Below are 56,303 nucleotides of genomic sequence, written 5' to 3'. Positions count from 1 at the left end.
CGGCGACACCGGAACCGACGACGACGGAGGCGGCGACACCGGAACCGACGACGACGGAGGCGGCGACACCGGAACCGACGACGACGGAGGCGGCGACACCGGAACCGACGACGACGGAGGCGGCGACGGCGCTTTCGACGGCGTATTCTCTACAGGCGCTTCGTGTTGGCCGCCGGTAACAGTGCCTTTATCGCCTTCCACAGGAACTGCCCAGATTGGAGCACGGTCAGCTCGCGTGCCGCTGCCCGGTTCGAATGTCAATCTCGGAAGCTCATCGAGCCGATCCAACTGGACAACTTGCAGGAGCTTCCAGTTGAGGGGGTTGACGTGTATCCCCTTAACGATTGTTTCGAAATGCAAGTGGCATCCCGTTGAGGACCCCGTAGTGCCGACTCGCGCAATTACCTCGCCTACCTTGACAGACTCGCCCTGGCGGAGGGCGCTTGATTCCAAGTGGTTGTAGGTTGTGATGATCCCATTGCCATGGTCGACTTCGACGCGATTGCCACCGCCCCAGGGATGCCACCCAACTGCTCGAGCCACTCCTGCATCAGCGGAGTAAACACGAGTCCCGCACCCTGACGCGAAGTCCTGCCCCCAATGAAACTCGCCGGGAGCGCCAGTGAATGGATCTATCCGGAGTCCAAACTGTGAGGACGGGTTCAAGACCTCCAAAGGCGAAAGCAACGTTCCTGACGAGGGACGCGCTAGCCCACGGGAGGCAACAGTCATTTTACGCGTGCCGTCGGCGGCAATGGTTTCGACTTCGACCCGTTGAAAAGAGATCAGGCCGTAAGGGTCCGCCTGCACAGGACGAGGTGCCTCTGGTGGGAGGGCCGGAGTCGGCGCAATTCCTCTTCGTTCTGCAGGCATGCTTGTGAAGGTTAGGGGCGGCAGAGGGACGGCTGCAGCTGCCGAGGCGTTGGCAGGAAACTGCAGCCCCCGTGCCGGGAAATTGAAAATCACGACCGTCATTAGGACCAGTACAGTAATCAACAATGTCCTCAAAATACGAACCCGCAGCCGGTCGCAGGAATCCCGCTCTTGACGTTTGACCACAGCCTTCTCACCGGACCTTATTAGCGGCAGCGTCTTCCATTTTCAAGGCAAGGCCTATTGAAGGAGTGGGGCAAAGGGGCAAATTTGAGGGCACTTTGGGCTCGGATATGGTGACTACCGTACGTAGGACTGATCCCCCAGGTGCAGTGTCAAGAACGTATACCCATAAACTTCGGGAGATTCCGAAAGGGAAAAGGGCAGGCTCAGCCTCTTCCCATCCACCGACGTGAACGTCAGGACGGCTCCATCGACTTGGACTACTCCGGCGTCGAATGGACCGGTTCGCCGGTGCTCCCATCCATAGTGCCCATCCTTGTGTAAGGTGAGGAAATAATTGCTCCCAACTCCGCTGTGCTATGCAATTCGGCCCAGTCCAGCACCAGTACATCCGAATCCGAAGCCCAGGGTGTGCACAGTAATGATGGAATTGGCTTGTGTTGCGGTGTGACTCTGGGTGTGACTGACGCCTTGCGAAGGGTTTGTCTTGATAATGATCTGTCCGCCGCGGCGCAGGCTGCAGTAAACGCGGCGGCCAGGTGGACATGACCTCATAGAAGCCTGCTCGAAGAGTCCCATTACTGTCTTGTCTGCCCACCCGGCCGGCGTGCCCATTTTTGTCCCACCGCACGCAACGGAAGGCAGGGCCAGTTTCATCATGACAAACCCACATGTGAAAGTCATCGCCGGGATCGACACACACGCCGACACCCACCACGTCGCGATCATCGACGAAACCGGCACCTGACCCGCGCCGCGATGATGGCCGCGCTGGAGAAAACACGGCCCACCGGGGACATGGCCGAGCCCGTTAACGCCACCGCGGCCGTGCTCAAACGCCTCGCCATCCGCTACCGCGCCCTGCACCAGGAACTGGCCGTCATCGACGCCGAACTCGACGCGATCATCACCGTCCACGCCCCGATGCTGCGCGACCTCATAGGCGTGGGAACCGACGTCGCCAGCCAACTGCTGGTTACCGTCGGTGATAACCCCGAACGGGTCACCACGGAAGCCAAATTCGCCGCGCTCGTCGGCGTCGCGCCGATACCGGCATCGTCGGGGAAAACGACACGGCACCGGCTCAACCGCGGTGGTGACAGGCAGGCCAACAAAGCCATCCACCACGTCGCCTTGGTTCGGATGAAAACCGACGCGCGCACCAGGAACTACGTCGCCAGACGCCGGGCCGAAGGCAAAAGCACCACCGAAATCATCCGCTGCCTCAAACGCTATATCGCGCGCGAAATCTACGACCAGATCATCCATCCACAACCGGCACCAGACGCCGGAGCCCTCCGCATACTGCGAAAGAGCAAGAACATCGCCCTCCAAGCCGCCGCGGACAGCCTCCACGTCTGGCCCACATCACTGTCCCGGCTCGAACGCGGGCTAACCCGCAACGACGAGTTCTACCAACGCTACGAGCAGTGGCTCACCGCTCCATCGGCAGAAACCGCCGAAACGCCCTCTCCCTTGCGGATCTGACCGGCACACTGCCCAGCATCCGGGAACGGGGAGACGGAATCGGCGCCCCCGCCACCCCTGCCGTCATGACCGGGGATGCCCTGGGGTCAAGGGCGGCGGCCAGGCCGTCGCGCAGCGATCGATGACCCTTGACGCCAGAGCATGCAGCCCCCGGTAACCTCCACGACGATCGGGGGCGCCGAGCCCCTTGACGACAATAGGAGCACATTTTGACCGTTTTGATTCACTTCCAGAGCTGCGCCATAGCTCTTTGGGCCTGTAACTCCTGGCTGCTGCACACCCTCGTTCCGCCCGCTGTCACCAACCTCCCGTGTCTTCGGCGGGGCCAAACACAGCTGCCCCTGCCTCGGAGGTTGGCAACTGACCGCGCCAACGTTTGTAGTCGCCAAAAAAGCCATTGCCGCTTCGAATGCTTACTCTGCTGACGTAACCCAGCAGGCGGCGACCGCCTCTGGCATATCCAGTTCATGGACCGTCGTACCGAACGTGGGATCCACGACGATCAGTTCTTGACGGACCAAGACTGGCCGAATAGTGCCGCGTTGGCGCCACTGCACGAGGAGGAGTCCGCGATTACTGTCGGTTAGGGCAACAAGTATTTCTCCCCGGACCCCCTCGTGTTCTGCACCAATCTCCCTCGCTCTCATCAGTAGAACGGGCAGCAGCCTGCCGCGAAGTCGTGGGGTCCGTCCGTCGGCAGACCAGAACCTGCCGTAATGGGACACGACTGCCATGCCCGCACCGGCCAACGGGAGGGACCCTCGGACCGCGTCGTCCCGGACCGTGAACTGTGTCCAGTGTCCGAGGGGACCGCGAAGGTCTACATAAGAGGATCGCCGTTCGTCATCCACGTCGGAGTTGAGCAGGACATATCCATCGAACAGGCGTATTCGAGTGTATGCCTGACCGGCTCCCCGAATCGCCCGAACCCAAAAAGTAAGAAGGGATCCGCCCGGCGGACTCTGTATTTCCCAGCTTCTGCTTTCTTCCGACAACACAGCGAACGCATGCAATGTGGCGATCGAGCCGGCGTGAGGATTTGGTACGCTCCCGCAGGCCCAAAGCCGATCTCGTCGATCCCAAGCAAGGTCAGCCACGGTCATTCCCGCGGGTAGCGGGGGTACGACCGCTAGTTCGCCGGCGGCGGATGCCACCCGCACCCGTTTCCCGGCTGACGGAAGGGCCGCAATGCGTCCGTCGCACCCGATCCGGATCCGTGACGGGGGACATATGGCGATCACGTCAGGAATCGAACGCTCCTGAATGTTAGACCCAAACCAGGACCAGATGCGGCTCCCGCTACCGGTCCCCGCCAAAATCTGGACGGTCGAATCGTCAAGCGCAGCCAGCCTGATCTGATAGCGCCATTCGGCCGCAATCGGGACCGGAAGCAACTGGGACCAGCGGGCACCCTCGTTGTTCGCCGCATTCAGCATCAGGCTTCCCGGTACCCAAGATACCCAGAAAAGGCGTAGCCGGGGACGGATCCTTTCCTCAATACTGTTCATCCGAGTGGAAGCGCTTGCCGGATGTAGGCGTCCTCTGCCGCATCGACCTCGGCGAAAGCCGCGTCAAGCCCTGGGGTGAATAGCTCCTGGACGTAATCGTAGGCGGCTTCGGCCGCCTTGCGTCCGTAGTAGCCGCCGATGATCGCCCCTCCGACACCTCCTACCGCGCCCCCGATTGCCGCCCCTACGGCCGTACCCGCCGGTGAGAATAAGGTTCCGATGCCGCCGCCGACCCATGCCCCTGCCTTAGCACCCGCCCAGCCCCCGGCTAGAGCCCCGGCAATTCCCCCTGCCCCGCCGGCCACCGCGCGAAGGCGCTTGTTTTCTTCGGCCTCAACAACCTCCCATGTAACAATGGCAATATCGATGATTAGGAGCAGTCGGCCTGCAAATCTGAGTCGGCCAGCGATCTTGCTGATTTTCACATTGGCGCGCCCGGTGCTGCCGATGATGTCTTCGGGGGTCTTGCCCTCCCGGATCAACTCGTCGAATGTGGGCCCCACCTTGTCCCCATACTTCCTGATGTTTCGGGCCTCCGCCAAGCCCTTGACGATTGGACTGCCCTGAGCCCGGATGGTCGTCTTAAGGGTGTTACGCGCCTGGTGTGCCCACTTGGCCGCTTCTTCAAGCTGCATGCCCTCAGCGACTAGCGCCCGTGCCCGGTCACTGATTTGACGTGCGCTTTTCTTGTAGACCTCGCGAAGGGCGTCCTCTGCTGTTGCTGTTTTTCCGGCGTACACGCTTACATCGCCAATAGTCTCGCCGCCGGTTTCCACCGGCGATTTCGCTTCTGGTTCGGCCCACGTTACCGGTGCATTGTCGCGCAGAACGAGGAGCCCGTCCCCGGTTCCGGCTGGGCCACCGTTGCAACGCCCCTGACCGGTTGGCTCCGCTAATGCTTGAGGGTTACGGAGTTGGCCGGCAGCGCGATTGCCCGCAGAACGCTGGACGGACAGAAACAGCTGCTGGTCGACAGAAGAAAGCTGTGTCCTTCCCGCCCTTGAAAGTGCCCCAAGTCGCTTATCAGCGTCGGTTTCTCCTACAAGGGAATCTGCCCCCACGAAGAGCCGGGTTTGGGCCTGCCTGTGGAGTCTTGTTGAGTCCGATCCGTGTTCAGAACCCATGGCTAAAGTGTACTCAGAGCCCAGAATCCGGACCACGGCCTTTGGGGCCCGCCCGTTCGCCCTAAGAGGCAAAGTCCGCGTCGGCGCAAACGCTCAGGGGGACGTTCCCGGACGCGGAGGCGACCTCACGTGCGCCCACGCAGTCGCTGATCACGTTGCCCACGACACCAAGGCCGATAGCATGCTCTTCGCTGTCTATACTTCTGAGCCAGAAACCCCAGGCACACGAAAGCGCACGCGGCAACGTAAAACTTCTCCTGCCACTTGGCACGCTCGCAGCCGGCGTCCAGTCGCCTGGCAGTCCACCCTGGCGAGTATTCGGGCGCGGAACCTCGCGGCCAAGCCCGGATTTGGGCTCATACCGGCGCCGGACAGTTCGTCGGTGACGGGGCAGACCAGGTCGGTGGTGAATGCCGTCACGGGAAGGTCTGCCGCCGCCCAGGTGCGGTGGACTTGCTGGAGCTGACCGTGCGTGCCGAGCCAGCAGGTACGGCTGCGCCGGCAGGGATTAGGCCGCCGGAGAGGAACAGCACGCCTCCCACGACGGCGGAGGCAGCCTGCATGCCCGGCGGATGATGTGCTACGTAGGATGGCCATGAGCCTTCTCTTTCATGAATGATCGCCAGGCGGCGATACGAAACTCACCGGCGTAGCCCGAGCCATCGATCTTTGTGCTTCCTGGCATGAGGCAAGAGGGTCAGGGAAACATCGTCGTAGTCTCTTCACACGCAGCTTGGCGGTACGCCCCGGGAGCAGGCGTGGATTACATGACGAGTAAGACCGCCCTGTCGTCCCTAGCTGTAATTCTCTGCGGTGCTTGGCGCATATCTGACGGCGGTATTTGGCGTGATCAGGTGCCGATGAGCAGGGTTTCGCCGGCTGCTTCGACGACTTCTTTGGTGATGCTGTTGAGCTGGTTGATGTCTCGGATGCGCGTGATCTGGGTGAAGAGGCGTTGGATGAGCCGGAAGTTACCCATGGTGGTGCGGACGACGGCGGCGATCGCTTCGGCGTCGGTAAAGTCGTGGGAGTCGATGCTCAGGCCGAGTTCCCGCCAGCGGTTTGTCAGGACGAAGGTGAGTTCGTCGGTACTGAGGGTCCGGTAGAGGTGGGCGAAGCCGATGCGGCTGTAGAGCTGGGGGTAGCGGGCGAGGCGTTTTTCAATGCCGGGCATGCCGATAAGTGTGACGCCCATGGTATGCCGATCGTAGTAGTCCCTGACCTGCTCGAGAGCTGGCGGTTTGAGCCGGTCGGCCTCGTCGATGATGAGGAGTTCGGTCAGGCCCGATGCCCGGGAGTCGCGGTGCTCGAAAACGTCGATGTAGCCTTCCCGCGCGTACTCGACGGCATATGAGATCTTCTAGCAGGTCCGGGGTAGTTCGCGATCGATCTCCCGGGGGCTGATGGTCACGGCGGGGGTCCTGAATGCTGTTCTGGCCTCAAGCCGCGGGCAGGGATGGCTCGGTGTTGGTTTCTCCGGTTCGTTGCCATTGTTCCCACTCGGTCGCGCCGGCGTAGGCGCGTGCGGAGAGGGTCTTGCCGACGCCGCTGTGAATGTGCACGGTGGCGGGCGTCTTGGGCGGCAGGGGTGCCCGAACAGGCAACCGGGTGCGTCCGCAGGCCTGCGCCTTCGCGCTGAGGATGAGGACGAGGTCAGACACATGATGGGGCCGGACACACTTTCGAGTCACAGTCCGGGTGAGGCGGCTGCTATGCATGAGCGAACTCGCCCAAGTGATGCTGGCAGCGGGCGATCGTCATCGATGCCCCGCGTGCACGATTCCCGCCACCCGCTCTTCAAACCACCCGGGACCCTGGGGAGCATGAGGGACGACCTCGCCGCCGCTCAGAAACTCGCGCTGATTGGGTCGCTCAGGGGAACGGCGGGTAACCGTGCGATTGCCGCTGTTTTGTCGCCTCCTCGAACTCCGACGATCCAACGCTGGAGTAGCTCCGAGCACGTCCGACTCGGCGATGTGATAGATCGTCAGGTACCGGTGGGTGGCGGTGTGTCCTTGACCTATGGCCAGATCGTCGCCCTGGCCGGCGATGAGTTTGGAACACTTGAAGAGCTCATGAGCGCAACGCAGACCGATGAAGGTCGCGCCATGATCCGCGCTCATCTGGAACGAGCCTCCATAGCCGGGACGGCAGGGCCACTGTTGCCTGCACCGACAGCAGACCAGAGAGCCGAGGCAGGTTCTCAGTACATCGCACTCGCGATGAGCAACACGCCTCACTTCGCCGGCGGCGGTACTGCTGTTGCTACGTGGTTGGAGAAGCACGCCGCGGCTGTCGACCTCGCGCTCCAGTCCGGAATCACTCGCGACGACGCCCTGATGGACCGGGCATACCTGACAGAAGCCTTTGGCGACCACTTCCTCACCGATGCATTCTCTAGCGGTCACATTCGCGTTCCACGGCAGGAGATCGAGGCATATTACGTCAACGAGTTCGCTCCCATGGTGTTTGATAGTTTGCTCGACAATCTGCGGGAACGACTGGTCGACGAGATCTACGACCAGATCGATGACCAGACCTCGCTCGACGAATTGGCCTATGTCGGGGGGGTGCTGCCGGGGTTGGGCCTTCGAGCCGAGTTCAGACGCAGGATCCGGGCAAAGGTCAACAGTCGGATCGCCCAGGGTCTTGAAAGGGCCGGCGGACGCGGCCCCGTCGTGATCAAGTTCGGCCAAGCACTTGCGGGGATCATCTGCGGAGCCATGCACGACGCCGAGAATAGGAACGGCCTGAGAGTGGTCAGCAACATGGATGCTGATCCGTGGGTCGCCTACGGCGACTCTGATCTCGACAAGAACCCCCAGCACCGTGCGTACGTCGAGGAGGCGGTCCGGACGGCGGTTGCTGATCTCGACCAAGCCCGGTCGATAGGTCTGGACGAAGGCCAGTCGCTGTTCAACCTCGTTGATCCGGCCTTTGTGCCGGCCTGTGTCTATTTCGGGTTCGACCAGGACGCGTTGTCGCCGGAAGCCTCGGCAACCGTGGGAATGGTTGCGCAATACCTCCAGTACCACCCCTCGACAGAAGTCAGCCTTGTCGGTCACACCGACCAAGTGGGAGAGGCACCGTACAACGAAAATCTTGGTCTCCGTCGGGCCGAGCGGGTACGGCTGCAGCTGACCTCACAGGGACTCGAAGCCGACCGCATCCGTATTGAGAGCATGGGCGAACGACTTCCCGTCTCGCATGATCGAGCGAACTACCACTTGAACCGCCGCGTGTCCTTCGCCTACGCCTCTGGGGCTCAGCAGGCGGACAAGACCCCGGAGGACGTCGGAATCGAGCATGCTCGACGCCGCGCTGTCAACGAGATCGGTCCGCCGTATCAAGCGGAAAGCCACTTTCCGCGATCAGCCGAAGGTGAGAACGAGGACTTGCCCAACTGGCACTGGGCTGACCTCTCACCTTCCTTTCAAGCTGAAATGAACAAGTGGGTGTCTCACTATGTAAACGAGTATGCGGCGGGCGCCCTTGCCAATAAGGCGTTGGACGACCAGGTTATCTCGACGCCGATCGGTGACTTCACGATCAGTCCTAGACCGATCGCACACCGCATCGTAGCCGAGATCTCCGCCGACCCGGTGGGCTTTCTCGGCAGGATGATGGGACGCGCCGCTGGGACTTAGCCTTGGTGCTCTGCTAAGGAAGAAACCAGCACGCCTCCTGGCCCGTTACCCGGTCGGCTAACACGGGCGGTCGGGGATGACACTTATTGCTGAATAAACCCCCCATTTATCGCTGCGAATCACAGGACTGGGTGGGTCAGTAGTGCGGGGAACCTCTTTGAACCCGAGGTTTCCAGTCCTACGCCAGCGCCAGCCCACCACACTTTATATCTAACCCACGCTCTACGAGGCGTGACAGGCCACGAGTCGACCAAAACTGTGTCCTTGTTTTCTGAGATGACGGCGACCTCGGGCAGATAGGCAGGCGTGAATCTGTCTCCGACTGTCGCTGAGTCGTGTACTCGCGCGCCGGCAATTTGGTCGCTGAGCGCCTCAGCCGGTCGGAGGTCCGTCCCCGGGAAACCTGAGCGTGCCCCGTCTGGGACCCGTTATGCAATGTCAGGGCTTGAGGTGCTACCGGGCCGGTGAAGTCTACCGGTTCGATTGTTTGGACGGCGACGGATTTGCACCGGCGGATTGTCTTGGCGAACCCCGTGAGGGTGGTGTCCAGGCGGGAGAGTTCTTCGGCGGGGAGCCCGTATGTGGTGAATGCAGTGGTTGGCAATGCCCTGTGAACCGTCATCGAGGTGGCGAACAGCTCGAGGTCAAGATGCGGGTCCCGCCGCCGGCACAATTCAATCAGCTGCAACCGACTGAACCGGCCGCTGTTGATGATCGACTAGGCATCAAGGTAGTCCCGGGCGTAACCACGGGAATAGACCGCCAGCAATTTGGAGGCAACGGAATCCTTCAGCGACATGACCGGACCCACGTCCACGACTGCCGGCTGGTTCTCCCACCAGTCCAGCCCAAGGTCCATAACGACTGTTTTGCCTCCCTTGGCCACGGTCAGGCTGGCGAACTCCTGATACTGGCGCGTGACCTCGACCGTGTACCCGGCCGATTCAAGGGCTGCTGTCATCTTCTTCACGCAGGCCGCGAAAGTTTCCAGGGTGTGCCTTCGGTGCAGAGCGAAAAGATCGACGTCCTCCGACATCCGGGCGATCACGCCGTGTTCCTCCAGTGCCTGTCCCCCGGCAAGGATGAAGCCGTCCTCAGCGAGAACGGACAGCGCTATTTCGGTTGCTACGCGTTGAGCGTCGTCCATGAAGTGTGTTCCTTGCTTTCACGGTCTTTGGGAAGCTGAGGGAAAGACGTCTCCCACAGTTGGCGGCACCGATCGGGCAGCCGCATCGAGGGCCACAGTCCCACCAGCCGACCCGCGTTGAGAATGTCGCCCATTTCTTCGATCGACCCCCAGTTCTGCAGCGTCAACTGGTAGAGCACGGCGCATGCTGCATCATCCGCCACGTCGCAGCGCCGGTCCGGCCCCAATCCAGATTGATCGGCAACTTAACAACGCCGGCCACCGGCCCCTTCAGATCTTCAAGGTCCTTGGGGACAAGATACGCCTGAATTCAGGACATGGCGGCGAAATCGACAGCCCATCGTCATGTAGCCGACGTCGCTGATAAGCACGAGCAGGTATCGACAGAAGAACCCTCAATCCAGGTGAGACGCGCTATGAACGTCATGGGCCATATGAACGACGGCGTTGGCTGCTGTTTGGCACAGCCTCGACGTCAGACCGCCTGCCGGCATTAGGCAGCAATGAGCCCTTCGGATTGAGCCCAAGTCATGTTGGCCGGCACCGGACACACCATGAACAAGCAGAACAGCCGCTCAAGGCCGAACAGGAGGAACCAGGTGAACCGCCAACAACGCATTCAAGAAGCTCGCACTGGATATTCTTCGGGTCATGTTGCCGAGGCCACGGACGTCCATGAACAGGTAACGAAGTACGTACGGTCGATCGAGGTAGGCAAGGAGGCAACCGGCACCACCAGCGGCCAGCAATGAAAAAGGCCCCCGAAGGGGCCCTTCACAACACAATATGTGCACACTCAGAGGCTAAAAAGCCCCTGAACAGGGGAAACACGTGCCCGAGGTGGGACTCGAACCCACACACCTTTCGATACCGCATTTTGAGTGCGGCGCGTCTGCCAATTCCGCCACTCGGGCGCGGAGTACACGGAGTAACAATCGTAGGCTCACAGCGAAGTGTGAGCAACGCAGCCACTACCAGTGCGCGGATTTACTCTACAGGCAGATAGGCTAAAACCAGAATCGCGCCACCGCCGTCGCAACAAGCCATGCCGATCCAAGTACAAGCGCGGGGCCCAACTAAGATAGTCATAGTCCCGCCGTACCTTTTCAAGGAGATCCCGTGTCAGAACCGACGGAGTCAAACAAAACGTCCCAGCCGGCGCGCCGCGTCGTCGTAGCCGAAGACGAAACCCTTATCCGCCTCGACATCATCGAAATCCTGCGCGGTGAAGGCTACGACGTCATCGGCGAGGCCGACAACGGCGAGAAGGCCGTGCAGCTGGCCGAGGAGCTCAAGCCGGACCTGGTCCTCATGGACGTCAAGATGCCTGTCATGGACGGCATCTCCGCCGCAGAGAAGATCGTCAAGGCCCGCATCGCCCCCGTCGTCCTCCTAACCGCCTTCAGCCAGAAGGAACTCGTGGAGCGCGCCCGCGACGCCGGCGCCATGGCCTACGTGGTGAAGCCCTTCACGCCCGCTGACCTGATCCCCGCCCTGGAGATCGCACTGTCACGCCACGAGGAGATCAAGGCCCTCGAGTCCGAGGTCACCGACCTGCAGGAGCAGTTCGCCACCCGAAAGCTCGTCGAACGCGCGAAGAGCCTGCTGACCACCAAGATGGGCCTGACGGAGCCGGAAGCCTTCCGCTGGATTCAGAAGACCTCGATGGACCGCCGCCTCAGCATGCGCGAAGTGGCCGAGACCATCATCAACCAGGTCAACTAACGCCAAAGGCAGCAAGAAAGAAGGACCCCGGCAGCGCCGGGGTCCTTCCGCGTTAAGCGGGAGAAAAAGAAAGGATCCCCGCCACCAGTCAACTGGCGCCGGGGATCCTCCCTGACAGGTCAGGCTACTCAGCGGGAGCTGCCGCCTTGTCCTTGTTCTTCTTCTTCTTTTCCGGCCACGGGCCGAGCTTTTCCTTCTTCTCGGTCACATCGCCCGTGCGGGACGTGTCGGCGAGGTCGCCCACCTTGTGGACCTTGAGCGAGTTGGTCGAACCCGCCTTGCCCGGAGGGGAACCGGCAGCGATGACCACGAGGTCGCCGTCTTCCACCAGTTCCATGTCCAGCAGGCTGCGGTCCACCTGTGCCGTCATCTCATCCGTGTGGCCCACCATGGCAACCAGCTGCGGCTGGATGCCCCAGGTCAGCGCCAGCTGGTTCCACACGTGCTCCACCGGGGTGAAGGCGAAGACCGGCTTGATCGGGCGGAGGCGGGACAGGCGGCGCGCCGAATCACCGGACTGCGTGAACGTACAGATGTACTTGGCGTCCAGCTGGTCGGCGATTTCCACGGCGGCACGGGTGATCGCGCCACCGCGGGTCTTGGGCTTGGTCCCCAGCGGGGGGACGCGCTCGAGGCCGTGCTCTTCGGTGGACTCGATGATCCGGGCCATGGTCTTGACCGTCTCGATCGGGTACTTGCCCACGCTCGTCTCACCGGAGAGCATGACTGCGTCGGCGCCGTCGAGCACGGCGTTGGCGCAGTCGGAGGCCTCGGCGCGGGTCGGGCGGGGGTTGTCGATCATGGACTCGAGCACCTGCGTGGCCACGATGACCGGCTTGGCCCAGCGGCGCGCCAGTTCAATGGCACGCTTCTGCACGATCGGCACTTCCTCCAGCGGAAGCTCCACGCCCAGGTCGCCACGGGCCACCATGATCGCGTCGAACGCGTCGATGATTTCGTGGAGCTGGTCCACGGCCTGCGGCTTTTCGATCTTGGCGATCACCGGAACGCGGCGGCCTTCTTCATCCATGATCTCGTGGACGCGCTTGATGTCGGCGGCGTCACGCACGAAGGACAGGGCAACCAGGTCCACGCCGCGGCGGATGGCCCAGCGCAGGTCGTCCTCGTCCTTTTCGCTCAGCGCGGGGACGTTCACGGCAACACCGGGCAGGTTGATGCCCTTGTTGTTGGACACGTAGCCGCCCACCGTCACCTTGGCAACGACCTTGACGTCGTCAACCTCAACGGCGCGCAGCGCCACCTTGCCGTCGTCGATCAGCAGGGCATCGCCCGGCTTGACGTCCTCGGTGAGGCTCTTCAGGGTGGTGGAGCAGATCTCCTTGGTGCCCGGCACGTCCTCCGTGGTGATCGTGAAGATATCCCCCACGGCCAGCAGGTGCGGACCGTCAACGAAGCGGCCCAGGCGGATCTTCGGGCCCTGCAGGTCGGCCATGATCGCCACAGCCTTGCCCAGGTCGGCCGCCGCCTTGCGGACGTTCTCGTAGGTGTTGTCGTGCACGGAGTAGTCACCGTGGCTCATGTTCATGCGGGCTACATCAACGCCGGCTTCCAGCACCGCGAGGGTGTTTTCGTAGCTGGCAATGGCCGGTCCGAAGGTGGCCACAATCTTTGCGCGTCTCATATACCTACCCTATTGGTCACTTTGCATTGGTTAAGTTGTCACGGAGATGAATTCCCCGGGTCGGCCGCCACGAAGGAAGGCGCGCTTACAGGACTGCGATGGCGCGGTCCGTCGGAGCTACAGGTGCAGGAAGGATGGTGCTGCCCATCAGGAACTTGTCCACCGCGGCAGCGGCCGCACGGCCTTCTGCGATGGCCCACACGATCAGGGACTGTCCGCGGCCGGCGTCGCCTGCCACGAAGACACCCTCCGTGTTGGTCATGTAGTAGCCGTCACGGGCCACGTTGCCGCGGCCGTCGAACTCGGCGTTGACCTGTTCGGTGATGCCGGCGGGTTCTGCACCGGTGAAGCCCAGCGACAGGAACACCAGGTCGGCGGGGATGATCCGCTCGGTGCCGGCCTTGGGGAGACGCTTGCCGTCCACGAATTCGGTTTCGGCAACCTTGACACCGGTTAGCTTGCCGTCCTCGCCCACGAACTCAACGGTGGAGGCGAGGTACGTCCGCTCGCCGCCTTCCTCGTGGGCACTGGCCACCTCGAAGAGGGTGGGGAACGTCGGCCACGGCTGGTGGCCGGCGCGCTCCAGCGGCGGCTGCTTGCCGATGGCGAGCGTGGTCACCGATGCTGCCTGGTGGCGGTGCGCCGTGCCGATGCAGTCAGCACCGGTGTCGCCGCCGCCCAGGATGACGACGTGCTTGCCGCGCGCGTCAATGTGGTTCTCCGGGGACTCCCCCGCCACCACACGGTTGCTGGGAACCAGGTAATCCATGGCGAAGTGCACGCCCTCGAGCTCGCGGCCCGGGATGGGCAGGTCACGCGGCACCGTTGCACCGGTGGCGATGACCACGGCGTCGTAGCGGCGGCGCAGCTGCTCCCACGTGACGTCCGTACCTACGGCGACGCCGGTGCGGAACCGGGTGCCCTCGGCCTTCATCTGCTCGAGCCGGCGGTCCACCTGCTCTTTTTCCATCTTGAAGTCGGGGATGCCGTAGCGCAGCAGGCCGCCGATCTTGTCGTCCCGTTCGTATACGGCCACGGTGTGGCCCACCCGGGTCAGCTGCTGCGCAGCCGCCAGGCCGGCAGGGCCGGAACCGACAACGGCGACCGTCTTGCCGGTGAGGCGGTGCGGGGGCAGCGGGTTGACCCAGCCGTTGTCGAAGGCCTCATCGATGATGGACACCTCGACCTGCTTGATGGTCACGGCAGGCTGGTTGATGCCCAACACGCAGGACGCCTCGCACGGGGCGGGGCAGAGCCGGCCGGTCCACTCGGGGAAGTTGTTGGTGGCGTGCAGCCGCTCAATCGCTTCCTCGCCCTTGTCCCGCCACATGAGGTCGTTCCACTCGGGAATCAGGTTCCCCAGCGGGCAGCCCTGGTGGCAGAACGGCACGCCGCAGTCCATGCAGCGGCCAGCCTGGCTCTTCAGGACACCCTTTTCCTGGGCCTCGTACACTTCCTTCCAGTCCATGATGCGGACCGGAACGGGACGGCGCGGCTGGGTTTCACGCTGACGTACTTTCAGAAATCCGCGTGGGTCAGCCACCGGTCACCTCCAGGATTCGAGACCAAACTTCTTCGCCGTCGGGGTCGAGGCCCTCTTCGATGGCGTCAAGCCTGGTTTGCAGCACTGCGGCGTAGTCGCGCGGCAGCACCTTGGTTATGCGGGCAGCGGTGTCGTCGAAGTTGTCGAGCAGACGCGCGGCCAGCTGGGATTCGGTTTCCTCCACGTGCTTGACCAGCAGGCCGTGGACTATGTCGCGGTCCTCGGCGTCCAGCTCGAGGAGCTGGAGTTCGCCGGACTGCAGGGCTTCCTTGTTGACCCGGGCACTGTCGAGGTCCAGCACATAGGCCGTACCGCCAGACATGCCCGCGCCAAAGTTGCGGCCGGTGCGGCCGATGATCAGCGTCTGGCCGCCGGTCATGTACTCGCAGCCGTGGTCGCCGATGCCTTCAACAACAGCCGTGGCGCCGGAGTTGCGGACCAGGAAGCGTTCGCCCACCTGGCCGCGCAGGAACAGCTCGCCGCTCGTGGCACCGTAGCCGATCACGTTGCCGGCCACGACGTTCCGCTCAGCCTGGAACACGTTGGTGCGGTCCGGGCGGACGATGATCCGGCCGCCGGAGAGGCCCTTGCCCACGTAGTCATTGGAGTCGCCGTACAGGCGCAGCGTGATGCCGGCAGGCAGGAAGGCGCCCAGCGACTGGCCGGCCGTGCCGTTCAGCGTGATGTCAATGGTGTCCGTGGCCAACACGTCCGTGCCGAACTTCTTGGTCACCTCGTGGCCGAGCATGGTGCCGACGGACCGGTCGGTGTTGATCACGTCAACGGTGATCTTCACCGGGGCACGGTCAGTCAGTGCCTCGGCGGCCATGGTGATCAGCCGCTGGTCGAAGTGCTTGTCCAGCTCGTGGTTCTGGCCGGTCAGGTTCCGCAGCGGGGCATCGTCGTCGAACTCGAGGCCGTGCAGGATCGGATCCAGGTCCAGGCCTTCGGCCTTCCAGTGGCTGATCGCGTCGCGGGTGTCCAGCACCTCGGCGTGGCCGATCGCTTCCTCGATGCTCCGGAAACCAAGCTCCGCGAGAATCTCGCGGACTTCCTCGGCCAGGAATTCGAAGAAGTTGACCACGAACTCGGGCTTGCCGCTGAAGCGGGCCCGAAGCTCGGGGTTCTGCGTGGCGACGCCGACCGGGCAGGTGTCCAGGTGGCAGACACGCATCATGATGCAGCCCTCAACCACCAGCGGAGCCGTGGCGAAGCCGAATTCCTCACCGCCGAGCAGGGCAGCGATAACGACGTCGCGTCCCGTCTTGAGCTGGCCGTCCACCTGCACCACCACGCGGTCGCGCAGGCCGTTGAGCATGAGGGTCTGCTGGGTCTCTGCGAGACCCAGCTCCCACGGCACACCGGCGTGCTTGAGCGAGTTCAGCGGCGAGGCGCCGGTACCGCCGTCGTGCCCGGAAACAAGCACGACGTCGGCCTTGGCCTTGGTAACGCCGGCGGCAACTGTGCCGATGCCCACCTCGGAGACGAGCTTGACATGCACCCGGGCAGAGGGGTTCGCGCGTTTGGCATCGTAGATGAGCTGTGCGAGGTCCTCGATCGAGTAGATGTCGTGGTGCGGGGGCGGGGAGATGAGTCCGACGCCGGGGGTCGAGTGGCGGGTGCGGGCAACCCAGGGGTAGACCTTCTGGGCCATCAGCTGCCCGCCTTCGCCGGGCTTGGCGCCCTGCGCCATCTTGATCTGGATGTCGTCGGCGTTGGTCAGGTAGAGGCTCGTGACGCCGAAGCGGCCCGAGGCGATCTGCTTGACGGCGGAACGGCGCTCGGGATCGAGCAGGCGCTCCACGTCCTCGCCGCCTTCACCGGTGTTGGACTTGCCGCCCAGCCGGTTCATGGCGATCGCGAGGGTCTCGTGTGCTTCCTTGGAGATGGAGCCGTAGCTCATGGCACCCGTGGAGAAGCGCTTGACGATGCTGGAGACCGGCTCGACTTCCTCGAGCGGCACGGCGGGGCGCACGCCGTCCTTGAACTTGAGCAGACCGCGCAGGGTCATCAGGTTCTCGGACTGGTCATCCACGCCCTTGGTGTAGGCCTTGAAGATGTCATAGCGGCGCTCACGCGTGGCGTGCTGCAGCCTGAACACCGTCTCCGGGTTGAAGAGGTGCGGCTCGCCGTCGCGGCGCCACTGGTACTCGCCGCCGCCGAGCAGCGGCCGGTGCGGCTGTTCAATGCCGCCCTCCGGGTAGGCCATCTGGTGGCGCGCGGACACCTCGGCCGCGATGACGTCAAGGCCCACGCCGCCCAGCTGGGAGTGCGTGCCGGCGAAGAATTCGTCGACGAGCTCCTGGCCCAGGCCCAGCGCTTCGAAGGTCTGGGCGCCGGTGTAGGACGCCACGGTGGAGATGCCCATCTTGGACATGATCTTCAGGACACCCTTGCCGAGGCCCTTGATCAGGTTGTAGACGCCGTCCTGCGGGGTTACGCCCACCACGTCGCCGGCAGCGATGAGCTGCTCGACGGATTCCATGGCCAGGTACGGGTTCACGGCGGACGCGCCGTAACCGATGAGCACGGCCACGTGGTGCGTCTCGCGGACGTCGCCCGCCTCGACCACCAGGGCGGTCTTGGTGCGGTTGGCGCTGCGCAGCAGGTGGTGGTGCACGGCGCTGACCAGCAGCAGGGACGGGATCGGTGCCCACTGGGCGTTGGAGTCGCGGTCGGAGAGGACCACGTACTGCACGCCGCGGTTGATGGCGCCGGAAACCTGCTCGCAGATTTCGGTGAGCCGTGCGCGGAGCGCGGCTTCGCCGCCCTCGGGGCGGTAGAGGCCGCGGACCCGCATGGCCACCTTGTCGCCGTCGGCGTTTTCGATGTAGGCGATCTTTGCCAGCTGGTCGTTGTTGATCACCGGGAACGGCAGCGAGACCTGCGGCTGGCGCACCTGCTTGGTGTCCAGGAGGTTGCCGTTCGGGCCGATGGCGCAGGTCAGGGAGGTGACCAGCTCTTCACGGATGGCATCCAGCGGCGGGTTGGTCACCTGCGCGAAGGACTGCACGAAGTAGTCGAAGAGCAGGCGCGGGCGCTTGGACAGCACGGCCACCGGGGTGTCGGAGCCCATGGCACCCAGGGGCTCGGCGCCGGTCCGGGCCATCGGGCCCAGCAGGATCTTCAGCTCTTCGGTGGTGTAGCCGAAGGTGCGCTGGCGGATGTTCACGGACGCGGCGGTGTGCACCACGTGCTCGCGCTCGGGCAGCTCGTTGAGGTCGATCAGGTTGTCCTTGACCCACTCGGCCCAGGGGTTGGCCGCGGCGACCTCGGCCTTGACCTCGTCATCGCCGATGATGCGGCCAGCCTCGGTGTCGACGAGGAACATCTTGCCGGGCGAGACGCGGCCCTTCTTGACCACCTTGGACGGCTCGACCTCGATCACGCCCACCTCGGAGGCGAAGACGACGAGGCCGTCCTCGGTGATCCAGTAGCGGCCGGGACGCAGGCCGTTGCGGTCAAGGGTGGCGCCCACGAGGTTGCCGTCGGTGAACGACACAGCGGCCGGACCGTCCCACGGCTCCATCAGGAGGGAGTGGTACTCGTAGAACGCGCGGCGTGCCGGATCCATCGTGGCGTGGTTTTCCCAGGCCTCGGGGATCATCATCATGATCGCGTGCGTGATGGGGCGGCCGGAGAGCCACAGCAGTTCGGCCACTTCGTCGAAGGAGGCCGAGTCGGAGGCACCGGGGGTGCAGATCGGGAACAGCTCTTCCGGCGAGTCGCCCAGCAGCGGGTTGGCGAGCTGCGACTGGCGGGCGCGCATCCAGTTCCGGTTGCCCTTGACGGTGTTGATTTCACCGTTGTGGGCGATGGTGCGGAACGGCTGGGCCAGCGGCCAGGACGGGAAGGTGTTGGTGGAGAAGCGGGAGTGGACGATCGCCAGCTTGGTCTTGAAGCGCTTGTCCGAAAGGTCCGGGTAGAACGGCTCCAGCTGGGCGGTGGTGAGCATGCCCTTGTAGACGATGGTCCGCGAGGACAGCGACGGGAAGTAGACGCCGAACTTGTTCTGGGCACGCTTGCGGATGCGCCAGGCGCGGCCGTCCAGGTCGTTGCGGTCCAGCTGCTCGCCGGTTGTGGAGGCGAAGAACGGCTGGGAGAAGTACGGCATGCAGGCGCGCGCCATGGCTCCGACCAGGTCGGCGACGACGGGAACTTCACGCCAGCCAAGGACCGTCAGGCCCTCATCTGCAGCCAAGGCCTCGATGCCTGCCTTGGCGGCGTCGGCCTCGCGCTGCTCAGCCGGCAGGAAGGCAGTACCCACCACGTACTGCCCCGGAGCCGGAAGTTCGAATTCGGTGACGGCACGGAAGAATTCGTCCGGCACCTGCATCAGGAGGCCGGCGCCGTCGCCCGTTCCCTCATCGGCGCCGACGGCGCCGCGGTGCTCGAGGTTGCGCAGGGCCGTCAGGGCTGCCTCGACGATGTCGTAGCCGGGCTCACCGCGCAGCGTGGCAATAATCGCAAGACCGCAGGCGTCCTTCTCCTGCTCCGGGTTGTAGAGCCCGGATGCCTCTGGGAGCGCCGCGAACCGCTTGAACGGCGACATGGCGGCGTCCGGCTGGTTCGTTTCGGACCAGCTGGGGCCTGAAAGAGTTTGGGTCATGGGAGACGTCCTTCCTCCTGATCGTGCGTATGGAAGGGACAACGTTGGCCCCACTCAGCGCGCCACTGTGATGGGCACAACAAAGTGTTACTGCTTACTGGAAATTGTAGGGCAGGCCTACCTGCAGAACTAACAGTTACACAGGCTTCTGCCCCGGGCTTGACCCCGCCAGCAGCTCTATGCTGACCGGAGTTGCCTCTGCCACGACGTTGTGGTGGTGGGCGCTCCGAGCGGTAACTCTCTGCTGCCCTGGGTACCGGTGCCTTCTAGCGCGAGCTGTCGGCGTCCGGCGCGGTTCCGGTGTCTGTGCCACCGGGCTTTCCGGTGTTCCGCGACTCCGCGGCGGTTGGGGTGCCGCCGGTGGATGCCGGGACTGCTTCCGTTTGGGCAGAAGCTAGCCCGGAACCGTTTTGGTTATCAGGGAGATTACCACGCGATTCACTATCTGAGACAACGGCGTCCGTATCACGGGCTGGATGGCCGGTCACATTCGGAGCGGAAGCGGAGCCGCGTGGCGTCTCCGAACCAGCTGCCAAACCCTCATTTTCAGCGCTGGCCGGCTGGTCGCCGTCGGCCTTCCCAGCCGCCACAGCGGCGGGCTCCCGGCCCGGCAGGTAGACACTGTCGGGGTTGCCGCCCTTGCGCCGCCCCAGCATGATGAATACGGCAAGAGCCGCGATGAACACGAAGATGCTGGTCCAGACGTTCAGCCGGGTGGTGATGCCGAACAGGCTGATCTGCTCGGCGTCGTCGATCCGCATGGCCTCGATCCAGACCCGGCCCAGCGTGTAGTACATGGCGTACAGCCAGAAGAGCCGGCCGCGGCGGAAGTGGAACCGCCGGTCCAGCGCCAGGAGGATCAGCACCCCCGCGATGTTCCAGAGTGATTCATAGAGGAACGTGGGGTGGAAGAGGGTGTCGGCGGGGTAGCCGGCCGGGAAGTTGGCGTTGTCGGCGTCCACCTGGAGGCCCCAGGGCTGCGTGGTGGGACCGCCGAAGAGTTCCTGGTTGAAGTAGTTTCCCCACCGGCCGATGGCCTGCGCCAGCAGCAGCCCGGGGGCTGCCGCATCCATGAACGCCGTGAGCTTGACCCCGGCGCGGCGGCAGCCGATCCAGGCGCCGAAGGCACCCAGCACCACGGCGCCCCAGATTCCGAGGCCGCCGCGCTGGATCTGTGGGATCAGCGACAGGTCCCCGGTGCCGTCGAAGCCCGGACCGAAGTACGCGTCCGGCGACGAGAACACGTGGTAGAGCCGGCCGCCGATGATGCCGAACGGGATGGCCCAGATGGCGATGTCCCAGACGCTGCCTTCAGGCGCCCCCCGCTTGGCCCAGCGGACGGACGTCAGCCACAGGCCGACGACGATGCCCGCCAGGATGCACAGGGCGTAGGCGTGGATGCGGAGCGATCCCCACGGCAGCGGAATGTCGAATCCGGACCAGTCCGGGCTCGGAATACTTGCGGGCACCATGCCGGCTGGAAGCAGGCCGGCCTGTACCAGCGTGGCTGCGGTGAGGAGCGTCTGCATGGCTGCGGTTACTTCCTGGTCAGTCCGGTACTGAGGTCTTTGGTCAGCTTGGCGACGGCGTCCACTCCGCCGTCGCGGACGGCTGCCACGAGCGCCGAGCCGACAATCACGCCGTCGGCGTAGGCGGCGATCTCCGCCACCTGCTCCGCCGTGGATACGCCGAGGCCGACGCACACGCGCTCCGCTCCGGCCGCCTTGGCCGCGGCCACCACACCGTTGGCAGCATCGCTCACGGCCGTCCGTGCGCCGGTGACGCCCATGATGGAGACGGCATAGATGAAGCCGCGGCTCGCGTCCACGGTCCGGCGCATCCGCTCAGGGGTGGAGGAAGGCGCCACCAGGAAGACACGGTCCAGGCCGTACTTCTCCGAAGCTTCCATCCACTCGGCCGCCTCGTCAGGAATCAGGTCCGGAGTAATGAGCCCCGCTCCCCCGGCCTCGGCCAGGCGCCGCGAGAACTCGTCCACGCCCATGCGCATCACGGGATTCCAGTACGTCATGACCAGGACGGCGGCGTCGGTCTGGCTGGTGATGCCGGCGACGACGTCAAAGACCTGCCGGACGTGGAACCCCTTGGCCAGCGCCTCAGTGGTGGCCGCCTGGATGACCGGGCCGTCCATGACCGGGTCCGAGTAGGGGATGCCGATCTCAATCAGGTCGGCGCCGTTGCGTGCCAGGGCGATGCCGGCGGCGATCGTCTCTTCGACGCTGGGGTACCCGGCGGGCAGGTAGCCGATGAGGGCCGCGCGGCCCTCCGCGCGGGCCTTGTCGATGGCAATAGCCGACTTGCTGGTGATCTGCTTGCCGGAGTTCTGTGCAGTGGTCACAGCTGCTCCCCTTCCTTGCCGATGGTCGCCTCGGCCGAGTCCTTCTCCAGCAGGTCGAACCATTCCGCGGCGGTTGCCACGTCCTTGTCTCCCCTGCCGGACAGGTTCACAATCACGATCTTCTCAGCGGCGTCGCCGCCTTCGGCCGCCAGCCGCTGGCCCACTTTGATGGCGCCGGCGAGGGCGTGGGAGGACTCGATCGCGGGGATGATGCCCTCGGTCCGGCACAGCAGCCGGAAGGCGTCCATGGCTTCGCTGTCCGTAATCGGCTCGTAGCTGACGCGTCCGATGTCGGCGAGGTAGGAGTGTTCCGGCCCGACGCCGGGGTAGTCCAGCCCGGCGGAGATGGAGTGCGACTCGATGGTCTGGCCGTCGTCGTCCTGCATGAGGTAGGACCGGGCACCGTGCAGCACGCCGGGCCGGCCCAGCGTGATGGTGGCCGCGTGGCGGCCCGTCTCGACGCCGTCGCCGCCGGCCTCAAAACCGTAGATCTTCACGGACGGGTCGTCCAGGAAGCCGTGGAAGATGCCGATGGCGTTGGAGCCGCCGCCGATGCAGGCGCAGACGGCATCCGGCAGCCGGCCGGTCTGCTCAAGGATCTGCTCGCGTGCCTCGTCGCCAATGACTTCGTGGAAGTAGCGGACCAGGGCCGGGAACGGGTGGGCTCCGGCTGCCGTGCCCAGCAGGTAGTGGGTGTTGCCGACGTTGGCCACCCAGTCGCGCAAAGCCTCGTTGATCGCGTCCTTCAGGGTCTGCGACCCGTTGGTGACGGGGATGACGGTGGCGCCCAGGAGCTCCATCCGCGCCACGTTCAGCGCCTGCCGGCGGCAGTCCTCGGCGCCCATGTACACCACGCATTCCAGGCCCAGCAGCGCCGCGGCCGTCGCGCTGGCCACGCCGTGCTGCCCGGCGCCGGTCTCGGCAATGACCCGGGTCTTGCCCATCCGCTTGGCAAGCAGCGCCTGGCCCAGCACGTTGTTGATCTTGTGTGAGCCGGTGTGGTTCAGGTCCTCGCGCTTGAGGAAGATCCGGACACCGCCGGCGTGCTCGGCAAAGCGCTTGGCCTCGGTCAGGAGCGAGGGCCGGCCGGAGTAGTTCTTGTTCAGCTCCGCGATCTGGGCGGTGAACTCGGGATCGGCTTTGGCCTTCTCGAAGGTGTCCTCGAGCTCGTCCAGGGCGGCGATCAGTGACTCAGGCATCCAGCGGCCGCCGTACTCGCCGAAGTAGGGTCCCGGGGCGTGGCGCAGCGAGCGGCCTCCCTGCAGGAATGCGTCCACCGAGCCCTGGTCAGAGCCGGCTGTTGGCGCGTCGGCCATCAGTCTCACCATCCTGTTCACTTTTTCTGTTCGATGTCAGGCGCCATCCGCCCGCACGGTGTGCGGACAGACGGCACCACGGGTGGGTGGGAGCTCAGGCCCGGGCGGCGATGGCCGCGGCCCCGGCCGCTGTGAACTCCGCGATGCGTTCACGCGGGGTGGCGTCGCTGACGAGCGCCTCCCCCACGAGGATGGCGTTGGCGCCATGTGCCGCGTAGTGCGCGACGTCGTCGGCGTTCCGAACGCCCGACTCCGCCACCACCACGGCACCGGAAGGAATGCTGCCGGCGAGTGAGGCGAAAACGGAGCGGTCGACGTCGAGCGTCTTAAGGTTGCGGACGTTGACGCCGATGATCCGGGCGTCGGTGGCCACCGCGCGCTCCACTTCGTCCGGGGTGTGGGTTTCCACCAGCACGTTCATGCCGAGCTCACGGCTCAGTGCACTGAATTCGCGCAACTGCTGGTCCGACAGGGCGGCGACGATCAGCAGGATGAGGTCCGCGCCGTGCGCGCGGGCTTCCCAGATCTGGTACTCGTCCAGCGTGAAGTCCTTGCGCAGCAGCGGGACATCCACCCGGGCGCGGACGGCGTCCAGGTCGGCCAGCGAGCCGTTGAACCGGCGCTGCTCGGTGAGCACGCTGATCACCGCGGCTCCACCGTCGGCGTACTGAACGGCCAGCGACGCGGGGTCCGCGATGCTGGCGAGGTCGCCCTTGGAGGGGCTGCGGCGCTTGATCTCGGCGATGACTTTGAGCTCGCCGCGGTCCGCGGAGGCGCCGCCGAGCGCAGCCCAGGCGTCCCGGGCAGGAGCAGCCGCCAGGGCACGGTCCTTCAGTTCCGCGAGGGACACGAGGCGCTTGCGCCCCTCCATGTCCTCCCTGACACCGGCGTTGATGTCGTCGAGAACCGTCACGGTTAGTGGCCGGAGTTCTTGATCTTGCTGCCGCCTACGCCGTAGCCTGCCTTGCGCATGATGAAGCCGGCCAGCAGGCCGAGGACCATGACGCCGATGCCGCTCCAGAAGATCGGGGTGTTCGCGATCACGAAGGCGATGGAGGCGATGAGGGCGCCGATGAGCATGACGATGACGCAGGTCCAGGCGGCCGGGCTGTTGCCGTGGCCGAGGTCGATGCTGTGGTCGATGCCGTGGTGCTGCTTGGGGGCCGCGGGCTTTGTACCGGAAACAGTGGCTTTGCTCATGTGAATCTCCTCAGGATCAATACTGCTTACATTCTGCCATTTTTTGCCGCGGCCTTCGGCATCGCGGCCGGGGTGCGTGCCTGCATGACCCGCCGGCTCAGGTGGGGTCGTCGCCCCGGGAGAGCCTGTCCCAGCTGTCGATCTCGTCCACGGGACCGGTCTGCTGGCCTGCGGGACCGGCCGCGGCGGCGTCGTACCTGGTGCGGGACTTCCAGTACCGTCCCGCCGGAACCACCAGCAGGCCGCACACGGCCAGCAGCGAACCTGCGACGACGGCGAGCACCGGGAACGCACTGACGCTCACGTCCGCGCTGCCTCCCGAGACCCCGGTGGCCGCGGCGATGGATCCCTGGGCCGCGGCGAGGGGATCAGCGAGGACCGTCGCGGCAGCGGCGATGATGCCGGCAGCTGCGAGCACGATGATGGCGGTGATGATCCAGCGTCCGATTTTTCCCGCGATGGACGCCGCGAGACCGCCCGCCAGTGCGACGAGGGCCAGGGCCGTGACGGTTGTGGCAGCCTTGCTCCCCTGCACCTGAAGACCGCCCTCGCTGCCTGCGGCCTGGCCCAGCTGCTGCGGGTCGAGGTGGACGGTCAGCCAGGTCTGGGTGGTGGTGCCGAAGGCCGCCAGTGCAAGGGCCGCGATCAGCATCACCACGGTGGACTTGCGGGCCCACCCCGGAACCCTGCTGGGCGCCTTCGCCGGTGTGGCGGGTCCTGCGGGTCCCGCCATCAGGAGTTTGCCTCTTCCACCGGGCCGGGGGTGTTCACCGAATCGGGCGTGATGTTGTGCAGCGAACCGGCGGTGTGGACCGCACGCAGCGGGGCCGCTGCCTTGTTGACGGTTTCCTGTGCCTCGGCCGGGTTGCTGGAGTCCGCCACGATGCCGCCGCCGGCCTGGACGTATGCGCGTCCCTCGCGCAGGAGCGCGGAACGGATGGCGATGGCCATGTCCATGTCACCGGCGAAGTCGAGATAGCCCACCACCCCGCCGTAGATGCCGCGCCGGTGCGGCTCGAGCTCATCGAGCAGACGCAGGGCGCGGGGCTTGGGGGCGCCGGAGAGGGTTCCGGCCGGGAAGGTGGCTTTAAGGACGTCGTAAGCCTTGGCCGTGGGGGCCAGGCGTCCGACGACGGTGGAGACCAGGTGCATGATGTGGCTGAACCGCTCCACCTCCATGAACTGGGTGACATCCACAGAGCCGGCCACGCATACCTTTGAGAGGTCGTTCCGGGAGAGGTCCACCAGCATGAGGTGCTCGGCGCGTTCCTTCTGGTCCGCGAGGAGTTCCTCGGCCAGCGCCTTGTCCGCGTCCACGGTCTTGCCGCGGGGCCGCGACCCGGCGATGGGGTGCGTGATGACGTCCTCGCCGGTGACGGTCACCAGCGCCTCCGGCGAGGACCCGACGATCGAGTACTCGCGGCCGGCGGCATCCTCGAGGCTGAAGATGTACATGTAGGGGCTCGGGTTGGTGTTGCGCAGCACCCGGTAGACATCCAGCGGCGACGCCCCGCACTCCATCTCGAAGCGGCGCGAGATGACCACCTGGAAGACTTCGCCGTCCACGATCGCCTCCTTGCCGCGGTCGAGGGCAGCGAGGTACTCGGGTTCGTGCCAGCGTTCCTGGACGCTGGCGGCAAAATCGAGGGCGGCCGGTTCCAGCACGGACACCGGCTGGAGCACCGGGGTGCTGATGCGCGCCAGCAGTTCCTTCACACGCGCGACGGCGTCATGCCAGGCTTCGTCGACCCGCTCGGAGCTGTTGTCGAAGTTGATGGCGTTGGCGATCAGCAGCACCGTGCCGTCCATGTTGTCGTGGACGGCCATGTCGGTGACGAGGTTCAGTGCCAGTTCGGGAAGCTGCAGGTCGTCCTCGGGCGGGCTGGTCAGCTTTTCCCAGTGTCGGACCGTTTCCCAGCCCAGGAATCCCACCAGGCCGGAGGTGAAGGGCGGGAGCCCGTCGAACCGGTCGGTTCGCAGCGCCTCGATGGTGTCGCGGATGGCGTCAACAGGGTTTCCGTCCACGGGCACACCCGCCGGCGGCTCACCCAGCCAGTGCGCTTCTCCGTCCTTGGTGGTCAGTGTGGCGCGGGACCGTGAACCGATGAACGAGTAGCGGGACCAGGCACCGCCGACAGCCGCCGACTCCATGAGGAAGGTGCCCGGCTGGCCCTGCGCCAGCTTCCGGTACAGCCCGATCGGTGTTTCAGCATCCGCCAGCACCTTCAGCCGGACAGGGATGACCCGGCTGTGGGCGGCGAGTTCCCGGAATTCTTCCAGGCCAGGGCTGATGATTCCGAGGTCCTGCATCGCTATTGGTTCTCCGTCTGTTTTTGAGTGAAAGCCTGTTGGGTGGGTGAGGTGGGCCGCTAGTTGGCCGGACCTGCCACAACGTCGAAATCCCGGCCGTCAAAGCAGGTGCGTGTACCGGTGTGGCATGCTGCGCCCACCTGGTCCACCCGCACAAGGAGGGCGTCGCCGTCGCAGTCCAGGGCAACCGACTTGACCCACTGCACGTGGCCGGACGTATCACCCTTGCGCCAATACTCCTGGCGGGAGCGTGAGTAGAACGTCACGCGGCCGGTGGTCATGGTCCGGTTCAGCGCCTCGTCATCCATCCAGCCCAACATGAGGACCTCGTTGGTGTCGAACTGCTGCACGATGGCAGCCACGAGTCCGGCGCCGTCCCGCTTCAGCGCCGAGGCAATCTCGGCCGGCAGGGGGCTCCCCGGCAAAGGGCTCTGACCGGCGTCGGAGGAAGGGGCGCCGGCAGTTGCGGCGGTGGCGGGGGTGGGGGCGGGCTGCTCAGACATCACGTCAAGTCTAGTGCCCATCCCGGGACGCTGGCACAAGCACGGCCCGCAGGGGCTCTGAGGCACCTGCGGGCCGTGCGGTGATCTGAATAAAGCCGTGATCTGAATGAAAAGAAACCCGTCAGGAAGCGGAACGCTTCACCACGATGTCGTCGATGTAGCTGTCACCCATTTGGCGCCCGTGCTCTGCGCCGAACTGGACCCTGCTCAGGACGGTAGCGGGCAGATTCACCGTCCTGTTGAAAACCTGGACAGTCCCAAACCAGATCTGAACCGTGGACCGGGGGCCGTCAGCGCGGACCTGCATCCTGATGCGCTGCCACGTGTTCAGCGGCACGCTGGCGTTCTGGAGCTTGACATACGTTACCGAGCCGCCGGGATTGGCGGTCCGCAGCCACAGCTGTCCGTTGGCGTTGTTGCGGAAGACATCGGCCACGCGCGTCGTACCTGAGAAGAACCGGACGTACGGAACGTTGTTGCCGGCAAGGCCGCCGGTGGTGATGTTTACCCAGGCGTCCGTGCTGGCCCGTTTGGTCCCCGCGGGCAGCGCCAGCCGCATGTTCGCCACCGAGCCTGCTGTGTCCGTGGCCCGGATCCGAACCGAACATGTTCCGGAGTGCGCCTTGGGGCTGAACACAGCCACGGTTCCGGTCCCTGCAGTGCTCTTTACAAAGGGCGACAGGGTGTTTCCCTCGAAGTTGGTCGCCGTGACGAGCGTCCCGGTGAAGGTGGTGCTGGCCGGTGCCGCGAGGCCCGTCCGGCACGTTGCCGCCATGGCGGCGTTCGCGGAACCGAAGATCAGACTGCCCGATACAAGCAGCCCCAGGCTGCCCAGTGTGCCAAATTTCTTTAGAGTGCTCATAGCAATTCCTCACGCTACAGATGGAGTTTTCTTATTCGCTCCACTGCAGCCTTCCGTTCACTCCCGGAAGCAGACCAAAAGCGTCTGATGGTGCGCTGGAGCCCAGTTTGCGTGTGCACTCCCCCTGCAAATACTTAGAGCGCCAGCTTGGAAAAAACTTGGGAATTCTTGAAGGGTCCCCCGTTTCGGGCAGGGCACAAATTCACGGACATCAACAGACTGCGCAACTGCACCGGGGACGTGCTAGTTTTCCAAGTGATGCATTTCGTCGATCCGTCCCGAGAAGTCCTGGCCGAGACCCTGCTGGCGGCCGGTCCTGACTCCCCCACGCTCTGCAAGGGCTGGAAGACCAGGGACCTCGCAGCGCACCTGTATTTGCGTGAGCGGAAGGCCGCCGTCGGGCTGGGCCTGATCATCAAGAGCCTGTCCAAGGCATCGGACAAGGCAACCGCCCGGCTGGCGGGAAAACTCACCACGGCCGACGACTATGCCAAACTCGTGAACTCTTTCCGGGCAGGACCGCCTGCACTGTCCCCCATGAAGATCAAGGCGCTGGATGAGAGCTCCAACCTGATCGAATACTTCGTCCACACCGAGGATGTCCGCCGGGCCGTTGACCGCTGGGCGCCCCGGGCCCTCGACGAGGAATACTCGGACGCCCTGTGGGATGAACTGGTCAAGCGGGCAGCTATCCTCTACCGCGGCGTGGACCTGGGCATCGTCCTCGTCAGCCCCTCCGGCCCCCGGCACGTCGCCAAGCGCGCACCGGTCTCCGTAGCCATCGTCGGTGAACCCGGCGAACTGCTGATGCACGCCCATGGCCGCACGCGCCACGCGCTGGTCACCTTCGAAGGCCAGCCGGATGCCGTCGCCCTCCTCCAGTCAGCCGAAGTCGGGCTTTAACAAAAACTGACTCGCAGTTGTTGTCGTTTTGAACGCTCAAAACGACCACAACTGCGAGTCAGTTGGGTATTAGCGGACCTCGAAGCCGGCGTCGCGGATTGCCGTCTTGACCTGGGCCATCATGTCGTCCGGGCCCCAGTGGAAGATCGAAGCGGCAAGCACGGCGTCTGCGCCGGCCTGCACGGCGGGCGGGAAGTGCGCAGGCTCGCCCGCGCCGCCGGAAGCGATGATCGGAACCTTCACGGCGGCGCGGACCAGCCGGATGAGCTCAAGGTCGAAGCCGTCCTTGGTGCCGTCGGCGTCGATGGAGTTCAGCAGGATCTCACCCACACCACGGTCAGCCGCTTCCTTGGCCCAGGCGACCGCATCGATCCCGGTGCCCTGCCGGCCGCCGTGGGTTGTCACTTCAAAGCCCGACGGCGTGGGCTCGGATCCGGGGCGGGTGCGCCTGGCGTCCACGGACAGCACCAGCACCTGGGAACCGAAGTGCCGGGTGATTTCGTCGATGACATCGGGGCGGGCCACAGCTGCAGTGTTGATGGAGGCCTTGTCGGCTCCAAACCGCAGCAGCTTGTCCACCTCCGCCACGCCGCGGACGCCGCCGCCGACCGTGAGTGGAATGAACACTTCCTCGGCGGTGCGCCGGACGACGTCGAACGTCGTTTCCCGGTTGCCGGAGGAGGCGGTCACATCGAGGAAGGTGAGTTCGTCGGCGCCGGCGTTGTCGTAGCGGTGCGCCAACTCAACGGGATCACCGGCATCGCGGAGGCCCTCGAAATTGACGCCCTTGACCACGCGGCCGGCGTCCACGTCCAGGCAGGGGATAACGCGGACGGATACAGCCATGACTTCTCCTGTTGTACTGCTGGGGGTGTGCTGAGGGAAACCGGGTCAGATCCGGCAGGCGTGGATGCTGCTGACCAGGATGGCGCGGGCGCCGAGGTCGTACAGCTCGTCCATGATCCGGTTGGTTTCCTTCTTGGGCACCATGGAGCGCACGGCCACCCAGTCCGAATCGCGCAGCGGCGAGACGGTGGGTGATTCCAGGCCGGGAGTGAGGCCGGCGGCCTGCTCCACGAGTTCCTTGCGGATGTCGTAGTCCATGAGCACGTACTGCCGCGCCACCAGGACGCCCTGCAGGCGGCGGATCAGGACGTCGATCTCCTTGGCCGTGCCGTTGGCAGCGCCGCCCTCGCCGGTGCGGCGGATGAGGACAGCCTCGGACTTGAGGATGGGGTCACCGAAGATTTCCATGCCGGCGGCCTTGAGGGTGTTGCCGGTCTCGACGACGTCGGCAATGGCGTCCGCCACGCCGAGGCGTACGGAGGATTCCACGGCGCCGTCCAGCCGGACCACCTTCGCCTTGATGCCGCGTTCCGCGAGGTAGTCGCGCAGGAGCCCGTCGTAGCTGGTGGCGAGGCGCTTGCCCTCGAGTTCCTCCACGGTGCTGAAGTCGCCGACCGGGCCGGCGAAGCGGAATGTTGAGCCGGCAAACCCGAGCGGAAGCAGTTCCTCTGCCTCCACCTGTGCGTCCAGCAGGAGGTCACGGCCGGTGATGCCGACGTCGAGCGTTCCCTGCCCGACGTACACGGCGATGTCCCGCGGGCGGAGGAAGAAGAACTCGATGTCGTTGTCCGGATCCACCATGACCAGTTCACGGTTGTCCCGGCGCTGGCGGTAGCCCGCCTCGGACAGCATGGCGGAGGCGGCTTCGGACAGGGATCCCTTGTTGGGTACGGCTACACGCAGCATTAGGAGGTCTTTCTGGTTTGGAAGGGTGGGTCAGTCAAGCGGGGCCACGCAGAGGCGGCTAGAGATGCTTGTAGACGTCTTCCAGGCTGAGGCCTTTGGCGAGCATCAGGACCTGCAGGTGGTACAGGAGCTGCGAGATCTCTTCGGCCGCGGCCTCGTCGGATTCGTACTCGGCTGCCATCCAGACTTCGGCCGCTTCCTCCACGACCTTCTTGCCGATGCCGTGGATTCCCGAGTCCAGTTCGGCGACGGTCCGGGAGCCTTCGGGGCGGGTCGCTGCCTTCTCGCTCAGTTCGGCGAACAGCGTCTCGAAATTCTTCACGCCCTCCAGCCTACTTGCTCCGGGCAGGGGCCCGCGTGTCGGGCAGTTCCATGACGGCGGGGATGTGAGCGATTACACACGGAGTGTGCTTGCGCCCGCGTCCCCGCACGTGCCCTGGAACTGGGGAAATACGTTTTAGTAGTTCTTAAGAAGCAGCGCCGTGGACAGTGCGGCCGTGACGGCCTCATGCCCCTTGTCCTCGGAGGATCCGGGCAGGCCTGCCCGGTCCAGGCCCTGCTCTTCGGTGTCGCAGGTGAGCACGCCGAACCCGACCGGCACACCGGTGCGGACGCTCACGTCGGTAAGTCCCGACGTCGCGGCCTGGCAGACGTAGTCAAAGTGCGGCGTTCCGCCGCGGATCACGACGCCGAGTGCGACGACGGCGTCAAAGTGCGGCGCCAGCCGAGCAGCAGCCACCGGGAGTTCGAAGCTGCCCGGGACGCGCAGCACGGTCGGCTCGCTGATGCCGGCGTCCTTGGCAGCGCGCAGGGCGCCGTCGAGGAGGCCATCCATGATCTGGGTGTGCCAGCTGGCCGCGACGATCGCCAGCTTCAGCTGCGACGTTTCAGCGGGGTCGAGGGTGGTGAGGTCAATCTGGGGTGCGCCGTGTCCGCTCATAAAGTGGTCCTGATCCGTTCAGTCTTGTTCGTGTTCAAAAGTATCGGTGCCGGTGCGGGGAAGCCCCGCGGTCTCGGTGTCGAGGTTCAGCAGGTGGTCCATGCGGTCCTTCTTGGTCTGCAGGTACCGGAGATTCTGTTCCCGGGACGGCACCTCGGTGGGCACCATCTCGACGACCCTTACGCCGGCCGTAGCCAGGCGGTTCTGCTTGTCCGGGTTGTTGCTCAGCAGCCGGATCTCGTGCAGGCCCATCTCGGCCAGAATCTGCGCCGCTGCCTTGTAGCAGCGGGCGTCGACGGGCAGTCCGAGCTGTTCGTTGGCCTCGACGGTGTCGAACCCGGCCTCCTGCAGGGCGTACGCCTTGATCTTGTTGGCCAGCCCGATGCCGCGGCCTTCCTGGCCGCGGAGGTACAGCAGCGTGCCGCCGTTCTCGGCGATCAGCTCCAGGGCGTAGGCGAGCTGTTCGCCGCAGTCACACCGGTAGGAGCCGAACACATCGCCGGTGAGGCATTCCGAATGCAGGCGCACGAGGGGCGCCTTGCCGTCCTTGGGAGGATTCGGGGAGCTGACCGCCAGGTGCTCGGCGCCGGTCACCAGATCGGTCCAGGCCTGGGTCACGAAATCACCGAATGCCGTGGGCAGCTGGACCACGGGCCCGCTGCTCACCGGATGCGGCTGCCGTCCGTTGCTGCTCGGTTCCGCTGCTTGAGGTGCCGTCATCGTGTTTCCCCTTCTCCGGCCGGACTGACTTCCAAAGTGCTCTCCTGTGAAGATACACGGTTGCCAGCTCCCAGATAGGCAACCAGGTCCTCAATGGAGATCAGGGGGCAGCCATGCTCGGCAGCGAAAACCCGGAGGCCGTCCAGCCGCATCATCTCCCCGTCGTCGTATACAACCTCGGCAATCACGCCCACCGGCTCCAGGCCGGCAAGCCGGCAGAGGTCGACGGCCGCTTCGGTGTGGCCGGGGCGTTCACGCACTCCCCCATTAACGGCCCGCAGCGGGAAAATATGCCCGGGGCGGGTCAGGGTCTCCGGACCGCTGTGGGGATCGGCGATGATGCGGGCCGTGAGGGCCCGGTCCGTGGCCGAGATGCCGGTGCTCACGCCGGTGGCGGCGTCGCAGGACACGGTGTAGGCAGTGCCCTTCGCGTCCTGGTTGACCTCCACCATGGGCGGCAGTTCCAGCGCGTCGGCCCGGGCGCCGTCGAGCGGCACGCAGATGACGCCGGAGCTGTACCGGATGGTCCAGCCCATGAGCGCCGGTGTGGCGTGCTGGGCGGCGAAGATGATGTCGCCTTCGTTTTCCCGGTCCTCGTTGTCCACCACCAGCACCGGACGGCCGGCCGCCATGGCGCGGACAGCGTCCTCAATCGAGTCCAGCGTCATCGTGCCGGAGGTGACGTCGCCGGAAATCGCAGCGTCGAGTTTTGGTGCGCCGTTGAGATTCGGTGCGCCGTTCAGATTCAAGGTGCCGTTCACCGCTGGACCTCCTGTGCTTTTGAGACTGCAGCTGCTTCCGAAACTGCAGCACCTTCGATGCCGGCTGCCGGGCCTTCCGTGCGGAACGCGAGCAGCCGCTCTGTGTACTTTGCCAGCACATCCACCTCAAGGTTCACCCTGCTGCCGGCCGGCTTCGCGCCGAGGCCGGTGTCTGCGAGGGTGGTGGGGATGAGCCCCACCTCGAACCACGGCGCCGTCTCCGACGCCGGGCTGACTGCCGTGACGGTGAGGGAAACGCCGTCGATGGCGATGGAACCCTTTTCCGCGATGTAGCGTGCCAGGCGCTGGGGAACGCCGAACCGCAGCCGTTCCCAGTTCCCCTGCGGTTCGCGTTCGAGCAGTTCGCCGACGCCGTCCACGTGCCCTTGGACCACGTGGCCGTCAAGGCGTCCGCCGGCGGGGACGCAGCGTTCGAGGTTGACGGGGTCGCCCGCCGCAAGCTCGCCGATGGTGCTACGGATGAGGGTTTCGCCCATGACGTCGACGCTGAAGTCCTTGCCGTCGATGGCCGTGGCGGTCAGGCACACGCCGTTGACGGCGATCGAGCCGCCCAGCGGCAGCCCCTCCGCGGTGCCCGGGGCGTGCAGGCGCAGCGTTGCGCTCGTCTCCCCGTTCCGCTCCACGGACAGGACCTTCCCCTGTTCGGCGATAATTCCGGTGAACATCAGTTAGCCTCCCATGGCTGTGCCCGCTGCTGTGCGGGCAGGTAGTGAATCGGTTGACGTAGCTTGCACCCCTGCGGCGTGTGCCGCCGGGGGCGGGTCTTGGGTTTGAGGCACCGTGGCTTCCTCCGGGAGCAGGTGCAGGCGGAGGTCCCTGCCGAGGAACTGGACCGCGCCGCCGGAGGCCGGGTCCCAGTCCCACCGCTGGGCGTCCTCCAGGGTTCCGATGCCGAGGCCGTTCAAAGCCGGCGTTCCGGAGCCCAGCAGCGTGGGGGCCAGGTAGACGATCAGCTCGTCCACAAGGCCCTCGGCCAGGAAAGCGCTGAGGATCCTTGAGCCCCCCTCCACCATGACGTGCCGGGTGCCGGCGACGAACAGCAGGTCGAGCGCCTCCCGCGGGTCACGGGTGGGCAGGTGCAGGACCTTGCCGTCATCGCCGCGGACGGCCGCGTCTTCCGGCACGTCGCGCAGTCCCATGACCGCGCGCAGCGGCTGCTTCCCTGTGGCGTCGCCGTTGGCGTCCCGGGCTGTCAGGCGGGGGTTGTCCACCAGCACGGTCTGGGTACCAACGAGGATGGCGTCGATCAGGTTCCGGAGGCCGTGGTTGTCGGCCAGGGACTCCGGGCTGGAAATCCACTGGCTGGTTCCGTCCTCGGCCGCGATGCGGCTGTCGAGCGTCTGGGCGATGTGCAGGGTGACGAAGGGACGCTTGTCGCCGACGGCTTGGAACCAGCGGCGGTTCAGCTCCAGCGCCCGTTCGGCGGCGAGTCCGCTGCGCACGCTGACCCCCGCGGCCCGCAGGGTGGCGGCTCCGCCGGCGGCGGGGTCATGCGGATCGTCGACGGCGTACACAACGTTTGCTATCCCGGCGTCGATGATGGCCTGGGCGCAGGGGCCCGTGCGGCCCACATGGTTGCACGGCTCCAGGGTCACCACCATGGTGGACCCGGAAAGGTCGACGCCGGTGCTGATCGCCGCCGCTATCGCGTCGGCTTCGGCATGCGCGGTGCCGGCACCGCGGTGGTACCCAGTCACCAGCTGGCGGCCGTCAGGTCCAATGACGACGGCGCCCACCAGCGGGTTGGCGCCCCGGGGACCCTGCAGGGCGGCTTCCAGGGCGGTTTCCATGGCGGCGGTTTCGGCGGCAGTGAAGGCCGTTACCGGCGTCTGGGCGGCGGTCACTTGGACACCGCCGGGTCCGGGAAGGCGGTCTCGATCTTGACGGCGGAGGCGGCCGTCCGGGCCTGGGTGCGGGAGGCCCGCCACCAGACGATGAAGCCGGCCAGGGTGAAGAAGCCGTAGAACAGGTACATGAAGGCGCTGGCGTAGTAGCCGGCGCTGAAGAGCAGCGGGACGCCCACGATGTCCACGGCAACCCAGATCAGCCAGAACTCGGTCCAGCCGCGGGCCATGCCGTAGGTGGCCAGCAGCGATCCGGTGAAGGTCCAGGCGTCGGCCCACACGGGCGGGTAGGAGCCGAGGGAGTCGAAGAGCGGGGTGAGGGCGGCGGTTCCGGCCGCCAGCGCCAGCACCAGCGCAACCCGGGTTCTGGTGCTGGCCCAGGCGGGGGCAATCGCCGTCGAGGTCCCCGCCGCGCGGCGGCTCTGCTGCCAGCGCTGCCAGCCGTAGACGGCCACGATGATGAACATGACTTGCCGTCCGGCCTGGCCCCACAGGGTGGCAGGCGTGGCGGAACCGAAGACGTTGCCGACGAATACAGTCAGGAGCAGGAGGTTGCCGGCGATGCCCACCGGCCAGGCCCAGACCTTGCGCCGCATGCCGCCGAGCGCACTGGCCAGGCCGAAGATGTTTCCCAGCACTTCGCGCAGAATCAGCACAGATCCGCCCACCGGAATCTGTGCCTCGAAGAGCCAACGCAGGATATCCATGCGCTTGTGTCGTTCCTTCCCTCAAGAGCCCTGACGGCTCCGGGGGTATACGACAGCGAAACGCAGCGGCGAACTGGAACGCCACAAGTACAGCTGTACGTGCTTCTCTCATCCAGACTTTAACTGTCGGTACCGGAATTTCACCGGCTCAACCGTCCGCCGGGCTTTCCGAAGAGGAAACACCGGCTCGCGGGTCGCGGACTGTCACCGCCGGTTCGGACTTACACCGACCCCGGAGCACGTATTGTGTGTTGCTATTCTGACACAACTTGGCGGGTGCCTTGGCTATTCCCGCTGCAAGAACGTCATGCGGCCGTCATGGAGGCCTGCTGGATGGCTCAGGCTAGACGCTGGCGGCCTTGCGCAGCCGGTCGATGGCTTCGGACGGATCCGCTGCCCCGTAGACCGCGGACCCGGCGACGAAGACATTCGCGCCGGCTTCCGCTGCACGGACAATGGTTTCCTCCGTGATGCCGCCGTCAACCTGGAGCGCGACGTTCACGCCCGATCCCTCGATGGCGGCGCGTGCGCGGCGGATCTTGGGCAGCGTGAGGTCAAGGAACCCCTGGCCGCCGAAGCCGGGCTCCACTGTCATGATCAGCAGCATGTCCAGCTCCGAGAGCATGTCCAGGTAGGGCTCCACCGCGGTGGCGGGCCGCAGCGCCATCCCGGCCTTCGAACCCCGGGAACGCAGCTCCCGTGCCAGCTTTACCGGTGCGATCGACGCCTCAGCGTGGAACGTGACGGAAGCGACGCCGGCGTCCGCGTAACCGGGCGCCCAGCGGTCGGCGTCGGAAATCATGAGGTGGGCGTCCAGCGGCACCGGGCTGACCGCCTGGATCCGCTGGACCACGGGAAGTCCCAAGGTGAGGTTGGGGACGAAGTGGTTGTCCATCACATCCACATGCACGGAATCAGCGTTGCTGATTTTCTGCAGCTCGGCTTCGAGGTTCACGAAGTCGGCGGAGAGGATGCTGGGGTTGATGCAGCACTGCGTCATGCGGGGTCCTTTCGCGGGACAGGAGTCGGGTTGTGTGATTCGGCGCGGAGTCAGCGCTTGCGGCGGATGAGGGCGAGGAACATGGCATCCGTGCTGTGGACATGCGGCCACAGCTGGGCGGTCTTCTCATGCCCGGCCTCCAGTCCGCCGCCCAGGCTGACGGCGTCCAGCACGCTGCCTGCGTCCAGCAGTTCCAGGTCCTCGCGTTTGCGCAGGGCATCGCTGACCACCGCGGTGGTTTCGGCCGGGTGCGGCGAGCAGGTCACGTATGCCACGACGCCCCCCGGCCGGACGGCCGCCAGCGCGGAGTTCAGCAGTTCACGCTGCAGCGGCCCCAGGTCGGCCAGGTCCTTCGGAGAGCGGCGCCAGCGCGATTCAGGCCGGCGGCGCAGGGCTCCGAGCCCGCTGCACGGCACGTCCACCAGTACGCGATCAAAGGCGGCGGGCTGTTCCGACCCGACCTCGCGGCCGTCCCCGGTCCTGACGCTCCAGACATCCGACGGCACAGCGGACAGTGCCTGGCTGACGAGCTTGGCCCGGTGCGGCGCGGGCTCGTTGGCCAGGAGCGTGGCCCCGCGTTCATTCGCCAGCGCGCCCAGCAGGGCAGCCTTGCCGCCGGGCCCGGCGCACAGGTCAAGCCAGGCCTCGCCGGCCGGGTTGTTACCTGCTCCGGGACGAGCGGCATCTGCTGCTTCGAAATCTGCCGCCTCGAGGGTGGCCGCAGCGAGGGCCCGGGCCACCAGCTGCGACCCGACGTCCTGCACGCGCGTGGTGCCGGAGCGGACCGACTCCAGCCTGCCGAGGTCACCGCCGCTGGAGAGAGCGGATCCTTCCACCAGCTCGCCGGGAACTGCGCCACTCTCCAGTGCCTCGTCCAGGCTTCCCAGCCCGGGAAGGGCCACCAGATTCACCACCGGCGCGGCGTTGTCCGCCTCCAGCAGCTCGGTGATTTCACTGACCGGGCGACCGTGGGCCACCAGGGACTGGCGCAGGGCGCGGACAATCCACTCCGGATGGGCGTACCGGATGGCGGCAACCTTGTTCTCGTCCTGCTCGCCGGCGACCAGCTCGGCCAGCCATTCATCCAGGCCGCGGGCCGCCACCTTCCGGAGGACGGCATTGATCAGGGCAGACGGGCCGGCACCGATGACTGCCCTGGCCAGGCCGACGGTCTGGTCCAGCGCAGCGTGGGCGGGAACGCGCATGGCGAGCAGCTGATGGACGCCGAGGCGCAGCGCATCCAGGACGGCCGGATCCAGCTTTTCCAGGGGCCGGTCCACGCAGCGGGCCAGGATTGCGTCGTAGGTGCCCTGGCTTCGGAGTGCGCCATAGCTGAGTTCGGTGGCGAACCCGGCGTCCCGCCGGTCGAGGCTGTGCTGGCGGATCCGCGCCGGCAGGACGAGGTTGGCGTAGGCGTCCTCTCCCGCGACCGCGCGCAGCACCTCAAACGCAACCAGCCGGGCAGGATCGGCCCTGCGGGTGCGCTGCGAGGGGGCATTTTCTGTGAAGCTGCGCCGGGGGCCGCGGTTCCGCTCCCTGCCCTGCGCGTTGCGCCGGCTGGGCCCTCCCCCGCCGCGGCGCTGGCCTGCACCGCCGGCACCCGAACCGCGGCTGGAGCCGCCTTGCCCGGATCCGCTTTTGCCGGAGTCGCTCATTGGAATACCACGCTTTCAAGGGAAGCCTGGCCGCGGGCCCAGTCGGCTGCGGCCATCATTTTCTTACCGGCAGGCTGCACTTTGGTGAGTTCGACGGCATGTGAGCCGGTACCCACCAGCACGTCCTTGCCGGCCAAGGCCACCTGGCCGGGCGGAACGCCGATGACGTCTGGACGGAGCCGCACCGGCTCGAGCTTCAGCCGCTGGCCGTCAAGGGTAGTCCAGGCTCCCGGTTCGGGTGTCACTCCGCGTGCCCGCCGGCCCACGGACAGGGCCGGTTCCGACCAGTCGATGCGGCCGTCGTCGAGGGTCAGCTTCGGTGCCAGGGTCACTTCCCCCTGCTGCGGGCGGGGCGATGCCGCGCCGGACCCGACGGCGGACAGTGTCTGGGCGAGCAGGACGGCTCCGCTGTGGGACAGCCGCTCAAGCAGTGCTCCGGAGGTGTCCTCCGCGCCGACGGCCTCGGTCAGCGTGCCGATGACAGGTCCCGTGTCGAGCCCTTCCTCGAGCTGGAACGTCACGGCACCGGTGATGTCGTCGCCGGCGATGACGGCCCGCTGGACAGGAGCCGCGCCGCGCCAGGCCGGCAGCAGCGAGAAGTGCAGGTTGATCCAGCCGTGCCGGGGAATGTCCAGGGCTGCCTTCGGGACAAGCCCGCCGTAGGCGACGATGGCTGCCACGTCGGGACGGGCTTCGGCAATCCGTTCGGTGACGGCAGCGTCCACCCGGGAGGCGTGGATGATGTCGATGCCGAGCTCGGCGGCCCGGGCGGCGACTGGCGACGGCGTCAGGACGCGCTTGCGGCCCACCGGCGCATCCGGCCGGGTCAGCACTGCGACAATCTCGAAGCCGGCGGCCACCAGCGCATCCAGCGACGGCACGGCGACGGACGGTGTTCCGGCGAAGAGGACCCTCATCCGGCAGCGCCGAAGCTGCCGGACCCGGACGTTGGCGCCCCGAAGCTGCCGCCGCCGAAGCTGGAACCGACGGTCTTGGCGCGTTTGGCGGTGGTCTTTTCGGTGATGGAGTCGTAGTTGGCGTTGCGGATGGAGCGCAGGGCGGCCTTGCGGTCCTCACCCTCCAGCCGGTCCGTGAAGAGGATGCCGTCCAGGTGGTCGGTTTCGTGCTGGAAGCAGCGGGCAAGCATTCCCTCCGCTTCCACGGAGACCGGGTTGCCGTTCACATCGACGCCGGTGGCCCGGGTGGCGCGGAAGCGGCGGACGGGGAAGCCCAGGCCGGGGATGGAGAGGCACCCCTCCACCTCGTCCGGCTGGAAGTCCTCGCTGTTCTCCAGCACGGGGTTGATGATGTGGCCTTCGACGCCGCCGATCCGGTAGGTGAAGACCCGGAGGCTGACTCCGATCTGGGGCGCGGCCAGGCCGGCACCTTCCACATCCTCCATCGTTTCGGTCATGTCGGCAACGAGCCTGGCCAGCTCCGGCCCGAAATCCGTGACAGGGTCGGCAACCGTGCGGAGCACGGGATCGCCGATGATACGGATATTCAGAATTGCCATGTGCAGTCATTTCCTCACGGTGACGGGTAACGGGATCCAGTCCAGTTTAGTTGCTGCGCCTTTAGTTGCTGAGCGCCCACCGGCCCAGATGCTACGAATACACCGGCGGCGCCAGCGGCAGCAGCGCGGGGCCTGCGCTCAGGGTGTCAGCGGACATTTCCCACACGCGGCGCAGGGCACAGAACTTCCACCAGTGGTGTTTGAGGACCTCCGGATTTGCGCGGACAGGCCGCACCTCGGTTTCACCGATGGCGACGGCGAGCAGCACCGGGGAGTCGCCGTGCTGCCACGGTTCCCACTCCCCCGCCACGGGATCCACGAGGCTCTCCTCGGCCTTCATGCCCGCAACAAGCTGCATGACTACTTTGTCATCCAGGGCCTTGACCTGGCCATCACGGGTGGTCCCCTTGGTCTTGTAGTCGATGAGGCAGGTGCGTCCGTTGATTTTCGCGACCAGGTCCAGCGTTCCCGCATATCCGACAGTCTTGTTCCACACAGTGATCTCCGGGGCGACCGGTTCCACCCGGAACAGTTCCCACCACTCATCGAAGCGGGCAGCGAAGGCTTCCTCACCGCGGGAGGCAAGCGCCTCCCGCGCTTCCTTCATCTGGTGCGGCCTGCCGAGGGCGCGCAGCGCCACCTGTTCGCAGTAGTAGTGCACCCGGTCCCCCCGCTGCGCTGCCTCGTCCCGGTAGGTTTCGGCTGCCTTTGCTGCACGGCTCACCGCCTGCCGCACCCTTGCCGGGCTGCCGAGGATCTCCGGAAGTGAGGGATCCTTAGCCAGGCTGCTGGCACCCATGTAGCCGAACCAGCCGTCCAGGCCGTGGGCCTGCTGCCCGATGACAGTGGTGATGGAGGGAACTGTGAACTGTTCCGTGGTGGAGCGGGCGTACATGCGGCCATATTCCGTGGCGTGGGCGAGGAGTGGAGCGGTCATGGTGAGACTCTTTCACAGGGGTCTGACAGTGATGCGGCAACAGATTCTTAGGCATGGAAACAGAAAAGCCCGCCCCTCCCAGTTCTTTTTCCTGGGCGGAACGGACTTTCCATCGGTGGGCGATACTGGGTTCGAACCAGTGACCTCTTCGGTGTGAACGAAGCGCGCTACCACTGCGCCAATCGCCCCGATGCATTTGAATGCTAGCGGACGTTTGCCGGTTAACGGAAATCGGCCACTGAAGTGCTGCACACCACACAGCCAGATCCCACTAGCCACGGCCAAAAGAGGGCCACCAGGACCCCCAAACTACACCCCTGTAATTCGAAAATTTGCCTAGAATTCAAGGAAGTAGGGCTGCACCAGCCACGCCGCTGACACTCGATTTGGAGTTTCCCGGAACCTCCCTGTAGAGTTCTTACTCGTTGGAACGCGACGAACTGCCAATGAGGCAAGGAATCGCTGCTCCGAAATGCGGACGTAGCTCAGCTGGTAGAGCACCACCTTGCCAAGGTGGATGTCGCGAGTTCGAATCTCGTCGTCCGCTCGCAGGACACTGTCATGGCACTGATTCCAAGGAATCAACGCCTACACGGTGGGTTGGCCGAGAGGCGAGGCAGCGGCCTGCAAAGCCGTATACACGGGTTCGAATCCCGTACCCACCTCGGTGAAAGCCATGGTTTCCGGTATTTCCGGATGCAATGGGCGATTGGCGCAGCGGTAGCGCGCTTCCCTGACACGGAAGAGGTCACTGGTTCGATCCCAGTATCGCCCACCAGAGCAAGGACACTTGCTTGTAGTTGAATGTTCCACCCCCGGGCAGAACTTCAAAAAATGCGGACGTAGCTCAGCTGGTAGAGCACCACCTTGCCAAGGTGGATGTCGCGAGTTCGAATCTCGTCGTCCGCTCTCTTGATCCCTAGGGATCCGAACCCAGGATACCGCCGGTCCATACCGGCTCCGGGCGATTGGCGCAGCGGTAGCGCGCTTCCCTGACACGGAAGAGGTCACTGGTTCGATCCCAGTATCGCCCACGAAACAAAGCAGCTCCACGGAGCTGCTTTTTTCTTGCCCTCATGCGGTTTGACAAGTTTTGTCAAGAACGCCTTGGCATGCACCTCCTTCGGGGCTAGGATCGAATGCGGAGGAGCGACCTGGCTCCGCGATTGAAGGGAGGTGCTCGTGGGTTTACTTGACGATCTGAAGGGCAAGGCTCAGGGTCTGATCCGCGGCAACGAGCAGGCCATCAAGGACGGCATCACCAAGGCAGGTGATTTTGTCGACTCCAAGACGGGCGGCAAATACACCAGCCACGTGAATAAGGTCCAGACTGGCGCTTCCACTCTCGTTGACAAAGCCAATGAGAGGCCAACCCAGGGACCGGTGGACCACGTTCCGCCGGCTGGGAAGGCACCGTAGCCAAGGACTTTCCTGGGCTTCGCCCCTAAACGTCAAAAAGGTGCCGGTCCCGCCGAGAGGCGGCGCCGGCACCTTTCGCGTCTCCGTAAGAAGGTGGCTTTTCTACCGTGCTCTAGGAAGGCTCATGGTTCTGGCCTTCACGGGCTAGCGCGGTAAGGCGGGAAACGGCCCTGAAGTACTTCTTCATGTAGCCCCCGGTCATCATGTCCTCGGTGAACAGCTTGTCGAAGGGAACACCGCTGGCCAGGATCGGGACATCCTTGTCATAGAGCCGGTCCGCCAGCACCACGAACCTCAGCGCAACAGCCTGCTCGGTAATGGTTTCCACGTCCCGCCAGACAACCCCGTCCACACCGTCAATCAGCTTGCGGTAGCGGCTCGGGTGGACGCCGGCGAGATGGGAGATGAGGCTGCCGAAGTCATCTTCGGCCACGGTCTTGCCGTCAAACTCCGCCTTCATGTGGGCGTGGAGTTCGCTGTTGCGCAGCGGGGCGGGTGCTGCCGGCAGGCCGCGGTGGCGGAAGTCCTCGCCGTCGATCCGGATGACGTCGAACTGGTCTGCCAGGACCTGAATCTCACGCTGGAAGTCCACGGCCGCAAAGCGGCCGTCGCCCAGCGAACCGGGCAGGGTGTTGGAGGTGGCCGCGAGCTTCACGCCGGCGTCGGCCAGTTCCCGCATGAGGCGGGACATCAGGACCGTGTCGCCCGGATCGTCCAGTTCAAACTCATCAATGCAGACGAGCTTGTAGGAGCTCAGTGCGTCAACGGTTTTCCGGAAGGACAGGGCGCCCACCAGGTTCGTGTATTCCACGAAGGTGCCAAAGGCCTTGGGGCCCGGGGCAGCATGCCAGAGTGAAGCCAGCAGGTGGGTTTTTCCAACGCCGAATCCGCCGTCGAGATAAATCCCGGCGCGGTTGTCGTCCTTCTTGCCAAAAAGCTTCTTGAACAGCCCCCCGCCGCTCCCGTTGCTAACGTTTCCGGCAAAGGCCTGCAGGGCGTGCACTGCCGCGGCCTGGCTCGGCTGCTTCAGATCCGGCCGGTAGCTTGCAAAGGACACCTGCCCGAACCTGGGCGAGGGGTAGAAACCTTTGAGGAGCTCATCAACCGACACCGCCGGCGTCCGGGTGGTGAGCTTTTCGATCTGTACCAAGGTGGTCCATTCTGCTGGTGATTAGTCCCAAGCAAGAATACCGGCATCGGCCGCCCGCCCTGCGGGCAACGGCCTACTGCCGGCGGTGCCATGAGCAAGCACACATTTCGCCCTGTTAACACACAGGAGCATTCAAACCGGCCCGTGGCTAGTGTTGGAGCAGTGACCCGCCGTCCCCCGGCCGGTCTGACCAGAGCGTTTCAGTGAAAGGCCATACGTATGTCCTACCCCGTTGAACAGAACCAGAAGTTCGCCGCCTACGCGCACCCCGAGCGGCTTGTTTCCACCGAGTGGCTGGCTGCGGCCCTCGACGCCGGCGCCCTTAATGACGGCAAACTCGTAGTGGTGGAGTCCGATGAGGACGTCCTGCTCTACGAAACCGGCCACATTCCCGGCGCGGTCAAGATTGACTGGCACACTGACCTGAACGACGAAGTGACCCGTGACTACGTGGAGGGCGAGGCGTTTGCTGCCCTGGCCGCAGCCAAGGGCATTTCCCGCGACTCCACCGTGGTCATCTATGGCGACAAGTCCAACTGGTGGGCCGCCTACGCTCTGTGGGTCTTCAGCCTGTTCGGCCACGAGGACGTCCGGCTGCTCGACGGCGGCCGCGACAAGTGGATCGCCGAAGGCCGCCCGCTGACCACCGACGTCCCTTCGCCCAAGGTCGCGGACTACCCCGTGGTGGAGCGCAACGACGCCCCGATCCGCGCTTTCAAGGAAGACGTCCTGGCCCACCTCGGCAAGCCGCTGATCGACGTCCGCTCCCCCGAGGAGTACACCGGCCAGCGCACCCACATGCCCGCCTACCCCGAGGAAGGCGCCCTGCGCGGCGGCCACATTCCCACAGCGGCGTCCATTCCGTGGGCCCGGGCAGCAGCAGAGGACGGCACCTACCGCAGCCGCGCCGAGCTGGAGGCGCTGTACCTCGGCGAGGCAGGGCTCACCGAGGGTGACGATGTCGTGGCCTACTGCCGCATCGGCGAACGCTCCAGCCACACCTGGTTCGCGCTGAAGTTCCTCCTCGGCTTCGAAACCGTCCGCAACTACGACGGCTCCTGGACGGAATGGGGCAACGCGGTGCGTGTCCCGATCGCCAAGGGCTCCGAACGCGGCTCCATTCCGGCAGTTGCCGCGAGGTAAGTGTTTGTAAAAAAGCGGCGGACATGGACAACCTGCGTAAGCTGGAAGTGATGAGTACTCAAGCACTTCCTACCGCGCTGGCGGAGATTGTCGACGACTTCCAGGCACTGAGCGAGCCCGAGCGGCTCCAGCTCCTGCTGGAGTTTTCCCGCGGTCTGCCCGATCTGCCGGAGCGCCTGAACGACCACCCGGAACTGCTGGAACAGGTGGTGGAATGCCAGTCGCCTCTCTTCCTCACCATTGAGACGGAAAAGAACGACGGCGGTTCCCCCGCCTACCGCCTGTTCTTCAAGGCGCCGCCGGAAGCCCCCACCACCCGTGGTTTCGCCGGGGTGCTCCATGAAGGACTGGACGGCCTCACCGCCGAGGAGATCCTGGCTGTTCCCGACGACATGCCGGAACTCCTCGGCCTGACCCGCGCCATCACGCCGCTGCGCATGCGTGGCATGACCGCGATGCTCGGGCGCATCAAGCGCAAGGTGGCCGCCGCGGCCCGGCTCCACGCCTAGGAGTCCGGACCCGCATGGCGCGCAAGAACACGTCGCAGGGAACGCCTGCCACAGCCGTTCTGGCTGCGGCAGGCGTTTCCTTTAATCTGCACCCGTACAGCCACGATCCGGCCGCCGCCAGCTACGGGCTGGAGGCGGCCGAGGTCCTGGGGATCGATCCTGCGCGGGTATTCAAGACGCTAATGGTGGAGATCGACGGCCGGCTGGCCGTCGGCGTCGTTCCCGTCAGCGGAAGCCTTGACCTGAAGGCCATCGCTGCCGCCCTGGGCAGCAAGAAGGCCGCCATGGCGGATCCCGCTGCGGCTGAGCGGCGGACGGGCTACGTCCTGGGCGGAATCTCCCCGCTCGGCCAGCGGCAGCCCTCCCCCACTGTCATTGATGAAAGCGCCCTCGCGTTGGACACCATCCTGGTGTCCGGCGGCCGGCGCGGCCTCGATATCGAGCTGGACCCCCGGGACCTCGTGCGCCTCACGAAAGCCGTCACGGCACCAATCGGTACGGGCTCTTAGTTGGGCACAGGCTCTTAGGTGGGCACAGGCTCTTAGGTGGGCACACCAGGGCCGGAATCCGGACTGCCGCCCATCCCCGGATTAACACGCGGCGCCAGCTGCTGCTGCAGCCACGCCCGGACGAGCCCCTCCCAGCGGACCGGATCCGCGTTCCACTCCTTGGCATGCCGCGCGCCCTCGAACGGCTCGAACGTGACCACGTCGGGGTTCTTTTCGGCGAGGAGGGCCGACGGCTGGTAGGGAACGTACTCGTCGTCCACGCTGTGGACGATGAGGGTCGGCGTCCTGAGTTCCACGGCCCGCGACACCCAGTCCATGGATTTCAGGTCCACGGGCGCCGCAAGTCCGGTGAGCCGGCGGCCCACCTTGTGCCCCATCATCAGCTGGCCGTAACGGCCAACGGCGGACGGAATCCGGTTGAGTTCAGCATGGTGGGCCAGCACGTTCACCCAGTCGATGACGGGCGCGTCAAGGACCATTGCCCGGATGACCTGCCTGTGCTCCGACAGGTCGGCGGTCTGCAGGCAGATGGCCCCTCCCATCGACCAGCCGAACAGGACCACGTCCTTGGCCCCGCGGGCGAGGGCAAAGGAGATGGCGGCGTCCACGTCCCGCCACTCAGTGGAGCCCAGCCCGTACCGGCCGTCGAATGCCGCCGGAGCCAGGCCGTCATTCCGGTAGGAGACAAGGAGATTGGGCAGTCCCAGTTCGTGGACTACGCGTGCTCCGCGGAGGCACTCCTGCCGGGTGGCACCGCGCCCGTGGACCATGATGGCCCAGGTTTCGGCCCCGGGCTCCCCCGGAATGAGCCAGGCCGGGGCAGTTCCGCCCTCAACCTCGATGCCGGCATCCTCGAACGCCAGGCCGACGTCGGAGGGAAACTGGTACGTGGCGCCGCCCCACCAGCCGCGCGCTGCGGCTTCCAGGTTGCCGCTGTACACGGCCTCGACTTCGCGGAGCACCGTGCGCTCGGCCGGCGAGTAGGACAGGATCCTGCCGATCCGGGCGTGACCGGCGCCGCCGTCGAAGAAGAGGCTGTAGGTTCCATCGTGCGTCGTTTCCGGCGTGGCCGCGAGAATGACCTGCTGTTCCCTGCCCTCTTTGATGACCGCCAGAATCTCCTGGTCCGCGGCCCGCACCCGGGCGGGAGTGAGGACGCGGCGGGCGAAGTAGAGGGCGAGGGCGGACGATCCGGCACCGAGCAGCGCGGCTGCCGTGCCGCCGGCAATGATTCCCCCGAGTGTCCACTTCGCCCGAAGGGTCATGGCGTTGCCCTGGCCAGTAGCCGGGGCAGTCAAAGCAGCCTGCGCAGAATCCATGCCACCCATCTTGACGGATCGGGCCCCATACGGCACATTCACTGCCAATGCAGGCCGGCCAAATACGTGCGGGCACAAATACATGCATGCTCTGGCGGCCGGGACTAGGCTGATGCCATGAGCGATCCAATCGTCATTCTCACAGAAGAGCCGCTGGGTGCGGACGACCGCGTAAACATCGAGCGCCTGGTGAACGGAGGTGACGCGCCCCTGGTGGTTCTGGTGCCGGCCAACACGGAACGGCATCTGCTGGTGGACTTCCTCGAAAACCTGTCGATGCTGGACATCGCCAAGGCCTTCCGGGAGCTGACGTCGCACGCTCCGGATCCGGCCGAGGAACGGGCCGCGGCCGACGCCACGCTCGCCACCTCGGTCACCGCTTTGGAAGGCCTGGGCGGCGGCGTTGCCGGCGAGGTGGTGGACGGCGGGGCCGTCAACGGCCTCGTGGCCAAGGTCAAGGAGCTTGGAGCCGCCCAGGCAGTGGTCATCACCAGGCCGCATGCCGTGGCGGACACGTTCCACACGGACTGGGCCAACCGGGCGCAGGACAAGCTCGGCCTGCCGGTACTGCACCTGTATGCAGGCTCGGGATTTATCGGGGACTCCTGAGCGTTGGTCCGACTATGAGCACTCCTGAGAATTCCGACCTCACCACCACTGCCGGCGCAGCACCTGCCGCCGGCCGCTCCGACGAAGACTGGCGCAGGGAACTGACCCCCGAGGAATACCACGTGCTGCGCCAGGCCGGCACGGAACGCCCCTACACCGGCGAATATTGGGACACCCACACCGCCGGTGTGTACAACTGCCGGGCGTGCGGGACCGAGCTGTTCACCAGCAAGGAGAAGTTCGATTCGCACTGCGGCTGGCCGTCGTTCTGGGCTCCGCTGGCCGAGGGGCGGGTGCGCTATATCCACGACCGGACTTTGGGCATGGACCGCATTGAGGTGCGGTGCGCCAACTGCGACTCCCACCTCGGCCATGTCTTCGAGGGTGAGGGCTACGGCACTCCGACCGACCAGCGGTACTGCATTAACTCCATCTCACTGAAGCTGGTTCCGGCCGCCGAGGACCAGCAGGCCTGAGGTTGCCGGGCGCTGCGCCTGACGGTTCTTTCCGCGGCCTCGAGCCTTACAGTTTCTTATGCTCGTGCCTACGAACGATTAGCAAGCCTGTCCGCTTGCTACGCTCGCCGTACAAGCTCAGATGACCAGGAAGGCGAGGCCAGTGATGACCGCAACCGTACACACAGCACCAGTCCGAATCTCCGCAGAAAACCCTGACTGGCAGCGCCTTAAGGCCGCCGCCGTTGCCCTGCGGACCCTGCAGGTGCAGGACGGTTCCATCCCTGACCAGGCCGCCCATGTGGCCGCGCGCGGCCACGTCACAGCCATGGTCGAGGCCATCGAAGCACTGGCACCGGCATTCCCCCACGACGCCCTGTACCTGGACCTGGTGTGCCGCGACTTTGGCCGCTGGGCCGGGGACGGGTTCGGGGTGCCGGACTTCCTGGACTCCCTGCTCGCCTTCCAGCCGCAGGCAGACCGTGAGAACGGACTGCAGCACCTGGTGATCTTCCCCATGTACACGCAGAACGGCAGCAGCAGCCGGCTTGTGGAGGCCGTCCTCATCGACGTAGTCTGGCCCGACTTCATCGCCGGCCTGGAGCAGGACGACTACTCGAACCGGCTGTTCGTGCCCATCCGGTTCATTGATTTCACCCCCGGCTACGACACCAACTCCGCCGTGCTGTTCCCCGAGACCGTTGCCGTCCGGGCGACCCCCAGGTTCACATGGGGTGCCATTTTCGCCGACCGGGAAGCGGCACGGTTCCGCCGCGTCCTGCGTGCCGCCGCTGACATCACCTCCCTGGAGCTGCCGACCGGAGCCGCCGAACTCCTCGACGACCAGGAACTCACCGAAAAGACCTTCGTCATGTGGGACCTGATCCATGACCGGACGCACATGCGCGGGGACCTGCCGTTCGATCCCTTCATGATCAAGCAGCGGATGCCCTTCTTCCTGTACTCCCTCGAGGAGCTGCGGTGCGACCTGACGGCCTTCCGGGAATCCGTGAAGATCGAAAAGGACGAGGCCGCGGATCCGGAAGCCCGGCGGCATGCCAAACTCGTGCAGTACGCCGTCATTTTCGACCGTATCTTCCGGTTCGCCATCACCGGCAGCCGGGTGCGCAACTACGACGGGCTCGGCGGCCAGCTCCTCTTCGCGTGGCTGCACCAGCACCGCGTCCTCCACTGGACCGACAGCCGGCTGAGCATCGACTGGGAACACGTCGCCGGCACCGTCGTGGAGCTGGGCGCCCGGATCGAGGAGCTTTACTGGCGTTCCATCGACCGGCCCAAGACCGCCCACTGGCTGGCGGCCTACGAGCTGATCTCGGGCACCGTCACGCCGAACCCGGCTTCGGTCTGGGCCAAGGGGCCGGGCGCCCTTCCCCTGGACGGGCCGCCGCGTGGCCTCACGGACCAGGTCCTGGACGATGAGTTCCCGCTGTCCATGTTCTACGAGGCCCTGGAAAAGAAGATGCGCCCCGTCATTGAATCCACGGCAGGCATCACCGGATCCTCCGATTCCGTTATGCCGGCTGAAGGCGACGCCGCGGCGGCGGCATGACGGACGGCAGCACGGCCACCGGCAGTCCACTGCGCGTGCTGGTCACGGGCGGCAGCGGGCCTTCAGGGATCGCCGCCGCCCGCGCCCTGCTGCAGGCCGGCTTCGCCGTCTTCACGGTGGGTTCGGACAAGGCGCGGATCGAAGCTGCCGCGAAAACCGCGGGCGGCGTTACACCGCTCGTGTGCGACCTCGCCGACCTCTCCGCCGTGCGGCAGCTGCACCAGGAGCTCGCCCGCACGTCCGGAAGGATCGACGGCGTCATCCACCTCGTGGGCGGCTGGCGCGGCGCGGAGGGCATCACCGGCCAGACGGACGAGGACTGGGACTTCATGGAACGCAGCGCCCTCACGACGCTGCGGAACGTGACCCGGGTTTTCTACGACGACCTTGCCGCCTCGCCCTGCGGGCGGTTTGCCATGGTGTCATCGACGTCCGTGGACAGTCCCTCCGCCGGCGTCGCCAGCTACGTGGCGGCCAAGGCCGCCGCGGAGGCCTGGACCATGGCCATGGCCGAGGGGTTTAGGAACGGGGACCCCCGATCCGAGACGGGCCAGCGCAGCGCCGCCGTCGTCTTCGTGGTGAAGGCGCTGGTGGACGCGGGCATGCGCAGCACGCAGCCCGAGCGGAAGTTCCCCGGCTACACCGACGTCGAGCAACTGGCGGCGGCCGCCGTCGGACTTTTTAGCCAGCCTGCCGCGGAGCTGAACGGGCAGCGGCTGCTGCTGGCCACGGTGCCGGCTGGCACTGCAGATACACAGAATGCCGCAACTACCTAGACTGAAAGCGTGACCAAAGAGATGACAACAACGGTTGAAACTGCCGGCAGCGGCACCATGTCCAGGCTCCACGACGCGTCCGTGCGCGGATTTGCCTCGGACAACTACTCGGGGGTGCACCCCGAGGTGCTGGCCGCCCTGGCGGCTGCCAATGAGGGGCACCAGGTGTCCTACGGCGAAGACGCCTACACGGCCCGCCTGCAGGAGCTGATGGAGGAACACTTCGGCCCGGGCATTGAATGCTTCCCGGTGTTCAACGGCACCGGGGCCAATGTGCTGTCCCTCCAGTCCCTCCTCCCCCGCTGGGGTGCGGTGGTGTGCGCGTCGACGGCGCACATCAACATGGACGAGAACGGTGCCCCGGAGCGCGTGGGCGGCATGAAACTGCTCCAGGTGCACACCCCCGACGGCAAACTCACTCCGGAACTCATCGACCGCGAAGCGTGGGGCTGGGGCGACGAACACCGCGCCCAGCCGCTGGCCGTCTCAATCACCCAGACCACCGAACTGGGCACCTGCTACACGCCGGACGAGGTCCGGGCGATCGCCGACCACGTCCACGCCAGGGGCATGAAGCTGCACATGGACGGGGCGCGGCTGGCCAACGCCGCGGCGCACCTGGGTGTTCCGCTGCGGGCGTTCACGCGCGACGCCGGCGTGGACATCCTGTCCTTCGGCGGCACCAAGAACGGGCTGCTGTTCGGCGAGGTGGTGGTGGCGCTGAACCCGGAGGCCGCCCACGGGCTGCTGTTCCTGCGCAAGATGAACATGCAGCTGGCCTCCAAAATGCGGTTTATGTCGGCGCAGTTCATCGCCTTGCTCGACGGTGACCTGTGGCTTCGCTCGGCCGCCCACGCCAACGCTATGGCCGCGAGGCTGCGAGCCGCGGTGGAGGCAATCGACGGCGTGGAACCCACCCAGAAGACCGAGTCCAACGGGGTTTTTGCGGTCCTGCCCCACGGCGTGGCGGACAGGCTCCGGGAGTCCTTCCGCTTCTATGACTGGAATGAGGCGACCGGTGAGGTCCGCTGGATGTGCTCCTTCGACACCAGCGAGGAGGACGTCGATGCCTTCGTCGCGGCCATCAAAGCGGAACTTGCCCGGCACGGGTCCGCGCAAACGTCTGCGCAGTAACATGCGCAGGATTGGGTGAGCAGGCGGCGAGCCTGCCGGAATTGGCGGTTTCCATTGCATACCCTGCGATTGTGAACGCACTTGCCCAGGTTCCCGCGAGTTTTCTGTATGCGCTGGGAACGCTCCGCAAAGCACGCTGCCGCAGCGAGCTGCGCCTCGACGAGATCCCGGCGCCGGCGCGGCTGGCGCCATTCGCCGTCGCCCTCGGCGCCGAGGTCATCGTTCCCAGCAGCGGCAGGGACCGCACGCCGGTCCACGGGCCCGCAGCCATGGCGCTGTCGGGTTCGGCCGCCGCCGGGACCGCAGCCGGAGCCTCGGCTGGAGACGATGACAACGACGGCGAGGAACTCGCCACCGGCCGCTTCATCCTGCTGCACGATCCCGACGGCTCCGCGGTGTGGGACGGCGAGTTCCGGATCGTCACCTACATCCGCGCACAGCTCGATGCCGAAATGGGCAACGATGAAATGCTCGGCTCCGTGGCGTGGACGTGGCTCGTCGAAGCCCTCGAAACCCACCACGCCCCGTACCGCGCCGCCGGCGGGACCGCCACGCGCGTGCTCTCCGAAAGCTTCGGAACGCTGGCGGACCGGCCCGCCTCGATAGACATTGAACTCCGCGCCTCCTGGACGCCCGCAGGCGCCGACGTCCAGGCACACCTCGAGGCGTGGTCGGACATGGTGTGCACGTTCGCCGGGCTCCCGCCGCTGCCCGACGGCGTCTCCGCGCTTCCCCGCCGGCGCCGCAGCTAGGGCGTACTGCCGGTAAACTAGGGACACCATGACCCCTCAAAAACCGGATAACACCACAGCCGGCGCCCCGGCTGCTGACACAACACCCCATATAACGGTGGAAGGCTTTGATAGCCGGGTCCCCGTTGTCATTGATCTTGATTCCCCCCGCGACGGGGTGCCGCTGGTCATCGAAACCCAGGCTGGGCTGGAACGCTGTGCCGCGGCCATCGCTGCAGGGACGGGCCCTGCCGGTGTGGACGCCGAACGCGCCTCGGGCTTCCGCTACGGGCAGCGCGCGTTCCTCGTCCAGATCCGCCGGGAAGGTTCCGGCACGTGGCTGATCGACCCCGAGCCGTTTGAGGACCTGCGGATCATCAATGACTCCCTGCGCGGCGTCGAATGGATCCTGCACGCCGCCAGCCAGGACTTGCCCTGCCTCTCGGAACTGGGCATGTGGCCGGACAAGCTGTTCGACACCGAACTCGCAGCCCGCCTGGCCGGGCTTCCCCGGGTCGGCCTGGCAGCTGTTATCGAGCAGCTGCTGGGATTCGGACTCGCCAAGGAGCATTCGGCGGCCGACTGGTCCACCCGCCCCCTGCCGGAACCGTGGCTCAGGTACGCAGCCCTCGACGTCGAAGTCCTGACCGAACTGCGCGAGGAACTCATCGAGCTCCTGGAAGCTGACGGAAAGCTGGAATTCGCCGAGCAGGAGTTCGCGGCCATCCTGTCCGCCGGGCTTGCACCGCCGAGGGTGGACCCCTGGCGCAAGACATCCGGACTCCACCAGATCAGGGACCGCCGCCAGCTCGCCGCCGTTCGGGAGCTGTGGCTGGAACGGGACGCCCTGGCCCAAAAGCGCGATGTTGCCCCGGGCCGGCTCATCCCCGATTCCGCCCTCGTCGCCGCTGCCAAGGCGATGCCCACCACCGTGCCGCAACTGCTCGGCACCAAGGGGTTCCACGGCAGGGCCGCCCAGCGGGAGGCTCCCCGCTGGCTGCGGTGCATTGCTGCGGCCCGGGCACTCGAAGACCTCCCGCCGCTGCACTTGCCCACCAACGCCCCGCCGCCCCCTCGGGTATGGGCAGACCGCGACCTTCCAGCGGCCGAGAGGCTGCAAACCGCCAGGCCGCTCCTGCAGGAAAGCGCGGACCGGCTCAAGCTTCCGCTCGAAAACCTGCTGACCCCGGACTATCTTCGCCGGGTCGCGTGGCGGCCACCGGAGGATATCAGCGAAGCCGCCATTGCCGAGGAACTGCGCCAGCTGGGTGCGCGGCCGTGGCAGATCGAGCTAGTGGCACCGCTGATCACCAAGGCGTTCCTCAACCCCCAGCCCCTTCCACCCAAGGAAGCCCGGGAGGCAAAGGAACAGACCGGTTAGGGTTGGTTCCTGTTGCAAGCCGCGGCCAGCCCCGGCCCGTCCTGCCACTGGATGCCGGCCGAAGTCTGGGGCAAAATGAATACTGCGGACGGAACGGCCCCGTTGTCGCACCCAGGTGCTGACCAGAACACGCCGCTAGACGGCCATTGGTGGCGTTCCGTCCGCCCTATTACGGCTCCGTCTCCTCTACTACCGCACGGTTCGGCAACCTCCAGGGCTGCGCCGCGATCCCCATGACTTCGACGGGATCGACGGCTACGCAGGCCTGGTCAATCAGCACGGCCCCGCACCTTCGGAAGCTCTTGACCGGTTCGAGAGCCCGGAAGCTCTTGACCGGTTCGAGAGCCCGATAGCTCTTGACGGCAGTTTGAACCGGCACTGCCCGTAGATCCACGGCCTGACTGGCCATCATCCACTGCAGCCTGGAAGGGCGCCTGCGTCCAGATGAATGCCGCCATCAAGCCACGCATCGTACCTGTTGCAGCTGATATTACTCGCGAGTAACGTTGTGTTCACCGATGCCCGGTGCCGGACAGTTGGGCTGTCCGGCCCAGACCGCACGCCCGTCTCAACGAGGAGCCATAGAATGAGCGCCGCAGATTTCCGCAAGCTTGCCGATCTCTTCCCGGATGAGACAGTCACCCATTCCTCCGTACAGGACATTGAGCTCCCTGCCGCGGACGGCGTTGCCAGCGCAGGCGTCCTCGCCCTGATCACCCTCGACAACGGGCTGGATCATTCGAAGCCCACTACTCTGGGCCCCAATTCGCTGGTCGAACTGGGAACTGCCCTCGAAGGGCTGCGCGAGCGGGCGGCCGCCGGTGAGATCGCGGCGGTTGGCGTGACGGGCAAGCCGAACTTCTTCGTCGCCGGCGCCGACCTGTCCGCGGTCACGTCCCTGCAGAAACGGGAGCACGGCCTGTGGATGGCCCAGCTGGGCCACGAGGTCTACTCCACTCTGGCCAACCTGGGCATCCCCAGCTTCGCCTTCATCAACGGTGTGGCCCTGGGCGGGGGCCTGGAGATTGCGCTGCAATCCACCTACCGCACTGTTTCCACTGCCGCCGGTGCGCTGGCGCTTCCCGAGGCCTACCTTGGACTGGTGCCGGGGTGGGGCGGCGTATACCTTCTTCCACGGCTGATCGGGCCGGAAAACGCCGTCAAGGTAATGATCGAGAACGCGCTGAACAACAACCGCACACTCTCCGGCACCGACGCATTTCAGCTCGGCATCGCGGATGCGCTGTTCGAGCCGGAGGACTTCCTGGACCAGTCGATCGCCTGGGCAGCCAGCGTGATAGCAGGCGCAGCACCGGAACGGCCCGCCGCCGTCGATCCCGCCGACCCCGCGGTTGCCGCTCGTTGGGCGGATGCCGTGGCTTCCGGCCGCGCATACGTTGAGGCCAAGACGTCGGATGCCTCGCCGGCACCGGCCGAAGTGCTCAACATCATGGCGGCGAACCGCACCATGAGCCAGGCGGAGTCGGCTGCGCTCGAATGCGAAACACTCGCCGGCCTTATGCAGACCGACGAGTTCCGTGCCACCGTTTACGCCTTCCTTGACCTCGTGCAGAAACGTGCCAAGCGGCCCGCCGGAGCGCCCGGCCGCGAACTCGCCCGGCCTGTCACCAAGGTCGGCGTGGTCGGCGCAGGATTGATGGCCAGCCAGCTCGCCCTGCTGTTCGCCCGCCAGCTCGGCGTTCCCGTGGTCATGACCGACATCGACCAGGACCGCGTGGACAAGGGAGTCGCCTACGTCCACAACGAAGTGGACAAACTGGTGGCGAAAGGCCGGTTGGGCAGTGAGCCCGCCGCCAAAGCCAAGTCGCTCCTGACGGGGTCTGTTTCCAAGGAGCCGTTTGCAGACGCCGACTTCGTCATTGAGGCGGTGTTCGAGGAACTGAACGTCAAGAAGCAGGTGTTCGCCGAGCTGGAGGCCCTCGTCTCGCCGGAGTGCATCCTTGCCACAAACACGTCCTCCCTGTCCGTAACCGCCATGGCCGCAGACCTGCGGCACCCGCAGCGCCTGGTGGGCTTCCACTTCTTCAATCCTGTGGCCGTCATGCCGCTCCTGGAAATCGTCCGGGCACCGAAGACGGACGACGCCGTACTCGCGACCGCCTTCGAACTCGCCAAGGGCCTGAAAAAGACAGCCGTCCTGGTCAAGGATGCCCCGGCCTTCGTGGTCAACCGGATTCTGCTGCGGCTCCTGGGCGAGGTCACGGCCGCCTTCGACGAGGGCACGCCAGCCCATGTTGCGGATACCGCGCTGCGCCCCATGGGCCTTCCCATGACGCCGTTCACCCTCCTCGCCATGGTGGGACTGCCGGTGGCCCAGCACGTGCAGGAATCCCTGCACACGGCCTTCGGCGACCGCTTCCCGGTTTCACAGAACCTGCAGAAGCTTGTCGACAACAACATCAGGTCCCTGTGGGCGCCCGGGGAGGACGGCGGACAGGAAATCCCGGCTGCCGCCTCGGCCCTGATGTCCTTCGGCAGCACGCCGTCGACCGCGGAGGAAGTGCTGCGCCGGACCCAGGACGCCCTTGCCGAAGAAATCGGTCTGATGCTTGAAGAAGGTGTGGTGGCCGCACCCCAGGACATCGACCTGTGCATGATCCTGGGTGCCGGCTGGCCACTGTTCCTGGGCGGCATCACCCCCTACCTCGACAGGGTGGGAGCCTCGGAGCGCGTCAACGGCAAGCGGTTCCTCCCGCCGGGCGTGGCATCCCGGTCCTGATCCAGCCCCAGATCCAGCGCGAACGTACACTTGTGGCCCCTCCGGAAGGGGCCACAAGTGTACGTT

At 65.7% G+C, this 56,303-nt stretch carries 50 protein-coding genes, 7 tRNA genes and 1 riboswitch; of the genes, 22 read left to right on the top strand and 35 right to left on the bottom strand.

The annotated features are described in order from the left end of the window. The coding region (locus tag ACFTR6_RS15715) for a M23 family metallopeptidase (protein ID WP_377958607.1) at positions 1-732 on the bottom strand (732 nt) is incomplete at its 3' end. 1,083 nt (positions 733-1,815) lie between these two features. On the opposite strand from ACFTR6_RS15715, the gene ACFTR6_RS15710 reads away from it, so the two are divergent. Further along, positions 1,816-2,544: a transposase gene (locus ACFTR6_RS15710; RefSeq protein WP_377958556.1), complete on the top strand. Its 729-nt coding sequence runs from the start codon at positions 1,816-1,818 to the stop codon at positions 2,542-2,544. A 1,504-nt stretch (positions 2,545-4,048) separates the two neighbouring features. Here the strand turns inward: ACFTR6_RS15710 and ACFTR6_RS15705 are convergent. Both ACFTR6_RS15705 and ACFTR6_RS15700 read right to left on the bottom strand, forming a co-directional pair. Beyond that, positions 4,049-4,828, bottom strand: coding sequence for a hypothetical protein (locus ACFTR6_RS15705; RefSeq protein WP_377958555.1), 780 nt, complete (start codon positions 4,826-4,828; stop codon positions 4,049-4,051). A gap of 1,198 nt (positions 4,829-6,026) precedes the next feature. After that, positions 6,027-6,440 carry a hypothetical protein gene (locus ACFTR6_RS15700; protein ID WP_377958606.1) on the bottom strand — a complete coding sequence of 138 codons (414 nt, stop codon included), beginning with the start codon at positions 6,438-6,440 and terminating at the stop codon, positions 6,027-6,029. Here ACFTR6_RS15700 and ACFTR6_RS15695 point away from each other — a divergent pair. Next, entirely contained in the window at positions 6,375-6,530 is a 156-nt protein-coding gene (locus ACFTR6_RS15695) for a hypothetical protein (protein ID WP_377958554.1), read from the top strand. The two genes, ACFTR6_RS15700 and ACFTR6_RS15695, sit on opposite strands and share 66 nt — an antisense overlap. An 85-nt stretch (positions 6,531-6,615) precedes the next feature. On the opposite strand, the gene ACFTR6_RS15690 is transcribed toward ACFTR6_RS15695, so the two are convergent. Beyond that, complete coding sequence (locus ACFTR6_RS15690) at positions 6,616-6,837, bottom strand: hypothetical protein (protein ID WP_377958553.1); 222 nt, start codon at positions 6,835-6,837, stop codon at positions 6,616-6,618. A gap of 162 nt (positions 6,838-6,999) precedes the next feature. On the opposite strand from ACFTR6_RS15690, the gene ACFTR6_RS15685 reads away from it, so the two are divergent. Continuing rightward, a complete protein-coding gene (locus ACFTR6_RS15685; RefSeq protein ID WP_377958552.1) occupies positions 7,000-8,823 on the top strand; it encodes an OmpA family protein in 1,824 nt (607 codons plus the stop codon). 718 nt (positions 8,824-9,541) lie between these two features. Here the strand turns inward: ACFTR6_RS15685 and ACFTR6_RS15680 are convergent. Both ACFTR6_RS15680 and ACFTR6_RS15675 read right to left on the bottom strand, forming a co-directional pair. Further along, positions 9,542-9,970: a nucleotidyl transferase AbiEii/AbiGii toxin family protein gene (locus tag ACFTR6_RS15680; RefSeq protein WP_377958550.1), complete on the bottom strand. Its 429-nt coding sequence runs from the start codon at positions 9,968-9,970 to the stop codon at positions 9,542-9,544. A gap of 832 nt (positions 9,971-10,802) precedes the next feature. Further along, positions 10,803-10,884, bottom strand: a tRNA-Leu gene (locus tag ACFTR6_RS15675). Positions 10,885-11,089: 205 nt separating this feature from the next. On the opposite strand from ACFTR6_RS15675, the gene ACFTR6_RS15670 reads away from it, so the two are divergent. After that, positions 11,090-11,695 carry an ANTAR domain-containing response regulator gene (locus ACFTR6_RS15670; RefSeq protein ID WP_003800911.1) on the top strand — a complete coding sequence of 202 codons (606 nt, stop codon included), beginning with the start codon at positions 11,090-11,092 and terminating at the stop codon, positions 11,693-11,695. A 124-nt stretch (positions 11,696-11,819) separates the two neighbouring features. Here the strand turns inward: ACFTR6_RS15670 and pyk are convergent, their stop codons facing one another. The 12 genes from pyk to ACFTR6_RS15610 all read right to left on the bottom strand — a co-directional run bounded on the left by pyk (position 11,820) and on the right by ACFTR6_RS15610 (position 28,036). Then, entirely contained in the window at positions 11,820-13,337 is a 1,518-nt protein-coding gene (pyk, locus tag ACFTR6_RS15665; RefSeq protein WP_076797909.1) for a pyruvate kinase, read from the bottom strand. Between the two features lie 85 nt (positions 13,338-13,422). Next, entirely contained in the window at positions 13,423-14,880 is a 1,458-nt protein-coding gene (locus ACFTR6_RS15660) for a glutamate synthase subunit beta (RefSeq protein ID WP_377958548.1), read from the bottom strand. Beyond that, the gene (gltB, locus tag ACFTR6_RS15655; protein ID WP_377958547.1) at positions 14,873-19,489 is read right to left on the bottom strand and encodes a glutamate synthase large subunit; all 4,617 of its coding nucleotides are present in this window, start codon (positions 19,487-19,489) and stop codon (positions 14,873-14,875) included. Before gltB ends, ACFTR6_RS15660 begins: the two co-directional genes overlap by 8 nt. 266 nt (positions 19,490-19,755) lie before the next feature. Continuing rightward, positions 19,756-21,018 carry a prolipoprotein diacylglyceryl transferase gene (gene lgt, locus ACFTR6_RS15650; protein ID WP_377958546.1) on the bottom strand — a complete coding sequence of 421 codons (1,263 nt, stop codon included), beginning with the start codon at positions 21,016-21,018 and terminating at the stop codon, positions 19,756-19,758. An 8-nt stretch (positions 21,019-21,026) separates the two neighbouring features. Beyond that, entirely contained in the window at positions 21,027-21,845 is an 819-nt protein-coding gene (gene trpA, locus ACFTR6_RS15645) for a tryptophan synthase subunit alpha (protein WP_377958545.1), read from the bottom strand. Next, positions 21,842-23,161, bottom strand: a complete 1,320-nt coding sequence (gene trpB / locus ACFTR6_RS15640) for a tryptophan synthase subunit beta (protein WP_377958544.1) — start codon at positions 23,159-23,161, stop codon at positions 21,842-21,844. The genes trpA and trpB overlap by 4 nt, the downstream gene beginning before the upstream one ends. A gap of 94 nt (positions 23,162-23,255) precedes the next feature. After that, entirely contained in the window at positions 23,256-24,074 is an 819-nt protein-coding gene (trpC, locus tag ACFTR6_RS15635) for an indole-3-glycerol phosphate synthase TrpC (RefSeq protein WP_377958543.1), read from the bottom strand. A gap of 2 nt (positions 24,075-24,076) precedes the next feature. Beyond that, entirely contained in the window at positions 24,077-24,361 is a 285-nt protein-coding gene (locus ACFTR6_RS15630) for an HGxxPAAW family protein (protein WP_076797916.1), read from the bottom strand. A 97-nt stretch (positions 24,362-24,458) separates the two neighbouring features. Beyond that, positions 24,459-25,094, bottom strand: coding sequence for a Trp biosynthesis-associated membrane protein (locus ACFTR6_RS15625; RefSeq protein ID WP_377958542.1), 636 nt, complete (start codon positions 25,092-25,094; stop codon positions 24,459-24,461). Next, positions 25,094-26,671: an anthranilate synthase component I gene (locus ACFTR6_RS15620; RefSeq protein ID WP_076797918.1), complete on the bottom strand. Its 1,578-nt coding sequence runs from the start codon at positions 26,669-26,671 to the stop codon at positions 25,094-25,096. The genes ACFTR6_RS15625 and ACFTR6_RS15620 overlap by 1 nt, the downstream gene beginning before the upstream one ends. 59 nt (positions 26,672-26,730) lie before the next feature. Further along, complete coding sequence (hisI, locus tag ACFTR6_RS15615) at positions 26,731-27,174, bottom strand: phosphoribosyl-AMP cyclohydrolase (RefSeq protein ID WP_377958541.1); 444 nt, start codon at positions 27,172-27,174, stop codon at positions 26,731-26,733. Between the two features lie 121 nt (positions 27,175-27,295). Next, a complete protein-coding gene (locus ACFTR6_RS15610) occupies positions 27,296-28,036 on the bottom strand; it encodes a hypothetical protein (protein WP_377958540.1) in 741 nt (246 codons plus the stop codon). A gap of 258 nt (positions 28,037-28,294) precedes the next feature. Here ACFTR6_RS15610 and ACFTR6_RS15605 point away from each other — a divergent pair, with 258 nt between their 5' ends. Beyond that, positions 28,295-28,939, top strand: a complete 645-nt coding sequence (locus ACFTR6_RS15605) for a TIGR03085 family metal-binding protein (protein ID WP_076797921.1) — start codon at positions 28,295-28,297, stop codon at positions 28,937-28,939. Positions 28,940-29,008: 69 nt separating this feature from the next. On the opposite strand, the gene hisF is transcribed toward ACFTR6_RS15605, so the two are convergent. From hisF to ACFTR6_RS15530, 15 genes are all read right to left on the bottom strand, one after another. Continuing rightward, positions 29,009-29,785, bottom strand: a complete 777-nt coding sequence (gene hisF, locus ACFTR6_RS15600; RefSeq protein ID WP_377958539.1) for an imidazole glycerol phosphate synthase subunit HisF — start codon at positions 29,783-29,785, stop codon at positions 29,009-29,011. Positions 29,786-29,830: 45 nt separating this feature from the next. Beyond that, a complete protein-coding gene (hisG, locus tag ACFTR6_RS15595; protein ID WP_076797923.1) occupies positions 29,831-30,691 on the bottom strand; it encodes an ATP phosphoribosyltransferase in 861 nt (286 codons plus the stop codon). 58 nt (positions 30,692-30,749) lie between these two features. After that, positions 30,750-31,013 carry a phosphoribosyl-ATP diphosphatase gene (locus ACFTR6_RS15590; protein ID WP_076797924.1) on the bottom strand — a complete coding sequence of 88 codons (264 nt, stop codon included), beginning with the start codon at positions 31,011-31,013 and terminating at the stop codon, positions 30,750-30,752. A gap of 135 nt (positions 31,014-31,148) precedes the next feature. Beyond that, positions 31,149-31,631, bottom strand: coding sequence for a 6,7-dimethyl-8-ribityllumazine synthase (gene ribH, locus ACFTR6_RS15585; protein WP_076797925.1), 483 nt, complete (start codon positions 31,629-31,631; stop codon positions 31,149-31,151). An 18-nt stretch (positions 31,632-31,649) separates the two neighbouring features. Further along, positions 31,650-32,351, bottom strand: coding sequence for a GTP cyclohydrolase II (gene ribA / locus ACFTR6_RS15580; RefSeq protein WP_087872620.1), 702 nt, complete (start codon positions 32,349-32,351; stop codon positions 31,650-31,652). Further along, a complete protein-coding gene (gene ribB / locus ACFTR6_RS15575; RefSeq protein ID WP_076803448.1) occupies positions 32,348-33,019 on the bottom strand; it encodes a 3,4-dihydroxy-2-butanone-4-phosphate synthase in 672 nt (223 codons plus the stop codon). Before ribB ends, ribA begins: the two co-directional genes overlap by 4 nt. Positions 33,020-33,108: 89 nt before the next feature. Beyond that, complete coding sequence (locus ACFTR6_RS15570) at positions 33,109-33,798, bottom strand: riboflavin synthase (RefSeq protein ID WP_087872622.1); 690 nt, start codon at positions 33,796-33,798, stop codon at positions 33,109-33,111. A gap of 3 nt (positions 33,799-33,801) precedes the next feature. Beyond that, on the bottom strand, positions 33,802-34,923 hold the full coding sequence (ribD, locus tag ACFTR6_RS15565) for a bifunctional diaminohydroxyphosphoribosylaminopyrimidine deaminase/5-amino-6-(5-phosphoribosylamino)uracil reductase RibD (protein ID WP_377958604.1): 1,122 nt from the start codon (positions 34,921-34,923) through the stop codon (positions 33,802-33,804). Positions 34,924-34,973: 50 nt separating this feature from the next. Continuing rightward, positions 34,974-35,684 (bottom strand): nicotinamide riboside transporter PnuC, encoded by a 711-nt coding sequence (pnuC, locus tag ACFTR6_RS15560; protein WP_076797929.1) that lies wholly within the window; start codon positions 35,682-35,684, stop codon positions 34,974-34,976. A gap of 95 nt (positions 35,685-35,779) precedes the next feature. Further along, positions 35,780-35,929: riboswitch (FMN riboswitch) on the bottom strand. A gap of 98 nt (positions 35,930-36,027) precedes the next feature. Continuing rightward, complete coding sequence (gene rpe, locus ACFTR6_RS15555) at positions 36,028-36,684, bottom strand: ribulose-phosphate 3-epimerase (protein WP_377958538.1); 657 nt, start codon at positions 36,682-36,684, stop codon at positions 36,028-36,030. A gap of 50 nt (positions 36,685-36,734) precedes the next feature. Continuing rightward, positions 36,735-38,339, bottom strand: a complete 1,605-nt coding sequence (locus ACFTR6_RS15550) for an RsmB/NOP family class I SAM-dependent RNA methyltransferase (RefSeq protein WP_377958537.1) — start codon at positions 38,337-38,339, stop codon at positions 36,735-36,737. Then, positions 38,336-39,256, bottom strand: a complete 921-nt coding sequence (gene fmt, locus ACFTR6_RS15545; RefSeq protein WP_076797932.1) for a methionyl-tRNA formyltransferase — start codon at positions 39,254-39,256, stop codon at positions 38,336-38,338. The genes ACFTR6_RS15550 and fmt overlap by 4 nt, the downstream gene beginning before the upstream one ends. Then, positions 39,253-39,855: a peptide deformylase gene (gene def / locus ACFTR6_RS15540; RefSeq protein WP_076797933.1), complete on the bottom strand. Its 603-nt coding sequence runs from the start codon at positions 39,853-39,855 to the stop codon at positions 39,253-39,255. Before def ends, fmt begins: the two co-directional genes overlap by 4 nt. A 91-nt stretch (positions 39,856-39,946) precedes the next feature. Continuing rightward, complete coding sequence (locus tag ACFTR6_RS15535) at positions 39,947-40,792, bottom strand: PD-(D/E)XK nuclease family protein (RefSeq protein ID WP_076797934.1); 846 nt, start codon at positions 40,790-40,792, stop codon at positions 39,947-39,949. Between the two features lie 116 nt (positions 40,793-40,908). Then, positions 40,909-40,980: transfer RNA gene (locus ACFTR6_RS15530), tRNA-Val, on the bottom strand. Between the two features lie 286 nt (positions 40,981-41,266). On the opposite strand from ACFTR6_RS15530, the gene ACFTR6_RS15525 reads away from it, so the two are divergent. The 6 genes from ACFTR6_RS15525 (at position 41,267) to ACFTR6_RS15500 (ending at position 42,211) form a co-directional block, all read left to right on the top strand. Next, a tRNA-Gly gene (locus tag ACFTR6_RS15525) sits at positions 41,267-41,339 on the top strand. Between the two features lie 47 nt (positions 41,340-41,386). Then, positions 41,387-41,457: transfer RNA gene (locus ACFTR6_RS15520), tRNA-Cys, on the top strand. A 38-nt stretch (positions 41,458-41,495) separates the two neighbouring features. After that, positions 41,496-41,570: transfer RNA gene (locus ACFTR6_RS15515), tRNA-Val, on the top strand. 58 nt (positions 41,571-41,628) lie between these two features. Next, positions 41,629-41,701 (top strand) — tRNA-Gly (locus ACFTR6_RS15510). A gap of 53 nt (positions 41,702-41,754) precedes the next feature. After that, a tRNA-Val gene (locus tag ACFTR6_RS15505) sits at positions 41,755-41,826 on the top strand. A 148-nt stretch (positions 41,827-41,974) separates the two neighbouring features. Then, the gene (locus ACFTR6_RS15500) at positions 41,975-42,211 is read left to right on the top strand and encodes an antitoxin (protein ID WP_076803449.1); all 237 of its coding nucleotides are present in this window, start codon (positions 41,975-41,977) and stop codon (positions 42,209-42,211) included. Between the two features lie 112 nt (positions 42,212-42,323). Here the strand turns inward: ACFTR6_RS15500 and zapE are convergent, their stop codons facing one another. Further along, positions 42,324-43,361 carry a cell division protein ZapE gene (gene zapE, locus ACFTR6_RS15495; RefSeq protein ID WP_377958536.1) on the bottom strand — a complete coding sequence of 346 codons (1,038 nt, stop codon included), beginning with the start codon at positions 43,359-43,361 and terminating at the stop codon, positions 42,324-42,326. Positions 43,362-43,580: 219 nt separating this feature from the next. Here zapE and ACFTR6_RS15490 point away from each other — a divergent pair, with 219 nt between their 5' ends. From ACFTR6_RS15490 to ybaK, 3 genes are read left to right on the top strand one after another with little or no spacing between them, the layout of a single operon-like run. Continuing rightward, a complete protein-coding gene (locus ACFTR6_RS15490; protein WP_076797936.1) occupies positions 43,581-44,504 on the top strand; it encodes a sulfurtransferase in 924 nt (307 codons plus the stop codon). Positions 44,505-44,554: 50 nt separating this feature from the next. Continuing rightward, positions 44,555-45,013: a SufE family protein gene (locus ACFTR6_RS15485; RefSeq protein ID WP_172411831.1), complete on the top strand. Its 459-nt coding sequence runs from the start codon at positions 44,555-44,557 to the stop codon at positions 45,011-45,013. 14 nt (positions 45,014-45,027) lie between these two features. Continuing rightward, positions 45,028-45,522: a Cys-tRNA(Pro) deacylase gene (ybaK, locus tag ACFTR6_RS15480; RefSeq protein ID WP_377958535.1), complete on the top strand. Its 495-nt coding sequence runs from the start codon at positions 45,028-45,030 to the stop codon at positions 45,520-45,522. A gap of 32 nt (positions 45,523-45,554) precedes the next feature. Here ybaK and ACFTR6_RS15475 read toward each other — a convergent pair whose 3' ends face one another. Further along, on the bottom strand, positions 45,555-46,841 hold the full coding sequence (locus ACFTR6_RS15475) for an alpha/beta hydrolase family protein (RefSeq protein WP_377958534.1): 1,287 nt from the start codon (positions 46,839-46,841) through the stop codon (positions 45,555-45,557). 117 nt (positions 46,842-46,958) lie between these two features. Here ACFTR6_RS15475 and ACFTR6_RS15470 point away from each other — a divergent pair, with 117 nt between their 5' ends. The 8 genes from ACFTR6_RS15470 to ACFTR6_RS15435 all read left to right on the top strand — a co-directional run bounded on the left by ACFTR6_RS15470 (position 46,959) and on the right by ACFTR6_RS15435 (position 56,237). Beyond that, positions 46,959-47,450, top strand: coding sequence for a hypothetical protein (locus ACFTR6_RS15470; RefSeq protein WP_076797939.1), 492 nt, complete (start codon positions 46,959-46,961; stop codon positions 47,448-47,450). 14 nt (positions 47,451-47,464) lie between these two features. Next, the gene (gene msrB, locus ACFTR6_RS15465; protein ID WP_377958533.1) at positions 47,465-47,926 is read left to right on the top strand and encodes a peptide-methionine (R)-S-oxide reductase MsrB; all 462 of its coding nucleotides are present in this window, start codon (positions 47,465-47,467) and stop codon (positions 47,924-47,926) included. A 145-nt stretch (positions 47,927-48,071) separates the two neighbouring features. Then, the gene (locus tag ACFTR6_RS15460) at positions 48,072-49,475 is read left to right on the top strand and encodes a DUF6421 family protein (RefSeq protein ID WP_087874250.1); all 1,404 of its coding nucleotides are present in this window, start codon (positions 48,072-48,074) and stop codon (positions 49,473-49,475) included. Then, entirely contained in the window at positions 49,472-50,251 is a 780-nt protein-coding gene (locus ACFTR6_RS15455) for an SDR family oxidoreductase (protein ID WP_377958532.1), read from the top strand. Before ACFTR6_RS15460 ends, ACFTR6_RS15455 begins: the two co-directional genes overlap by 4 nt. Before the next feature lie 21 nt (positions 50,252-50,272). Then, positions 50,273-51,385 carry a threonine aldolase family protein gene (locus ACFTR6_RS15450; RefSeq protein WP_377958603.1) on the top strand — a complete coding sequence of 371 codons (1,113 nt, stop codon included), beginning with the start codon at positions 50,273-50,275 and terminating at the stop codon, positions 51,383-51,385. 68 nt (positions 51,386-51,453) lie between these two features. Then, positions 51,454-52,137 carry a DUF3000 domain-containing protein gene (locus ACFTR6_RS15445; RefSeq protein WP_377958602.1) on the top strand — a complete coding sequence of 228 codons (684 nt, stop codon included), beginning with the start codon at positions 51,454-51,456 and terminating at the stop codon, positions 52,135-52,137. A gap of 28 nt (positions 52,138-52,165) precedes the next feature. Then, entirely contained in the window at positions 52,166-53,497 is a 1,332-nt protein-coding gene (locus tag ACFTR6_RS15440) for an HRDC domain-containing protein (protein ID WP_076797944.1), read from the top strand. 586 nt (positions 53,498-54,083) lie between these two features. After that, positions 54,084-56,237, top strand: coding sequence for a 3-hydroxyacyl-CoA dehydrogenase NAD-binding domain-containing protein (locus tag ACFTR6_RS15435; protein ID WP_377958531.1), 2,154 nt, complete (start codon positions 54,084-54,086; stop codon positions 56,235-56,237). Positions 56,238-56,303 lie beyond the last annotated feature (66 nt).

This window comes from Arthrobacter sp. NPDC057009, from assembly GCF_042673905.1.
GTDB lineage: Bacteria > Actinomycetota > Actinomycetes > Actinomycetales > Micrococcaceae > Arthrobacter.
The sequence above is the reverse complement of the archived record's forward strand: the minus strand, read 5'-3'. Positions and strand labels throughout refer to the sequence as shown.

Coding starts and splice junctions, on each gene's coding strand:
- ACFTR6_RS15710 (WP_377958556.1), top strand. CDS start 1,816: ATGATGGCCGCGCTGGAGAAAACACGGCCCACCGGGGACATGGCCGAG.
- ACFTR6_RS15695 (WP_377958554.1), top strand. CDS start 6,375: ATGCCGATCGTAGTAGTCCCTGACCTGCTCGAGAGCTGGCGGTTTGAG.
- ACFTR6_RS15685 (WP_377958552.1), top strand. CDS start 7,000: ATGAGGGACGACCTCGCCGCCGCTCAGAAACTCGCGCTGATTGGGTCG.
- ACFTR6_RS15680 (WP_377958550.1), bottom strand. CDS start 9,970: ATGGACGACGCTCAACGCGTAGCAACCGAAATAGCGCTGTCCGTTCTC.
- pyk (WP_076797909.1), bottom strand. CDS start 13,337: ATGAGACGCGCAAAGATTGTGGCCACCTTCGGACCGGCCATTGCCAGC.
- gltB (WP_377958547.1), bottom strand. CDS start 19,489: ATGACCCAAACTCTTTCAGGCCCCAGCTGGTCCGAAACGAACCAGCCG.
- lgt (WP_377958546.1), bottom strand. CDS start 21,018: ATGCAGACGCTCCTCACCGCAGCCACGCTGGTACAGGCCGGCCTGCTT.
- trpB (WP_377958544.1), bottom strand. CDS start 23,161: ATGGCCGACGCGCCAACAGCCGGCTCTGACCAGGGCTCGGTGGACGCA.
- ACFTR6_RS15630 (WP_076797916.1), bottom strand. CDS start 24,361: ATGAGCAAAGCCACTGTTTCCGGTACAAAGCCCGCGGCCCCCAAGCAG.
- ACFTR6_RS15625 (WP_377958542.1), bottom strand. CDS start 25,094: ATGGCGGGACCCGCAGGACCCGCCACACCGGCGAAGGCGCCCAGCAGG.
- ACFTR6_RS15620 (WP_076797918.1), bottom strand. CDS start 26,671: ATGCAGGACCTCGGAATCATCAGCCCTGGCCTGGAAGAATTCCGGGAA.
- hisI (WP_377958541.1), bottom strand. CDS start 27,174: ATGTCTGAGCAGCCCGCCCCCACCCCCGCCACCGCCGCAACTGCCGGC.
- ACFTR6_RS15610 (WP_377958540.1), bottom strand. CDS start 28,036: ATGAGCACTCTAAAGAAATTTGGCACACTGGGCAGCCTGGGGCTGCTT.
- ACFTR6_RS15605 (WP_076797921.1), top strand. CDS start 28,295: ATGCATTTCGTCGATCCGTCCCGAGAAGTCCTGGCCGAGACCCTGCTG.
- hisF (WP_377958539.1), bottom strand. CDS start 29,785: ATGGCTGTATCCGTCCGCGTTATCCCCTGCCTGGACGTGGACGCCGGC.
- hisG (WP_076797923.1), bottom strand. CDS start 30,691: ATGCTGCGTGTAGCCGTACCCAACAAGGGATCCCTGTCCGAAGCCGCC.
- ribH (WP_076797925.1), bottom strand. CDS start 31,631: ATGAGCGGACACGGCGCACCCCAGATTGACCTCACCACCCTCGACCCC.
- ribA (WP_087872620.1), bottom strand. CDS start 32,351: ATGACGGCACCTCAAGCAGCGGAACCGAGCAGCAACGGACGGCAGCCG.
- ribB (WP_076803448.1), bottom strand. CDS start 33,019: ATGACGCTGGACTCGATTGAGGACGCTGTCCGCGCCATGGCGGCCGGC.
- ACFTR6_RS15570 (WP_087872622.1), bottom strand. CDS start 33,798: ATGTTCACCGGAATTATCGCCGAACAGGGGAAGGTCCTGTCCGTGGAG.
- ribD (WP_377958604.1), bottom strand. CDS start 34,923: ATGGAAACCGCCCTGGAAGCCGCCCTGCAGGGTCCCCGGGGCGCCAAC.
- pnuC (WP_076797929.1), bottom strand. CDS start 35,684: ATGGATATCCTGCGTTGGCTCTTCGAGGCACAGATTCCGGTGGGCGGA.
- rpe (WP_377958538.1), bottom strand. CDS start 36,684: ATGACGCAGTGCTGCATCAACCCCAGCATCCTCTCCGCCGACTTCGTG.
- ACFTR6_RS15550 (WP_377958537.1), bottom strand. CDS start 38,339: ATGAGCGACTCCGGCAAAAGCGGATCCGGGCAAGGCGGCTCCAGCCGC.
- fmt (WP_076797932.1), bottom strand. CDS start 39,256: ATGAGGGTCCTCTTCGCCGGAACACCGTCCGTCGCCGTGCCGTCGCTG.
- def (WP_076797933.1), bottom strand. CDS start 39,855: ATGGCAATTCTGAATATCCGTATCATCGGCGATCCCGTGCTCCGCACG.
- ACFTR6_RS15535 (WP_076797934.1), bottom strand. CDS start 40,792: ATGACCGCTCCACTCCTCGCCCACGCCACGGAATATGGCCGCATGTAC.
- ACFTR6_RS15490 (WP_076797936.1), top strand. CDS start 43,581: ATGTCCTACCCCGTTGAACAGAACCAGAAGTTCGCCGCCTACGCGCAC.
- ACFTR6_RS15485 (WP_172411831.1), top strand. CDS start 44,555: ATGAGTACTCAAGCACTTCCTACCGCGCTGGCGGAGATTGTCGACGAC.
- ybaK (WP_377958535.1), top strand. CDS start 45,028: ATGGCGCGCAAGAACACGTCGCAGGGAACGCCTGCCACAGCCGTTCTG.
- ACFTR6_RS15475 (WP_377958534.1), bottom strand. CDS start 46,841: ATGGATTCTGCGCAGGCTGCTTTGACTGCCCCGGCTACTGGCCAGGGC.
- ACFTR6_RS15470 (WP_076797939.1), top strand. CDS start 46,959: ATGAGCGATCCAATCGTCATTCTCACAGAAGAGCCGCTGGGTGCGGAC.
- msrB (WP_377958533.1), top strand. CDS start 47,465: ATGAGCACTCCTGAGAATTCCGACCTCACCACCACTGCCGGCGCAGCA.
- ACFTR6_RS15460 (WP_087874250.1), top strand. CDS start 48,072: ATGACCGCAACCGTACACACAGCACCAGTCCGAATCTCCGCAGAAAAC.
- ACFTR6_RS15455 (WP_377958532.1), top strand. CDS start 49,472: ATGACGGACGGCAGCACGGCCACCGGCAGTCCACTGCGCGTGCTGGTC.
- ACFTR6_RS15450 (WP_377958603.1), top strand. CDS start 50,273: ATGACAACAACGGTTGAAACTGCCGGCAGCGGCACCATGTCCAGGCTC.
- ACFTR6_RS15440 (WP_076797944.1), top strand. CDS start 52,166: ATGACCCCTCAAAAACCGGATAACACCACAGCCGGCGCCCCGGCTGCT.
- ACFTR6_RS15435 (WP_377958531.1), top strand. CDS start 54,084: ATGAGCGCCGCAGATTTCCGCAAGCTTGCCGATCTCTTCCCGGATGAG.